The sequence below is a fragment of the Streptomyces sp. NPDC008001 genome (assembly GCF_042958085.1).
In the GTDB taxonomy this organism is placed as follows: Bacteria; Actinomycetota; Actinomycetes; order Streptomycetales; family Streptomycetaceae; genus Streptomyces.
Window position 1 is genome coordinate 338,773 of sequence record NZ_JBIBIZ010000004.1, and the last position, 57,671, is coordinate 396,443.

Annotated in this window: 46 protein-coding genes (2 of these 46 only partly in view); 30 read left to right on the forward strand and 16 right to left on the reverse strand. The window is 72.2% G+C overall.

Annotated features, from left to right (window positions below):
* The 8 genes from ligA to ACFZCD_RS13155 all read left to right on the forward strand — a co-directional run.
* Nucleotides 1-1,653, forward strand: partial view of an NAD-dependent DNA ligase LigA gene (gene ligA / locus ACFZCD_RS13120; protein WP_391830382.1) — the 3' portion only. It extends 645 nt beyond the left edge of the window; 1,653 of the gene's 2,298 nt are visible here — the last part of the coding sequence; its start codon lies beyond the left edge, outside the window; it ends in the stop codon at nt 1,651-1,653.
* Between the two features lie 319 nt (nt 1,654-1,972).
* On the forward strand, nt 1,973-4,069 hold the full coding sequence (locus tag ACFZCD_RS13125; RefSeq protein WP_391830033.1) for a putative bifunctional diguanylate cyclase/phosphodiesterase: 2,097 nt from the start codon (nt 1,973-1,975) through the stop codon (nt 4,067-4,069).
* 390 nt (nt 4,070-4,459) lie between these two features.
* Complete coding sequence (gene gatC, locus ACFZCD_RS13130; RefSeq protein ID WP_030368121.1) at nt 4,460-4,756, forward strand: Asp-tRNA(Asn)/Glu-tRNA(Gln) amidotransferase subunit GatC; 297 nt, start codon at nt 4,460-4,462, stop codon at nt 4,754-4,756.
* A 6-nt stretch (nt 4,757-4,762) separates the two neighbouring features.
* A complete protein-coding gene (gatA, locus tag ACFZCD_RS13135; RefSeq protein ID WP_391830036.1) occupies nt 4,763-6,262 on the forward strand; it encodes an Asp-tRNA(Asn)/Glu-tRNA(Gln) amidotransferase subunit GatA in 1,500 nt (499 codons plus the stop codon).
* Nucleotides 6,259-6,513, forward strand: a complete 255-nt coding sequence (locus ACFZCD_RS13140; protein ID WP_391830038.1) for a hypothetical protein — start codon at nt 6,259-6,261, stop codon at nt 6,511-6,513. Before gatA ends, ACFZCD_RS13140 begins: the two co-directional genes overlap by 4 nt.
* 26 nt (nt 6,514-6,539) lie before the next feature.
* Complete coding sequence (gene gatB, locus ACFZCD_RS13145) at nt 6,540-8,048, forward strand: Asp-tRNA(Asn)/Glu-tRNA(Gln) amidotransferase subunit GatB (RefSeq protein WP_391830040.1); 1,509 nt, start codon at nt 6,540-6,542, stop codon at nt 8,046-8,048.
* 203 nt (nt 8,049-8,251) lie between these two features.
* Nucleotides 8,252-8,848, forward strand: coding sequence for a hypothetical protein (locus ACFZCD_RS13150; RefSeq protein WP_391830042.1), 597 nt, complete (start codon nt 8,252-8,254; stop codon nt 8,846-8,848).
* A 194-nt stretch (nt 8,849-9,042) separates the two neighbouring features.
* Nucleotides 9,043-11,274 (forward strand): MMPL family transporter, encoded by a 2,232-nt coding sequence (locus ACFZCD_RS13155; protein ID WP_391830043.1) that lies wholly within the window; start codon nt 9,043-9,045, stop codon nt 11,272-11,274.
* Here the strand turns inward: ACFZCD_RS13155 and ACFZCD_RS13160 are convergent.
* From ACFZCD_RS13160 to ACFZCD_RS13170, 3 genes are all read right to left on the reverse strand, one after another.
* On the reverse strand, nt 11,240-11,416 hold the full coding sequence (locus ACFZCD_RS13160; RefSeq protein WP_391830045.1) for a DUF6191 domain-containing protein: 177 nt from the start codon (nt 11,414-11,416) through the stop codon (nt 11,240-11,242). The genes ACFZCD_RS13155 and ACFZCD_RS13160 overlap by 35 nt on opposite strands.
* Before the next feature lie 78 nt (nt 11,417-11,494).
* Nucleotides 11,495-12,664, reverse strand: a complete 1,170-nt coding sequence (locus ACFZCD_RS13165) for a PQQ-dependent sugar dehydrogenase (RefSeq protein ID WP_391830047.1) — start codon at nt 12,662-12,664, stop codon at nt 11,495-11,497.
* A gap of 147 nt (nt 12,665-12,811) precedes the next feature.
* Nucleotides 12,812-13,816 carry an aldo/keto reductase gene (locus tag ACFZCD_RS13170; RefSeq protein WP_391830049.1) on the reverse strand — a complete coding sequence of 335 codons (1,005 nt, stop codon included), beginning with the start codon at nt 13,814-13,816 and terminating at the stop codon, nt 12,812-12,814.
* A gap of 74 nt (nt 13,817-13,890) precedes the next feature.
* Between ACFZCD_RS13170 and ACFZCD_RS13175 the strand changes: the two genes are divergently transcribed.
* The 7 genes from ACFZCD_RS13175 to ACFZCD_RS13205 all read left to right on the forward strand — a co-directional run bounded on the left by ACFZCD_RS13175 (nt 13,891) and on the right by ACFZCD_RS13205 (nt 24,956).
* On the forward strand, nt 13,891-14,853 hold the full coding sequence (locus ACFZCD_RS13175) for a 2-hydroxyacid dehydrogenase (RefSeq protein ID WP_391830051.1): 963 nt from the start codon (nt 13,891-13,893) through the stop codon (nt 14,851-14,853).
* A gap of 415 nt (nt 14,854-15,268) precedes the next feature.
* A complete protein-coding gene (locus ACFZCD_RS13180) occupies nt 15,269-18,160 on the forward strand; it encodes a putative bifunctional diguanylate cyclase/phosphodiesterase (RefSeq protein ID WP_391830384.1) in 2,892 nt (963 codons plus the stop codon).
* Between the two features lie 250 nt (nt 18,161-18,410).
* Nucleotides 18,411-20,276, forward strand: coding sequence for an acetolactate synthase large subunit (locus tag ACFZCD_RS13185; protein WP_391830053.1), 1,866 nt, complete (start codon nt 18,411-18,413; stop codon nt 20,274-20,276).
* A 29-nt stretch (nt 20,277-20,305) separates the two neighbouring features.
* On the forward strand, nt 20,306-20,830 hold the full coding sequence (gene ilvN / locus ACFZCD_RS13190; protein WP_030368133.1) for an acetolactate synthase small subunit: 525 nt from the start codon (nt 20,306-20,308) through the stop codon (nt 20,828-20,830).
* Between the two features lie 119 nt (nt 20,831-20,949).
* A complete protein-coding gene (ilvC, locus tag ACFZCD_RS13195) occupies nt 20,950-21,951 on the forward strand; it encodes a ketol-acid reductoisomerase (protein WP_391830055.1) in 1,002 nt (333 codons plus the stop codon).
* A 278-nt stretch (nt 21,952-22,229) separates the two neighbouring features.
* Complete coding sequence (serA, locus tag ACFZCD_RS13200; protein WP_391830057.1) at nt 22,230-23,834, forward strand: phosphoglycerate dehydrogenase; 1,605 nt, start codon at nt 22,230-22,232, stop codon at nt 23,832-23,834.
* Nucleotides 23,835-24,032: 198 nt separating this feature from the next.
* Entirely contained in the window at nt 24,033-24,956 is a 924-nt protein-coding gene (locus ACFZCD_RS13205) for a GntR family transcriptional regulator (protein WP_391830059.1), read from the forward strand.
* 6 nt (nt 24,957-24,962) lie between these two features.
* Here ACFZCD_RS13205 and ACFZCD_RS13210 read toward each other — a convergent pair whose 3' ends face one another.
* Nucleotides 24,963-26,492, reverse strand: coding sequence for an MFS transporter (locus ACFZCD_RS13210; RefSeq protein ID WP_391830061.1), 1,530 nt, complete (start codon nt 26,490-26,492; stop codon nt 24,963-24,965).
* A gap of 147 nt (nt 26,493-26,639) precedes the next feature.
* Between ACFZCD_RS13210 and ACFZCD_RS13215 the strand changes: the two genes are divergently transcribed.
* On the forward strand, nt 26,640-27,245 hold the full coding sequence (locus ACFZCD_RS13215) for a TetR/AcrR family transcriptional regulator (RefSeq protein ID WP_391830063.1): 606 nt from the start codon (nt 26,640-26,642) through the stop codon (nt 27,243-27,245).
* A 34-nt stretch (nt 27,246-27,279) separates the two neighbouring features.
* On the opposite strand, the gene ACFZCD_RS13220 is transcribed toward ACFZCD_RS13215, so the two are convergent.
* On the reverse strand, nt 27,280-27,894 hold the full coding sequence (locus tag ACFZCD_RS13220) for a TetR/AcrR family transcriptional regulator (RefSeq protein ID WP_391830065.1): 615 nt from the start codon (nt 27,892-27,894) through the stop codon (nt 27,280-27,282).
* A 94-nt stretch (nt 27,895-27,988) separates the two neighbouring features.
* Here ACFZCD_RS13220 and ACFZCD_RS13225 point away from each other — a divergent pair, with 94 nt between their 5' ends.
* From ACFZCD_RS13225 to ACFZCD_RS13235, 3 genes are all read left to right on the forward strand, one after another.
* Entirely contained in the window at nt 27,989-28,900 is a 912-nt protein-coding gene (locus tag ACFZCD_RS13225) for an NAD(P)-dependent oxidoreductase (protein WP_391830067.1), read from the forward strand.
* Nucleotides 28,901-29,016: 116 nt separating this feature from the next.
* Nucleotides 29,017-30,231, forward strand: coding sequence for a cytochrome P450 (locus ACFZCD_RS13230; RefSeq protein WP_391830069.1), 1,215 nt, complete (start codon nt 29,017-29,019; stop codon nt 30,229-30,231).
* A gap of 62 nt (nt 30,232-30,293) precedes the next feature.
* Complete coding sequence (locus ACFZCD_RS13235; protein WP_391830386.1) at nt 30,294-30,488, forward strand: ferredoxin; 195 nt, start codon at nt 30,294-30,296, stop codon at nt 30,486-30,488.
* A gap of 43 nt (nt 30,489-30,531) precedes the next feature.
* On the opposite strand, the gene ACFZCD_RS13240 is transcribed toward ACFZCD_RS13235, so the two are convergent.
* A complete protein-coding gene (locus ACFZCD_RS13240; protein ID WP_391830071.1) occupies nt 30,532-31,761 on the reverse strand; it encodes a PucR family transcriptional regulator in 1,230 nt (409 codons plus the stop codon).
* Between the two features lie 258 nt (nt 31,762-32,019).
* Between ACFZCD_RS13240 and ACFZCD_RS13245 the strand changes: the two genes are divergently transcribed.
* Nucleotides 32,020-32,946, forward strand: a complete 927-nt coding sequence (locus tag ACFZCD_RS13245) for a proline dehydrogenase family protein (RefSeq protein WP_391830073.1) — start codon at nt 32,020-32,022, stop codon at nt 32,944-32,946.
* Nucleotides 32,947-32,992: 46 nt separating this feature from the next.
* Entirely contained in the window at nt 32,993-34,624 is a 1,632-nt protein-coding gene (pruA, locus tag ACFZCD_RS13250) for an L-glutamate gamma-semialdehyde dehydrogenase (protein WP_391830075.1), read from the forward strand.
* A gap of 72 nt (nt 34,625-34,696) precedes the next feature.
* Here the strand turns inward: pruA and ACFZCD_RS13255 are convergent, their stop codons facing one another.
* Entirely contained in the window at nt 34,697-35,605 is a 909-nt protein-coding gene (locus ACFZCD_RS13255) for a phosphatidate cytidylyltransferase (RefSeq protein WP_391830077.1), read from the reverse strand.
* A gap of 409 nt (nt 35,606-36,014) precedes the next feature.
* Here ACFZCD_RS13255 and ACFZCD_RS13260 point away from each other — a divergent pair, with 409 nt between their 5' ends.
* Nucleotides 36,015-36,158 carry a hypothetical protein gene (locus tag ACFZCD_RS13260; protein WP_391830079.1) on the forward strand — a complete coding sequence of 48 codons (144 nt, stop codon included), beginning with the start codon at nt 36,015-36,017 and terminating at the stop codon, nt 36,156-36,158.
* A gap of 19 nt (nt 36,159-36,177) precedes the next feature.
* Here ACFZCD_RS13260 and ACFZCD_RS13265 read toward each other — a convergent pair whose 3' ends face one another.
* Nucleotides 36,178-37,821, reverse strand: coding sequence for a purple acid phosphatase family protein (locus ACFZCD_RS13265; protein ID WP_391830081.1), 1,644 nt, complete (start codon nt 37,819-37,821; stop codon nt 36,178-36,180).
* A 130-nt stretch (nt 37,822-37,951) separates the two neighbouring features.
* Between ACFZCD_RS13265 and ACFZCD_RS13270 the strand changes: the two genes are divergently transcribed.
* The 4 genes from ACFZCD_RS13270 to cimA all read left to right on the forward strand — a co-directional run bounded on the left by ACFZCD_RS13270 (nt 37,952) and on the right by cimA (nt 43,748).
* Nucleotides 37,952-38,995 carry a 3-isopropylmalate dehydrogenase gene (locus ACFZCD_RS13270; RefSeq protein ID WP_391830082.1) on the forward strand — a complete coding sequence of 348 codons (1,044 nt, stop codon included), beginning with the start codon at nt 37,952-37,954 and terminating at the stop codon, nt 38,993-38,995.
* Between the two features lie 195 nt (nt 38,996-39,190).
* Nucleotides 39,191-40,294, forward strand: coding sequence for a branched-chain amino acid aminotransferase (locus tag ACFZCD_RS13275; protein WP_391830084.1), 1,104 nt, complete (start codon nt 39,191-39,193; stop codon nt 40,292-40,294).
* 192 nt (nt 40,295-40,486) lie between these two features.
* Nucleotides 40,487-41,839 carry an MFS transporter gene (locus ACFZCD_RS13280; protein WP_391830086.1) on the forward strand — a complete coding sequence of 451 codons (1,353 nt, stop codon included), beginning with the start codon at nt 40,487-40,489 and terminating at the stop codon, nt 41,837-41,839.
* A 283-nt stretch (nt 41,840-42,122) separates the two neighbouring features.
* The gene (gene cimA / locus ACFZCD_RS13285) at nt 42,123-43,748 is read left to right on the forward strand and encodes a citramalate synthase (protein WP_391830088.1); all 1,626 of its coding nucleotides are present in this window, start codon (nt 42,123-42,125) and stop codon (nt 43,746-43,748) included.
* A gap of 37 nt (nt 43,749-43,785) precedes the next feature.
* On the opposite strand, the gene ACFZCD_RS13290 is transcribed toward cimA, so the two are convergent.
* Complete coding sequence (locus ACFZCD_RS13290) at nt 43,786-44,424, reverse strand: TetR/AcrR family transcriptional regulator (protein WP_391830090.1); 639 nt, start codon at nt 44,422-44,424, stop codon at nt 43,786-43,788.
* An 84-nt stretch (nt 44,425-44,508) separates the two neighbouring features.
* Between ACFZCD_RS13290 and ACFZCD_RS13295 the strand changes: the two genes are divergently transcribed.
* A complete protein-coding gene (locus ACFZCD_RS13295) occupies nt 44,509-46,005 on the forward strand; it encodes an FAD-dependent monooxygenase (RefSeq protein ID WP_391830092.1) in 1,497 nt (498 codons plus the stop codon).
* 14 nt (nt 46,006-46,019) lie between these two features.
* Here ACFZCD_RS13295 and ACFZCD_RS13300 read toward each other — a convergent pair whose 3' ends face one another.
* A complete protein-coding gene (locus tag ACFZCD_RS13300) occupies nt 46,020-46,640 on the reverse strand; it encodes a YceI family protein (protein WP_391830094.1) in 621 nt (206 codons plus the stop codon).
* 239 nt (nt 46,641-46,879) lie between these two features.
* Here ACFZCD_RS13300 and ACFZCD_RS13305 point away from each other — a divergent pair, with 239 nt between their 5' ends.
* From ACFZCD_RS13305 to ACFZCD_RS13315, 3 genes are all read left to right on the forward strand, one after another.
* Entirely contained in the window at nt 46,880-49,324 is a 2,445-nt protein-coding gene (locus ACFZCD_RS13305) for a polysaccharide lyase 8 family protein (protein ID WP_391830096.1), read from the forward strand.
* Between the two features lie 219 nt (nt 49,325-49,543).
* Nucleotides 49,544-51,127, forward strand: a complete 1,584-nt coding sequence (locus ACFZCD_RS13310; protein WP_391830098.1) for an acyl-CoA carboxylase subunit beta — start codon at nt 49,544-49,546, stop codon at nt 51,125-51,127.
* 11 nt (nt 51,128-51,138) lie between these two features.
* Nucleotides 51,139-51,336, forward strand: a complete 198-nt coding sequence (locus ACFZCD_RS13315) for an acyl-CoA carboxylase subunit epsilon (protein WP_391830100.1) — start codon at nt 51,139-51,141, stop codon at nt 51,334-51,336.
* Between the two features lie 237 nt (nt 51,337-51,573).
* Here ACFZCD_RS13315 and ACFZCD_RS13320 read toward each other — a convergent pair whose 3' ends face one another.
* From ACFZCD_RS13320 to ACFZCD_RS13345, 6 genes are all read right to left on the reverse strand, one after another.
* On the reverse strand, nt 51,574-52,155 hold the full coding sequence (locus ACFZCD_RS13320) for an ATP/GTP-binding protein (RefSeq protein WP_049717346.1): 582 nt from the start codon (nt 52,153-52,155) through the stop codon (nt 51,574-51,576).
* Nucleotides 52,136-52,657, reverse strand: a complete 522-nt coding sequence (locus ACFZCD_RS13325; protein WP_391830102.1) for a DUF742 domain-containing protein — start codon at nt 52,655-52,657, stop codon at nt 52,136-52,138. The genes ACFZCD_RS13320 and ACFZCD_RS13325 overlap by 20 nt, the downstream gene beginning before the upstream one ends.
* 83 nt (nt 52,658-52,740) lie before the next feature.
* Nucleotides 52,741-53,163, reverse strand: a complete 423-nt coding sequence (locus ACFZCD_RS13330; RefSeq protein ID WP_049717348.1) for a roadblock/LC7 domain-containing protein — start codon at nt 53,161-53,163, stop codon at nt 52,741-52,743.
* Between the two features lies 1 nt (nt 53,164).
* Nucleotides 53,165-56,392 (reverse strand): nitrate- and nitrite sensing domain-containing protein, encoded by a 3,228-nt coding sequence (locus ACFZCD_RS13335; protein WP_391830104.1) that lies wholly within the window; start codon nt 56,390-56,392, stop codon nt 53,165-53,167.
* A 373-nt stretch (nt 56,393-56,765) separates the two neighbouring features.
* Nucleotides 56,766-57,362: an ATP/GTP-binding protein gene (locus ACFZCD_RS13340; protein ID WP_391830106.1), complete on the reverse strand. Its 597-nt coding sequence runs from the start codon at nt 57,360-57,362 to the stop codon at nt 56,766-56,768.
* A protein-coding gene (locus ACFZCD_RS13345; RefSeq protein WP_391830108.1) for a DUF742 domain-containing protein crosses the window boundary here: on the reverse strand, nt 57,343-57,671 show its 3' portion. Its footprint extends 79 nt past the window's final position; the window shows 329 of its 408 coding nt (coding positions 80-408); its start codon lies off the right edge, out of view — the gene reads right to left on this strand; the stop codon is at nt 57,343-57,345. Before ACFZCD_RS13345 ends, ACFZCD_RS13340 begins: the two co-directional genes overlap by 20 nt.

Below are 57,671 nucleotides of genomic sequence, written 5' to 3' on the forward strand. Positions count from 1 at the left end.
CTGGTGGAGGCCGGCAAGCCCCCCTTCGCCAACCCGCGCAACGCCGCCGCGGGCTCGCTGCGCCAGAAGGACCCGCGCGTCACCGCCACCCGGCCGCTGCACATGGTCGTCCACGGCGTCGGCGCCCGCGAGGGCTTCGACATCGACCGCCAGTCCCAGGCGTACGAACTGCTGCGCGAATGGGGGCTGCCGACGGCGGCCCACGCCTCCGTCGTGAACGACCTGGCGGGCGTGCGGAAGTTCATCGCCCACTACGGCGAGCCCGGCGTGCGCCACTCCATGGAGCACGAGATCGACGGCGTCGTCGTCAAGCTCGACGAGATCCCCCTCCAGGGCCGCCTCGGCTCCACCTCCCGCGCCCCCCGCTGGGCGATCGCCTGGAAGTACCCCCCGGAGGAGGTCAACACCAAGCTGGTCGACATCCGCGTGGGCGTCGGCCGGACGGGCCGGGTCACGCCGTACGCCGTGGTCGAGCCGGTCACGGTCGCGGGTTCCGAGGTCGAGTTCGCCACCCTCCACAACCAGGACGTCGTCAAGACCAAGGGCGTCCTCATCGGCGACACCGTCGTGCTGCGCAAGGCCGGCGACGTCATCCCCGAGATCCGCGGCCCGGTGGCCGACCTGCGGGACGGCACGGAGCGCGAGTTCGTGATGCCCGCCGACTGCCCCGAGTGCGGCACGGAGCTGCGGCCCATGAAGGAGGGCGACGTCGACCTCCGCTGCCCCAACGCCCGCGCCTGCCCCGCCCAGATCCGCGAGCGCCTCTTCTACCTCGCCGGCCGCAAGAGCCTCGACATCGAGAACCTCGGCTACGTCGCCGCCACCGCGCTCACCCAGCCGCTGGAGCCCGCCGAGCCGCCCCTGAAGAACGAGGGCGACCTGTTCGGCATGACCATCGAACAGCTGCTGCCCATCAAGTCCTACGTGGTGGACCCCGATTCCGGCCTGCCCAAGCGCGACCCGGAGACGGGCGAGCCCAAGGTCGTCACGTTCTTCGCCAACCAGAAGGGCGAGCCGAAGAAGAACGCCCTCGCCATGCTGGCCAACATCGAGGCCGCCAAGCAGCGCCCGCTCGCCCGCATCCTCACCGGGCTGTCGATCCGGCACGTCGGCCCCGTCGCCTCGGTCGCCCTCGCCCGCGAGTTCCGCTCGATCGACCGGATCGCGGAGGCGAGCGAGGAGGAGCTGGCCGCGGTGGACGGCGTCGGCGCGATCGTCGCCGCCGCCGTCAAGGAGTGGTTCGCCGAGGACTGGCGCCGCGAGATCATCGAGAAGTGGCGGGCCGCCGGCGTCCGCATGGAGGAGGAGGCCGCCGAGGACGAGGGCCCGCGCCCGCTCGCCGGCCTCACCGTCGTCGTCACCGGCACCCTCTCCTCGTACACCCGCGACGGCGCCAAGGAGGCCCTGCAGAGCCGGGGAGCCAAGGTCACCGGCTCGGTGTCGAAGAAGACCGACTTCGTCGTCGTCGGCGACAACCCCGGGTCCAAGTACGACAAGGCCATGCAGCTGAAGGTGCCCGTGCTGGAGGAGGACGGCTTCGCCGTGCTCCTCGCCGAAGGCCCCGACGCCGCGCGGGAGGCGGCCGTTCCGCAAGAGGGCGCGGAAGCGGCAGGGGGCGCGGGCGAGGACGAGAGCGCCCACGGCAAGGCGTAGCGGGCAGGGGGTGCGGGTAGCCCCTTCGCACCCCCCTTCACCCCCCACCGAGCTCCTCCGTCACCCCCGCCGCCACCCGCCCCACGGGAAGCGGCACCGTCACCGGAAGGCAGGTTCGCACACCGGTCGCCACCCCAGCGGAGTAATGCCCGCATAGTCAGTGGGCATTACCCCTACAGCGCGTACCAGATGGCTACAAGAGGCCGGATCCCAATCGGGCAACCGCTGCCGATCGCTGCCCGCCGTAGCCTTCTGCGGCCTACTGTTGAGATGTGCGCCTGCCGTGGCGCGGGCACCGCCGGCTGTGAGAGGGACGGGCATGAAACCCACCGACAGCGCCGAACCGGCATCCCGGCTGCGCCGGGTTCCTCCGCCCGCGCTGCCGACGGTCTGTGTCGCCGTGGCGGCGTTCGCGCTCGCCGCGGGGATCTGCCGGGTGCTCGGCGCGGGCCACTCCGTGTTCCCCGGACACACCGTCGGCTGGTCCCTGGCCGTCCTCACCGGCCTCATCGTCGCCCACCTCGTCGCCCTCGGCCGCGACCGCTGGTGGGGCGGCACCGGCTCCGGAGCCGCCCTCACCCTCGCCGTCCTGCTGCTCTACGGCTGGCTGCCCGCCGTGCTGATCAGCATCGCCGTCGTCCTGCTCGTCGCCGCCGCCCGCCGCCACCGCTGGCGCCAGGCCTTACTCCACGGGGCCGTCGACATCCTCGGCATCGGCGCCGCCGGCCTCGCCCTCGCCGTGTGCGGTGTCGTCTCCACCGTCGAGCACCCCTGGCTGCCCGACGCGTGGCCGCTCACCGCCGTCCCCAAGGTGGCCCTCGCCGCCTTCCTCTACCTCGCGGTCACCCGCGCCCTGCTCTGGTACTCCATGGCGCCCCGCGCCGGCCTCAGCAGCATCGCCCGCACCGCCCTCGTCCGGCAGGCCCTCGTCGGCGGCGCCCTCCTCGGCATCGCCCCGCTGATCGCCGTCGTCGCCGACCACGCGCCGCTGCTGCTGCCGCTGTTCGCCGTCCCCCTCATCGCCCTCGACTCCACGCTGTGGATCGCCCGCGCCCGCGCCGAGGAGCAGCTGCGCGACCCGCTCACCGGCCTGCCCAACCGCCAGTGGCTGCTGGAGCGCACGTGGAGCGCCCTCGACGAGGCCGAGCGCGCCGGGACCCGCTCCGCGCTCGTCCTCATCGACCTCGACCGCTTCCGCTCCGTCAACGACACCCTCGGCCACCTCGCCGGGGACCGGCTGCTGCTGCAGATAGCGGAACGGCTGCGCCTCGCCCTGCCGCGGGACGCGGAGGCGGCGCGCCTCGGCGGCGACGAGTTCGCGGTGCTGCTGCCCACCGCGGACTCCCTCACCGGCGCCCAGCGCGTGGCCCGTTCGCTGGTGGCCGCGCTCGGCTCCCCGCTCGACCTGGATGGGCTCACCCTCGTCCTGGAGGCCAGCGCCGGCGTCGCCGTCTATCCCGACCACGCCCTCGACGCCGAAGGGCTGCTGCGCCGGGCCGACGTCGCCATGTACCAGGCCAAGCGCGACCGCAGCGGCGTCGAGGTCTACGAGGCCCGCCGCGACGGCAACACCCCCGACCGGCTCGGCCTCCTCGGCGATCTGCGGCGCGCGCTGGACGCGGGCGACGTCGAGCTGCACTACCAGCCCAAGGTCGGCTTCGACGGGCACGTCGAGGGTCTGGAGGCGCTGGTCCGCTGGGTGCATCCCGAGCGGGGGCGCGTCTCGCCGGACGAGTTCATCGCCATCGCCGAGTCGTCCGGGCTGATGCCCCGGCTCACCGAGTACGTCCTGGAGACCGCCCTCTGCCAGGTGGCGAAGTGGCGGGCCATGGGCCTGGAGGTGCCGGTCGCCGTCAACGTCTCGCCGCGCGACGTCCACACGCCCGGCTTCGCGGGCTCGGTCGCGGCCCGGCTCGCCCGGCACGGGGTCCCTCCGGGGGCGCTGCAGCTGGAGATAACCGAACACGTCCTCCTGGAGGACCCGCAGCGGGCGGCGGACACGCTGGCCGGGCTGACCGGGCACGGCGTGAAGATGTCCCTGGACGACTTCGGCACGGGGTATTCGTCGCTGGTCCACCTGCGGCGGCTGCCGGTGAGCGAGCTGAAGATCGACCGCTCGTTCGTGGCCCGGCTCGCCATCGACAACGAGGACGCCGAGATCGTCCGCTGCACGCTGGACCTCGCGCACTCGCTCGGCCTCCTCGTCGTCGCCGAGGGCGTCGAGGACGACGAGACGTGGGAGCGGCTGCGGGACCTGGGCTGCGACGCGGTCCAGGGCTGGCTCGTCGCCGCCGCCATGCCGCCGGACGAGACGACGGCCTGGCTCCGCCTCCGCAACGAATCCGGCTGGCACCGCGACACGGACCGCGTCGCGGCCACGGCCTCCGCGGCCGCGGAGGAGGACGCGGTCACGTAGGGCCGCGACCGGTCCGGCGGGCCGGACGACGCCCCGGCGGGGGCGGAAAGCGCTGCCCGACGTGCCCCCTTCCTCCCGCCGCGACGGCGACCGGCGCCGGCTCCCGCACAGCTGTCCGCCCGCGCCGGACACCTCTACCCCCGCCGCGGCGGTGATCAGCCCCCACCGGGCAGTCCGGCGGTGCCGGACGACCCCGCCCGTAGGGCCGTCCGGCCGTGCCGGGCGCCCGCTCCCGCCGCGGCGGCGATCCGCCCGCGCCCGGGGCCCGGCGGGGCTGCAGCCGTCCTGGCCGCAGCCACGCGGAAAGCGTTTAGCAGGCACGGCTCCCGGAGCCATAGGATTGGGCGCACAACCCGCCCAGAATCCGTCACAAACCCTGAGGATCGCCGCATGCCTGGCATCACGCGCGAGGAGGTAGCCCACCTCGCCCGGCTGGCACGTCTGGAGCTCAAGGACGAAGAGCTCGAGCACTTCGCCGGCCAGCTCGACGACATCATCGGCGCGGTCGCCCGCGTCTCCGAGGTCGCCGAGCAGGACGTCCCGCCGACGTCCCACCCGCTGCCGCTGACCAACGTCATGCGCCCGGACGAGGTCCGTCCGTCGCTGACCCCGCAGGAGGCGCTGTCCGGCGCCCCCGCCCAGGAGCAGCAGCGTTTCAAGGTGCCGCAGATCCTGGGGGAGGACTAGTCAGCCATGACGGACATCAACATCATCAAGCTCACCGCCGCCGGGATCGCGGAGAAGATCGCCTCGGGCGAGCTCACCGCCGTCCAGGTGACCGAGGCCCACCTGGCCCGGATCGAGGCCGTGGACGAGAAGGTGCACGCCTTCCTCCACGTCGACCGCGAGGGCGCCCTCGCCCAGGCCCGTGAGGTCGACGCCAAGCGCGCCCGCGGCGAGAAGCTCGGCCCGCTGGCCGGCGTCCCGCTCGCGCTGAAGGACATCTTCACCACCAAGGGGATCCCGACCACCGTCGGCTCCAAGATCCTCGAGGGCTGGATCCCGCCGTACGACGCGACGCTCACCAAGCGCCTGAAGGACGCGGACGTCGTCATCCTCGGCAAGACCAACATGGACGAGTTCGCGATGGGCTCCTCCACGGAGAACAGCGCCTACGGCCCGACCGGCAACCCCTGGGACCTCACCAAGATCCCCGGCGGCTCCGGCGGCGGCTCCAGCGCGGCCCTCGCCGCCTACGAGGCCCCGCTCGCGATCGGCACGGACACCGGCGGCTCGATCCGCCAGCCCGCCGCCGTCACCGGCACGGTCGGCGTCAAGCCCACCTACGGCGCGGTCTCGCGCTACGGCATGGTGGCGTTCTCCTCCTCCCTCGACCAGGGCGGCCCCTGCGCCCGTACGGTCCTGGACGCGGCCCTGCTGCACGAGGTGATCGCCGGCCACGACCCGATGGACTCCACGTCCATCGACGCCCCGGTCCCGCCCGTCGTCGAGGCGGCCCGCAACGGCTCCGTCGCCGGCATGCGCGTCGGCGTCGTCAAGCAGTTCCGCGGCGAGGGCTACCAGGCCGGCGTCCTGCAGCGCTTCGACGAGTCCGTCGAGCTGCTGAAGGAGCTGGGCGCCGAGGTCGTCGAGCTGGACTGCCCGTCCTTCGACCTGGCCCTGGCGGCGTACTACCTGATCGCGCCGTCCGAGTGCTCCTCGAACCTGGCCCGCTTCGACGGCCTGCGCTACGGCCTGCGGACCGGCGACGACGGCACCCGCTCGGCCGAGGACGTCACCGCCCTCACCCGCGAGGCCGGCTTCGGCCCCGAGGTCAAGCGCCGCGTCATGCTCGGCACGTACGCCCTCAGCTCGGGCTACTACGACGCCTACTACGGCTCGGCGCAGAAGGTCCGCACGCTCATCACGCGCGACTTCGAGAAGGCGTTCGAGCAGGTCGACGTGATCGTCTCGCCGACCACCCCGACCACCGCCTTCGCGATCGGCGAGCGCGCCGACGACCCGATGGCGATGTACCTCGCGGACCTGTGCACCATCCCGACCAACCTGGCGGGCAACGCGGCCATGTCGCTGCCGTGCGGCCTGGCGCCCGAGGACGGGCTGCCGGTCGGTCTGCAGATCATCGCCCCCGCCCTGAAGGACGACCGGCTCTACAAGGTCGGCGCCGCGGTCGAGGCCGCGTTCGCCGAGCGCTGGGGACACCCGCTGCTTGAGGAGGCACCGTCGCTGTGACCGAGAACAAGACGAGCGCGCTGAAGAAGGCCAAGGGCTTCAAGAAGTCCAAGCCCGGTACGTACCTGTCGATCGGCACCACGCTGTTCGGCGCCGTGAGCGTGCTGAAGCAGGCGAAGAAGGCGCGCGGCGAGCAGGACACGCTCCAGCTGGTCGACGCCATCGTCTCCGCCGCCGCCATCGCCACCGGCGTCGCGCTGCTGGTGCGCGAGCTGCGCCGGATGAACAGCGACGACGTCCTCGCGGACTGAGCCAGGACTTGAGAGGTTAGTTTTCCGTGACCGTCACTGAACTGGTGTCGTACGAGGACGCGCTGGCTTCCTACGATCCCGTCATGGGCCTGGAGGTCCATGTCGAGCTCGGCACCAAGACCAAGATGTTCTGCGGCTGCTCCACGGAGCTGGGCGCGGACCCCAACACCCAGACCTGCCCGGTCTGCCTCGGCATGCCCGGCGCCCTGCCCGTGGTCAACGCCACCGGCGTCGAGTCCGCCATCAAGATCGGTCTCGCGCTGAACTGCGAGATCGCCGAGTGGTGCCGCTTCGCCCGGAAGAACTACTTCTATCCGGACATGCCGAAGAACTTCCAGACCTCCCAGTACGACGAGCCGATCGCCTTCAACGGCTACCTCGACGTGCAGCTGGAGGACGGCGAGGTCTTCCGCGTGCAGATCGAGCGCGCCCACATGGAGGAGGACACCGGCAAGTCCACGCACGTGGGCGGTGCCACCGGCCGCATCCACGGCGCCCAGCACTCCCTGCTGGACTACAACCGCGCCGGCATCCCGCTCATCGAGATCGTCACCAAGCCGATCGAGGGCGCGGGCGAGCGGGCCCCCGAGGTCGCCAAGGCGTACGTCGCCGAGCTCCGCGAGCTCATCAAGGCGCTGGGCGTCTCCGAGGCCCGGATGGAGATGGGCCAGATGCGCTGCGACGTGAACCTGTCGCTGCGCCCGAACGGCACCGAGAAGTTCGGCACCCGCTCCGAGACCAAGAACGTCAACTCGCTGCGCTCCGTCGAGCGCGCGGTGCGCTTCGAGGTCCAGCGGCACGCCTCCGTGCTCTCGGCCGGCGGCACCATCGTGCAGGAGACCCGGCATTTCCACGAGGAGGACGGGTCGACGACGTCCGGCCGCATCAAGGAAGAGGCCGAGGACTACCGCTACTTCCCCGAGCCGGACCTGGTGCCGGTGGCCCCCTCCCGCGAGTGGGTCGAGGAGCTGCGGACCACCCTGCCCGAGCTGCCGCGCGTGCGCCGCAACCGGCTGCGCGAGGAGTGGGGCGTCTCCGAGCACGACATGCAGTCGATCCTCAACGCGGGCGCGGTCGACCTGATCGTCGCCACCGTCGAGGCCGGCGCGGACTCCGCCGCCGCCCGCAAGTGGTGGATGGGCGAGCTGGCCCGCAGCGCCAACGAGTCCGGCACGGACCTCGCGGCGCTGCCGATCACCCCGGCGCAGGTGGCCCGGGTGGCGGCGCTCGTCGCCGAGGGCTCGCTCAACGACAAGCTGGCCCGCCAGGTCATCGAGGGCGTGCTCGCGGGCGAGGGCGACCCGGACGCCGTCGTCGAGAAGCGCGGCCTGAAGGTCGTCTCCGACGACAGCGCCCTGGGCGCCGCCGTGGACGAGGCCATCGCGGCCAACGCGGGCATCGCGGACAAGATCCGTGCCGGCAAGGTCGCCGCGGCGGGCGCGCTGGTCGGCGCGGTCATGAAGGCCACGCGCGGCCAGGCCGACGCGGCCCGGGTCCGGGAGCTCATCCTGGAGCGCCTGGGCGTCGAGGGCTGACCCGGCCACTCCCGGCAGCGTTCTCTGACGCTTAATGGCCGTCCCTTTTCGAAGGGGCGGCCATTGTCTGTCCGTTGCCTGTCCGTAAAAAGTGCAGGATTGGCTGGTTTCCTCCGGTCTATGGCCTTCGCGGCCCTCGTCCGGCATGATCCCGGATGCGGGCCCACCATGTGCCCGCCATCGAGGGATGGGGGTCCACGCACATGAGACGGTTGAGCAGGACGCTGGCCGCGGTCACCCTGGCGGGCGCCGGCCTGCTGGCGACGGCGGTCCCGGCCGGCGCGGCGACGGAACGGGCCGCACAGGCCGCACGCACCGCCACGGCGAAGTGCGAGGCGAGCTGGGGAAGCCTGCCCAAGACGGCCGCGACCTCGGCGTACAAGCCGCTCCTGGACGTCAGGGCCGGGACGCACGAGTGCTACGACCGCCTGGTCTTCGACGTCCAGGGCATCGGCGACCACCGCATCGGCTACCGCGTCGAGTACGTGGACCAGCTGCGCCAGGACGGCTCGGGCGATCCGATCCCCGTCGCCGGCGGTGCGGTCCTGGCCATCCGGATCTCCGCCCCGAGCTACGACCCGGCCACCGGCGAGGCGCGCTACCCCGTCCACGCCGGACAGCCGCTGACCGGCGTCGACCTCAGCGGATTCAAGACCTTCCGGGACACCCGCTTCGCCAGCAGCTTCGAGGGCGAGACCCTCGTCGGCCTCGGCGTCCGCGCGCGGCTGCCCTTCCGCGTCTTCCAGGAGCGCAACCGCATCGTCGTGGACGTCGCCCACGGCTGGCAGTCCCCGCGCTGAGCGGGCCGCCCCGCCCCCGTGTGGGGTAAGCCACAAAGCGGACAAAAGATCTTTCCCGGCTGTCACAGTGGTGCGGCAAGGGACCCCTCCGCATCGTCATGCGCCCCGGGGCCCCGAGCCCACCGCCTCAAGCGCTCGGCACAGCACGGGTCCGTTTCCCGGCAGATCGACGCGATACCCGGGAAGCAGCCCGTATGACCTCACTCGCCCGGTGGTGCCTGCGCCGCCGCTTCGCCGTCATCGTGCTGTGGCTCGTCGCCCTCGCGGGCACCGCGGCCGCCGCCATGCTCAGCGGCCCCGCGTACTCCAACGACTACGCCGTGCCCGGCACCGAAGCGGCCCGCGCGAGCGCCCTCCTGGCCGAGGGCTTCCCCGGCCAGGGCGGCGACGACACCATCGTCTGGCACACCGGCCACGGCACCGTGCGCGCCGCCGCCGTCGAGCAGCGCATGACCGAGGTCCTGCACGAGGTCGCGGCGCTCCCCGGCGTCGAGGCGGTCAGCGGCCCGTACGGCGGCCCCGACGCCGCCGCCAGGATCAGCCGGGACGGGCACACCGCGTACGCCTCCCTCACCTTCGCGAACGCCGAGGCCCCCGGCAAGGAGCTCGTCCGCAAGGTCGTCGGCACCGCCCGCGCCGCGGCGGACGACAACGTCCAGGTGGCCCTCGGAGGCAGCGGCATCGCCGGCGCGGAGACCGGGGGCGGCCACCTCAGCGAGATCATCGGCATCGCCGTGGCCGCCGTCGTGCTCTTCCTCGTCTTCGGCTCGCTGACCGCGAGCCTGCTGCCCATCGCCACCGCGCTCGTCGGCGTCGGCACCGCCTCCATGGGCACCCAGCTGCTCGGCCACGTCATGAACGTCGCCGACTTCGCCCCCATGCTCGGCACCCTCATCGGCCTCGGCGTGGGCATCGACTACGCCCTGTTCATCGTCACCCGGCACCGCAAGGGCCTGCGGGCCGGCCTGCCCGTGGCCGTCGCGGCCGAACGGGCCGTCGCCACCACCGGCCGCGCCGTCGTCTTCGCGGGCGGCACCGTCTGCGTCGCCCTGCTCGGCATGCTCATCCTGCGGCTGAGCTTCCTCAACGGCGTCGCCCTCGCCGCCTCGCTCACCGTCGTCCTCACCGTCGCCGCGTCGGTCACCCTGCTGCCCGCGCTCCTCGGCGTCATCGGCGACCGCGCGCTCAGCCGCCGCGAGCGCCGCCGGCTCGCGGCCGAGGGCCCCCGCCCGGAGGCGTCCACCGGCTTCGCCGCCCGCTGGGCCGCGTTCGTGGAGCGGCACCCCAGGCTGCTGGGCACCGTGGCGGCCGCCGTCATGCTCGTCCTCGCGCTGCCCACGTTCTCCCTCCACCTCGGCACCTCCGACCAGGGCACCAACCCGGCCTCGTCGACGACGCGGCAGGCGTACGACCTGCTCGGCCGCGGCTTCGGCCCCGGCGTCAACGGCCCCCTCACGCTCGTGGCCGGCCTGGACGGCGCCGCCGACCGGCTCGCCTTCACCGAGCTCCCGGAGACCCTGCGGCACACCGAGGGCGTCGCCGCCGTATCGCCCGCCGAAGTGAACGCGAGCGGCGACACGGGCGTCATCAGCGTCGTCCCCACCACCTCCCCGCAGTCGCGCGCCACCAGCGACCTCGTGGACCGGCTGCGCGGCACCGTGCTGCCGAAGGCGACCGCCGGCAGCGGGGTCGGCGTCCACGTCGGCGGCATGACCGCGAGCTACGACGACTTCGCCGGCATCATCCTCGGCAAGCTGCCGCTCTTCGTCGGCACCGTCGTCGGCCTGGGCTGCGTGCTGCTCCTGCTGGCCTTCCGCAGCATCGGCATCCCGCTGAAGGCGGCGGTGATGAACGTCGCCGCCGTCGCCTCCTCCTTCGGCGTCGTCGTCGCGATCTTCCAGTGGGGCTGGGGCAGCGAGTTCCTCGGCCTCGGCGGCGCGGGCCCGATAGAACCCTTCCTGCCCGTGGTGATGGTCTCCGTCCTCTTCGGGCTCTCCATGGACTACCAGGTCTTCCTGGTCAGCCGGATGTACGAGGAGTGGCTGGCCACGCGCGACAACTGCCGCGCCGTACGGGTCGGGCTCGCCGAGACCAGCCGCGTCATCAACTCCGCGGCCGTGATCATGATCTCGGTCTTCCTGGCCTTCGTGCTCAGCGGGGACCGCGTCATCGCGATGTTCGGCATCGGTCTCGCGGCGGCCGTGGCCCTCGACGCCTTCGTGCTGCGCACCCTGCTGGTGCCGGCGCTCATGCACATGCTGGGCGGCGCCAACTGGTGGCTGCCCGCGTGGCTGGACCGCCGCCTGCCCCGGATCAGCATCGAGCCGCCCGAGCCGGTGGAGCCCCGGCCCGCCGGGCCCCTGCAGCCCGTGCCGCTTCCGGTGCAGCGCCTCAGCCCGCTGGAGGAGCCTGCCGCGGCCGTATGACCACGCAGCCCGATTCGAGGTCTATGGGGCCCCGTGCGGGGTCGGCGTCACCGACGTCGGTGCGGGTCAGTTCGAGCCTGTTGTGCTCGTCCTCGGTGTGCTTGCGGCCCGGCGTGAACAGTTCCTCGATCAGATTGAACATCTCAACTCCCGTCGACGCCCTGTCCGTCCAGCATAGGCGGACGGATGTACGTTCCACGGAAAGTGCCGCCGAGCTGCGTCAGCGCACCTCCAGCCGCAGGACGCGGTCGTCGTCGGCGCCCGGCTTCCCGCGCCCGTCGGTGTTGCTCGTCGTCAGCCACAGCCCGCCGCCGTCCGCCGCGACGACCGTGCGCAGCCGCCCGTACTCGCCCTGCAGGAACGCCTGCGGGGCGGCCACCGGCTTCGCGCCGTCCAGCGGGATCCGCCACAGCCGCTCGCCCCGCAGCCCCGCCATCCACAGCGCGCCCCCGGCGTACGCGAGGCCGCTGGGGGAGGCGTCGGAGGTCTTCCACTGCTCCACCGGGTCGACGTAGCCGGACCGGCCCGCCTTGCCCTCCACGACGGGCCAGCCGTAGTTGCCGCCCGGCCGGATCAGGTTGACCTCGTCCCAGGTGTCCTGGCCGAACTCCGACGCCCACAGGCGCCCGGCCGCGTCCCACGCCAGGCCCTGCACGTTGCGGTGGCCGTAGGAGTAGACCACCGAGTCCTCCTCGGGGTTGCCGTACGCGGGGCGGCCGTCCGGCGTCATGCGGAGGATCTTGCCGCCGAGCGACTTCCGGTCCTGCGCGAGGCCGCGCTGCCCGCTCTCGCCCGTACCCGCGTAGAGCATCCGGTCCGGGCCGAACGCGATGCGCCCGCCGTTGTGGACCGTCCCCTTGGGGATGCCCCGGAGCACCGTGTCGGGCGCCCCCAGCCGCTGCCCCGCCGGCTTCGCCTCGTCGTAGCGCAGGCGCGCGATGCGGTTGTCCGAATCGGTGGTGAAGTACGCGTACACCAGGCGATCGGTGGCGAAGTCCGGCGAGACCGCGAGCCCCAGGAGGCCGCCCTCACCGCCCTTGACCACGCCGGGCACCTCGCCGACCTCGCTTTGCGCACCGTCCTTGGCGCCCACCCGGACGATCTTTCCCGTGTCGCGGGAACCGGCCAGCAGGTCGCCGCCGGGCAGCACCGCGACGCCCCACGGCGAGCCGAGCTTCGTGGTGAGCGTCCGCACGACCGCGGCCGAGCCGGTGGGCGGCGCCGGGGACACCGGCGGGGCGCTCGAAGAGGCCCCCGCGCCGGGCGACTTGGCCGACGCGCCCTGCCGCGGCCCCTCGCCCGGGAAGCCGTCCTCGCTCGAACAGCCCGCGACGGCCAGCAGCGCGGCGGCGGCCAGGACGGCGGCGGTACGGGGACTACGTCGTCGCACGGTGCGGATCCTCTCGCCGGGGGCGCTTCGCCTGCAGTCGGCACTGTGCCACACGGGCGCCGGCGGGCCCCGGTCTTTTGCCGCCTGCCCGGCACCGCCGGGTCCGGCGGGACAGGCGGCACCGGCCGCACCCCCGCGGGCAAGGCGCTAGTCCCAGGACCCCATCGCCCGCGGCAGCCCCGCTATCTCCGCAAAATCCTCGGCGGTGAGCCGGAGCCGCGCCGCCGCCGCGTTCTGCACCGCCCACACCGGCTTCTTCGTGCCCGGGACGGGTATGACGTGCCGCCCCTGGGCCAGCACCCACGCCAGGGCGACCTGCGCGGCCGTCGCGTCGTGCCGCAGCGCGACCCGCCGCAGGCCCGCCACGATCGGCTGGTTGGCGGCCATCATCTCGGCGGTGAAACGCGGGTGGCGGGCCCGGATGTCCTCCGGCTCGAAGCCCTGCCCGGGCGTCAGCGTGCCACTGAGGAAACCATTCCCCAGTGGCATGGCCGCGAGCAGGCCGACACCCCGGGACGCGCACCACGGCACCAGCGCATCGAGCGCCTCCCTGGACCACACCGACAACTCCACTTGCACACAGCTCACCGGGAACACCTGTTGCACCCGTTCGAGTTGCCGGATCGTCGCGTCGTACAGCCCGGCGCGCGACCTGCGGCGCGTGCGCACCGCGGGCCGCGCACCGATCGCGCACCAGCCGAGCGCCCGCACCTTGCCCGCGGAGACCAGCTCCGCCATCGCCCCCCAGGTCTCCTCCACCGGCACCTCGGGGTCCGGCCGGTGCAGCTGGTACACGTCGATCACATCGGTCTGCAGCCGGCGCAGGGAGGCGTCGCACGCGCGCTTCACATAGCCCGGGCGGCCGTTGGCGACGATGTGGTTGTCGCCCACCAGCAGGCCGCACTTGGTCGACACGAACGCGTCGGAGCGCCTCTCCCGCAGCACCCGCCCCACCAGCAGCTCATTGGTGAACGGCCCGTACATGTCGGCGGTGTCGAGCAGGGTCGTGCCGGCATCGAGCGCCGCGTGCACCGTGCGCAACGCGCCCTCGCCGCTCCGCTGGGAGGCGGTGTATCCCCAGTGCATGGGCATGCACCCCAGGCCGATCGCGCCCACTTCGAGCGCCGTCGCACCGATATTCCTGCGCTCCACCGGCCGTACCCCTCCCGTTCCTCGCCCTCAAAGCTAACCTCTGCGGGCCCGGCCCGATCGCATAGCCTCCAGGCATGAGTGCAGATGACAGCGGTTCCGCCCGCCCCCTGGCCTGGCTGCCCTTCCCGCCCGAGGGGATCGAAGGGCTGCCGGAGGGCCTCGACTACGCCTTCTGGGACGGCGGTCCGGACTACCCCACCGACCCCGCCCGCTGCGACTTCTACGCCGTCCCCTACGTCACCGACCCCGAGCCGTGCACCCGCCCGCTGGCCGCCATGACGCGCGTACGGGTCGTGCAGGCGCTCACCGCGGGCGTGGACCACCTGCTGCCGGCGGTGGAACTGCTGCCGAAGGGCGCCGTGCTGTGCAACGCCCGGGGCCTGCACGACGCGAGCACCGCCGAACTGGCGCTGACCCTCGCGCTCGCCTCCCTGCGCGACATCCCCGGCTTCGTGCGCGCGCAGGACGCGGGGGAGTGGCGGCAGGGCTTCCGCCCGGCGCTGGCCGACAAGTCGGTGCTCATTGTGGGTTACGGCTCGATCGGCAGCGCCATTGAGGACCGGCTCGCGCCCTTTGAATGCGCGCGGGTCACACGCGTCGCGCGCTCCGCGCGGGACAGCGCGCGCGGTCCCGTGCACCCGATCTCCGCCCTGCCCGGCTTGCTCCCCGGCGCCGACGTCGTGATGATCGCGACGCCGCTCACCGAGGAGACCCGCGGGCTCGTCAACGCAGGTTTCCTGGCGCGCATGAAGGACGGCGCCCTCCTGGTGAACGTCGCGCGCGGTCCCGTCGTCGACACCAAGGCCCTCCTGGCCGAACTGGACGCAGGTCGGCTGCGTGCCGCACTGGACGTCACCGACCCCGAGCCGCTGCCGCCCGGCCACCCGCTGTGGAGCGCTCCGGGGGTGCTCATCACCCCCCATGTGGGTGGGCCTTCTTCGGCCTTCATGCCGCGCGCGGAGCGTTTGCTCCGCGATCAGCTGGCCAGATTCGCTCTGGACGCCCCACTGCAAAATGTCGTAGTCACAGCCCGCTAGTTACCACGTAGAGGTACCGTTCGACTGCACTCAGTGTTCATAACCTCGTGGCTGATTACGCTATGTATATGAGCTATGTCCCTGAGTGACGACTCTGGTGTATCGTCCGGACGGGGGCTGCGGCGTGCACGGGAACGGCCGCAGCGAGGACCGGAACTCGAGGGGGGCGACGGGCGATGCACGGCCAATGGACGATCAACCCGACGCGGCTCACGCACCGACCACGACCGCACTGCACACCGCGACCGCACCGCACAGGGCGACCGCACGGCACACCGCGCCCGCGCGCAGGAGGACCGCACCGCGCGGGAAGGCCGCAGCGCGCGGGAGGCCCGCGCTGCACGGCGCAACCGCACTGCGTGGCGACCCCGCTTCTGCGGCTCCCGTGGCTACCGCTGCTGCGGACGGCGGCGCGGTGAGCGCCCCGGGGGCGGCCCTGTCCCGCCCGGCCGGCGGCTCGGGCCCGGTCTCCCAGCTCCTGCTGGCCCTCGTCTGCGGCGGCTATGCCACGGGGGCGGCCTTCGGCTGGGGATCGGGCGAGCTCGCCTCCGCCATGGGCGACTTCGGCCTCGGCGGGGCCGCCGTGCTCGCCGCCGTCTCCTGCTTCTGGTACGGGCGCACGCACCGCACGCGGTTCCGGCTCGCGTGGTTCCTCTTCGCGGCGTCCTCCGCCATGGCAGGCCTGGGCAACGTTGTCTGGGGGTGGTACGAGGTCGTCCTCGACGTCCGCGTCCCCACGCCCTCCGTGGCCGACTTCTGCTTCCTGCTCTTCGCGCCGCCGGCCATCATCGGCCTGCTGGTCCTCGCCCGGCGCCCCGTCACCCGGGCCGGCTGGGTGTGCCTGGCCCTCGACGCCTGGCTCACCGGCGGCTCCCTGCTCACGCTCTCCTGGAGCCTGGCGCTCGCGCACACCGCCCACTTCGAGGGCGAGAGCGTCGCCCACGCCGCGCTCTCCCTGGCCTACCCGCTGCTGGACATCGCCCTGGTGTCCATGGTGCTGGCGCTGCACTTCCGGCGCTCGACGGCCAACCGCTCGGCCATCAACACCGCCATCGCGGCCCTCGCCCTGACGGTCCTGTGCGACGCCCTGTTCACCTCGCCGCTGCTGCGCTCGCACTACCGCTCCGGCCAGATCCTCGACGCCGGCTGGTTCGCGGGCTACATGCTCATGGCGTACGCCCCCTGGGTCGCCCGCGAGGAGGGCGACACCGCCGCCCCGGCCCGCTCGGCCCAGCACCCGAGCCGGCCCATCGCCGGCTCCCTCGCGGCCCTGACGCCGTATCTGGCCGCCGCCGTGTGCACCCTGGGCATCCTCTACAACGTCCTGGACGGCCGCCAGGTCGACAAAGTCGTCCTGTTCACCGGCTGCACGGTGGTCCTGGCCCTGGTCATCCGCCAGGGCATCATGCTGCTGGACAACATCTCGCTCACCCAGGAACTGGCCCAGCAGGAGAACCACTTCCGCTCCCTGGTCCAGGGCTCCAGCGACGTCATCATGATCGCCGCCCCCACGGGCATACTGCGCTACGTCAGCCCGGCCGCCGCCGGGGTCTACGGCCGTGAGGCCGAGGACCTCGTCGGCTCCGAGCTGGCCTCGCTGATCCACCCGGAGGACCTGGGCAGAGTCGTCCACGAGGTGCGCCGCTTCCTCGCGGCACCGCCCGCCGAGGAGCCCACCACCCGCATCGAGTGCCGCTTCCGCTCCGGCAGCGGCGAATGGCTCAACGTCGAGTCCACCGTCAACCGCCACCACGGCGGCCTGATCTTCAACAGCCGCGACGTCACCGAGCGCGTCCGCCTCCAGGCCCAGCTCCAGCACACGGCCGAGCACGACCCGCTCACCGACCTGCCCAACCGCGCCCTGTTCACCAAGCGCGTCCAGCAGGCCCTCACCGGCCGCAGAGCGACCGACGCGGGCACCGCGGTGCTCTTCATCGACCTCGACGGCTTCAAGGCGGTGAACGACAGCGTCGGCCACCAAGCCGGCGACGAGCTGCTCGTCCAGGCGGCCCGTCGCCTCCAGGACTCCGTCCGCGCGGGAGACTCCACGGCCCGCTTCGGAGGCGACGAGTTCGCCGCGCTCATCATCGGCGACGGCACCCGTGACCCCGCCGCCCGCGAGTACCGCATCCACGAGATCGCCGACCGGCTGCGGGTCACCCTCTCCCAGCCCTACCGCGTGGAAGGAGGCACCGAGGTCCGCGTCGCCGCCAGCATCGGCGTGGCGTTCGCCGAGCCCGGCATCACCCCGGGCGAGCTGATGCGCAACGCCGACCTCGCGATGTACCGCGCCAAGCAGGCCGGCAAGGGCCGCGTCGAGCTCTACGCACCGCAGATGCAGGCCGAGGTGGTCCGCCGCGCCGAGCTCGCCACCCGGCTGCGCACCGCCCTGCACGAGGGCGAGTTCGCCCTCCTCCACCAGCCCATCGTGGACCTGGCCACCGGCAGGGTCACCGCGGTCGCCGCCCAGCCCCGCTGGCGCTCCGCCCAGGGGATACTGTTCACCCCCGCGGAGTACCTGCGCGTGGCCGAGAACGACCGCGGCGACGAGGCGTCCCGCATCGCCGAGCTCGGCCGCTGGACGGTGGAGAAGGCCGTCGAGCAGGCCGCCCAGCGCTGCCGCGCGGGCCGGCCCGTCCCGGTGTACGTCCGGCTGTCCGCCGCCCGGCTGATGGACAGGTCGCTGCCCGCCAAGAACCTGGAGGGCCTGCTGATCCGGCACGGGCTGCCGTCCGGGGCGCTCGTCCTGGAGCTGTCCGGAAGCGACCCCCGGGTCCCGCTCGACGAGCTGGAGCGGCGGCTCGCCGCCCTCCGCCGGATGGGCGTGCGGATCGCCCTGGACGGCTTCGGCAGCGGCTATGCCGCGATCAGCGCCCTGCGCCGGCTGCCCATCGACACCCTCAAGCTCGACCGCGGGCTGGTCGACGGCGTTGTGGAGTCCGCCCGGCTGCACAAGATCACCGCCGGGCTGCTGAGGATCGCCACCGACCTCGGCATGCAGTCCGTCGCCGACGGCGTCGACGTCCCCGAGCAGGCGCTCGCCCTGCGCGCCATGGGCTGCACCCACGCGCTCGGCGCCGCCTTCGCCGGCCCGCTCGACGAGCACCGGCTGCGGCACGCGCTGGACCTCGGGGCCTACGCCGTACCGAGCGCGCCGGGAGATGGCGCAAACGCATGGGTGGGGGGCGCCGCCCTGCCCGCAGGAGCAGTACCGTCCGCTACGCGATCGGGGTCCGCGGGGGGCGCCGGATCGCTGGCCCATGCTCCATTGCGCTCAAATAATGAGACGCCCGTCCCACCCACTTGACACCTCGCAGGTGGCGGGTGGAGGGTCGGTCCCATGCGCACCCGAATTCTCGTACTTGGAAAGCGCGTCGGCTGAAGCAGGCCCTCCACCAAGCCCTGCTGACCACACCGGCGCGCTCCCCTCGCTTGCCTCACGGCACGAGGGGTTTTTTGTTGCACTAGAACGTGACAGACCCTCCCAAACCGACCTCCGCTCAACCAGCCGAACCCGTCGATCGAACCCGTCGAAATCCTTCGAGAAGAGAATGTCGATGACCGAGCAGGCCACCGGGGCCCACCATCCGCAGCCGCGGGCCCGTAGCGCGGCGCAGCAGCCCGCCACCGTCGAGCACGTCACGGGCGCGCAGTCGCTCATCCGCTCGCTGGAGGAGGTCGGGGCCGAGATCGTGTTCGGGATCCCGGGCGGAGCGATCCTTCCCGCCTACGACCCGATGATGGACTCCTCGAAGGTCCGTCACGTCCTGGTCCGCCACGAGCAGGGCGCGGGCCACGCCGCGACCGGCTACGCCCAGGCCACCGGCAAGGTCGGGGTCTGCATGGCCACCTCCGGCCCCGGCGCCACCAACCTCGTCACGCCGATCGCCGACGCCCACATGGACTCCGTCCCGCTGGTCGCCATCACCGGCCAGGTCGCCTCCAAGTCGATCGGCACGGACGCCTTCCAGGAGGCGGACATCTGCGGCATCACCATGCCGATCACCAAGCACAACTGGCTGGTCACCGACCCCGCCGAGATCCCCCGCACCATCGCCGAGGCCTTCCACGTCGCCTCCACCGGCCGCCCCGGCCCCGTCCTCGTCGACATCGCCAAGGACGCCCTGCAGGCGAAGACCACCTTCAGCTGGCCGCCCCCCACCGACCTGCCCGGCTACCGCCCGGTGACCAAGCCGCACTCCAAGCAGATCCGCGAGGCCGCCAAGCTGATCAGCCAGGCCGAGCGCCCCGTGCTCTACGTCGGCGGCGGCGTCCTCAAGGCCCGCGCCACCGCCGAGCTGAAGGTGCTCGCCGAGCTGACCGGCGCCCCCGTCACCACCACCCTGATGGCCCTGGGCGCCTTCCCCGACAGCCACCCCCAGCACCTGGGCATGCCCGGCATGCACGGCTCGGTCGCCGCCGTCACCGCCCTGCAGAAGTCCGATCTGATCGTCGCCCTCGGCGCCCGCTTCGACGACCGCGTCACCGGCAAGCTGGACTCCTTCGCCCCGTACGCCAAGATCGTCCACGCCGACATCGACCCCGCCGAGATCGGCAAGAACCGCGCCGCCGACGTGCCGATCGTCGGCGACGCCCGCGAGGTCATCGCCGACCTGATCGTCGCCCTCCAGGCCGAGCACGCCGAGGGCCGCGGCGACGCCGCCCGCGACCGGTACGCCGCCTGGTGGCGGGACCTCGACCGCTGGCGCGAGACCTACCCGCTCGGCTACGACCAGCCCGGCGACGGCAGCCTCGCCCCCCAGCAGGTCATCCAGCGCATCGGGCAGCTCGCGCCGGAGGACACCATCTACGCCGCCGGCGTCGGCCAGCACCAGATGTGGGCCGCGCACTTCATCGGCTACGAGAAGCCCGCCACCTGGCTCAACTCCGGCGGAGCCGGGACGATGGGCTACGCGGTGCCCGCCGCGATGGGCGCCAAGGCCGGCCGGCCCGACCGCACCGTCTGGGCCGTCGACGGCGACGGCTGCTTCCAGATGACCAATCAGGAACTGGTCACCTGCGCGCTCAACGACATCCCCGTCAAGGTCGCCATCATCAACAACGGCGCCCTGGGCATGGTCCGCCAGTGGCAGACCCTGTTCTACAACCAGCGCTACTCCAACACCGTGCTCCACTCGGGCCCCGGGTCGGACGGCACCGAGGCCTGCGCCGGCACCCGCGTCCCGGACTTCGTCAAGCTCGCCGAGGCCATGGGCTGCGTCGGCCTCCGCTGCGAGCGCCCGGAGGACCTGGACGACGTCATCCGGCAGGCCAACGCCATCAACGACCGGCCGGTCGTGGTCGACTTCATCGTCCACCAGGACGCCATGGTCTGGCCGATGGTCGCCGCCGGCACCTCCAACGACGAGATCCTCGCCGCGCGCGGAGTCCGCCCGGACTTCGGCGACAACGAGGACGACTGAGGGCCCGCGAGAAGAGAGAGAACGAGCAGATGACCAAGCACACCCTCTCCGTCCTGGTGGAGAACACCCCCGGCATCCTCACCCGGATCGCCGCCCTGTTCGCCCGCCGCGGCTTCAACATCGACTCCCTCGCCGTCGGGGTCACCGAGCACCCGGACATCTCCCGCATCACGATCGTCGTCAACGTCGAGTCGCTGCCGCTGGAGCAGGTCACCAAGCAGCTCAACAAGCTCGTCAACGTGCTGAAGATCGTCGAGCTGGAGGACAGCCAGGCCATCCACCGCGAGCTCGTCCTGGTGAAGGTCCGCGCCGACAACGAGACCCGCTCCCAGATCGTCGAGATCGTCCAGCTGTTCCGCGCCAAGACCGTCGACGTCTCCCCGGAGGCCGTCACCATCGAGGCCACCGGCGGCAGCGACAAGCTCGGCGCCATGCTCAAGATGCTGGAACCGTTCGGCATCAAGGAGCTCGTGCAGTCCGGGACGATCGCCATAGGGCGTGGCGCGCGGTCCATCACGGACCGCAGCCTGCGCGCGCTGGACCGCTCGGCCTGAGCGGTGCGGACGGCCGGAATCGGCCCATCCGTATACCGAGACCTGAAATCTTTTCCCCGCCCGCCCGTCATACGGTGGGACGCACCACCGGACAACCGGAAACAAGGAGATACCCCAACGTGGCTGCCGAGCTCTTCTACGACAACGACGCCGACCTGTCCATCATCCAGGGCCGCAAGGTCGCGGTCCTCGGCTACGGCAGCCAGGGCCACGCCCACGCGCTGTCCCTGCGCGACTCGGGCGTCGACGTCCGCGTCGGTCTGCACGAGGGCTCCAAGTCCCGGCAGAAGGCCGAGGAGCAGGGCCTGCGCGTCGTCACCCCCGCCGAGGCGGCGGCCGAGGCCGACGTCATCATGATCCTCGTCCCGGACCCGATCCAGGCCAAGGTCTACGAGGAGTCCGTCAAGGAGCACCTGAAGGACGGCGACGCGCTGTTCTTCGGCCACGGCTTCAACATCCGCTTCGGCTTCATCAAGGCCCCGGCCGGCGTCGACGTCTGCATGGTCGCCCCCAAGGGCCCGGGCCACCTGGTCCGCCGCCAGTACGAGGAGGGCCGCGGCGTCCCGTGCATCGCGGCCGTCGAGCAGGACGCCTCGGGCAGCGCCTTCCAGCTGGCCCTGTCCTACGCCAAGGCCATCGGCGGCACCCGCGCCGGCGTCATCAAGACCACCTTCACCGAGGAGACCGAGACCGACCTCTTCGGCGAGCAGGCCGTCCTCTGCGGCGGGGCGTCGGCCCTGGTGAAGGCGGGCTTCGAGACCCTGGTCGAGGCGGGCTACCAGCCGGAGATCGCGTACTTCGAGTGCCTCCACGAGCTCAAGCTGATCGTGGACCTCATGTACGAGGGCGGCCTGGAGAAGATGCGCTGGTCGGTCTCCGAGACCGCCGAGTGGGGCGACTACGTCACCGGCCCGCGGATCGTCAACGACGCCACCAAGGCCGAGATGAAGAAGGTCCTCGGCGAGATCCAGGACGGCACCTTCGCCAACAACTGGATGAAGGAGTACCAGGCCGGTCTGCCCAAGTACAACGAGTACAAGAAGGCCGACGAGGACCACCTGCTCGAGACCACGGGCAAGAAGCTGCGCAAGCTGATGAGCTGGATGGACGACAAGGAGTAAGTCCCTGCTCCTGCATCGCCGCCCCGTGGGCGGGCCGGAAGACCGGCCCGCCCACGGGCGTCTCCGGGCGGTGCCGCCGGCCCGCGCCCCCTCCGGTCGGAGGCCCGTCCGGCGCTTGCGGGCGAAGGTCGCACGAGCGCCCGCCGCCCGCCGATACACTGCACACCAACAAGCGCGTACCAGGCTCACAGCGTCGTGCGTCTTCCACGCGGCTGCCTGCCCCCTTCACCGCCTTCGGCCGTCGGGACGGCCGTCCGCCAAGGACCAGTGAGGAACCCGTGAGCACTGCTTCGCCCCGCAAACCCGTCGTCCTGATCGCCGAGGAGCTCTCCCCGGCCACCGTCGACGCCCTCGGCCCCGACTTCGAGATCCGCCACTGCAACGGCTCCGACCGCGCGGAGCTCCTGCCCGCCATCGCCGACGTCGACGCCGTCCTGGTCCGCAGCGCCACCAAGGTCGACGCCGAAGCGATCGCCGCCGCGAAGAAGCTTCGCGTCGTCGCCCGCGCCGGCGTCGGCCTGGACAACGTGGACGTCTCCGCCGCCACCAAGGCCGGCGTCATGGTCGTCAACGCCCCGACCTCCAACATCGTCACCGCCGCCGAGCTCGCCTGCGGCCTGCTCATCGCCACCGCCCGCAACATCCCGCAGGCCAACTCCGCGCTCAAGAACGGCGAGTGGAAGCGCTCCAAGTACACCGGCGTCGAGCTCTCCGAGAAGACCCTCGGCGTCGTCGGCCTCGGCCGGATCGGCGTCCTCGTCGCCCAGCGGATGTCCGCCTTCGGGATGAAGGTCGTCGCCTACGACCCCTACGTCCAGCCCGCGCGCGCCGCGCAGATGGGCGTCAAGCTCGTCACGCTCGACGAGCTGCTGGAGGCCGCGGACTTCATCACCGTCCACCTGCCCAAGACGCCCGAGACGCTCGGCCTCATCGGCGACGAGGCCCTGCACAAGGTCAAGCCCAGCGTCCGCATCGTCAACGCGGCGCGCGGCGGCATCGTGGACGAGGCGGCGCTCGCCTCGGCCCTCAAGGAGGGCCGCGTCGCGGGCGCCGGCCTCGACGTCTACGCCTCCGAGCCGTGCACCGACTCCCCGCTCTTCGAGTTCGACAACGTGGTGGCCACCCCGCACCTCGGCGCGTCGACGGGGGAGGCCCAGGAGAAGGCCGGCATCGCCGTCGCCCGCTCCGTGCGGCTCGCCCTCGCCGGCGAGCTCGTACCGGACGCGGTCAACGTCCAGGGCGGCGTCATCGCCGAGGACGTCAAGCCGGCCCTGCCGCTGGCCGAGAAGCTCGGCCGGATCTTCACGGCCCTGGCCGGCGAGGTCGCGATCCGGCTCGACGTCGAGGTCTACGGCGAGCTGACCCAGCACGACGTCAAGGTCCTGGAGCTGTCCGCCCTCAAGGGCGTCTTCGAGGACGTCGTCGACGAGACGGTCTCCTACGTCAACGCCCCGCTGTTCGCCCAGGAGCGCGGCGTCGAGGTGCGGCTCACCACCAGCTCCGAGTCGGCCGAGCACCGCAACGTGGTCACCGTGCGCGGCACGCTCGCCGGGGGCGACGAGGTCTCCATCTCGGGCACGCTGGCCGGCCCGAAGAACCAGCAGAAGATCGTCGCGGTGGGCGACCACGACGTGGACCTCGCGCTCGCCGACCACATGGCCTTCTTCCGCTACGCCGACCGCCCCGGCGTCGTCGGCACCCTCGGCCGCATCCTCGGCGAGGCCGGCATCAACATCGCCGGCATGCAGGTCTCCCGCGCCACGGAGGGCGGCGAGGCGCTCGTCGCCCTCACGGTCGACGAGTCGGTCACCCCGCCCGTGCTCTCGGAGATCGCCGAGGAGATCGGCGCGGCGTCGGCACGCGCGGTGAACCTGACGGACTGACGGCTGACTGACTGACGGCTTCGCAGACCGGCGGTCGAAGTCGCTACGGACACCTATGAGGCCCGGCTGCTCCCTGTGGGGGGCGCCGGGCCTCGTGCGGTGGTCCGCCCCGTGCAGGGCCGGGCCCCCTGCAAAGCCGGGCCCCGTGCGGAGCACGTGCGCTTCCGCCGTACCCCTGGCTCTCCTAACCTTCCGGCTATGGGTGTACTGGAACAGCCCGCGGCTCCGGCGCTCGCCCCGTACCGCCGGATCGCCGCCGAACTGCGGGCCCGTATCGCCTCCGGCGAGATACGTGCGGGTGAAAAGGTCCCCTCCACCCGGCAGATCGCCCAGGAGTGGGGCGTGGCGATGGCGACGGCCGGCAAGGTGCTGTCGCTGCTGCGCGCGGAGGGCCTCGTGCGGGCCGTGCCCGGCGTCGGCACCGTCGTGGCAGCCGGCCCGGGCAGCGGCCCGGGCAGCGGGCCGGGGGACCGCACGGGGCCGCCGGCCGCGCGCCCGGGCGGGGCCCGCGCACTCGGTGCGCTGCGTCCGCTCACGCGGGACCGCATCGTGCGGACCGCCGTCGCGCTGGCCGACGCCCACGGCGCCGCGGCCCTGTCCATGCGTGCCCTCGCCGCCGAACTCGGCGTCCCCACCATGGCGTTGTACCGGCACGTGCCGGGCAAGGACGACCTCGTCGTCCTGATGGCGGACGCCGCCTTCGGCGAGGGCGGGCTCACCGGCGATCCGCCCACCGGCTGGCGCGGCCGCCTCCGGGCGGCCGCCCGGCACCAGTGGGCGCTCTACCGGCGCCATCCCTGGCTGGCCAGGGCCATGGTGTCCGTCCCCCGCCCCGTGCTCCCCGCGGCGGCCGAGGGCCTCATGGAGTGGGCGATGGCCCCGGCGCTCCGGCAGGGCCTGGAGCCCGCTGCAGTGGCCCGTATCGCGGGGACGGTCGCCGGGTACGTGCGCGGGGTGGCCGTCGGCCTGGGGGACGGGGCGCCGCCCGGGCGGGCACGGGGCGGCAGCGGAACCGACCTCGACGCGGTGTTCGCCTTCGGACTGGACCGGCTGCTGGACGGACTGGAGGTCTACGTCGGGCAGCGGTGCGGCGGGGGAGCAGCGCCGGGGAAGAGCCCGTAGGCCCGGTCAGGCGCCCCGTGCCCGCCGCAGCGCCGCCACCGTGACCGCGGCGGACAGCAGCAGGGCGGTCGTCCCGCCGGCGGCGGCGATGTTCATGCCGTGCGTGAAGGCCTCGCGGGAGGCGGCGAGGACGGCCTCGCCCGCCCGGCCCGGCAGGTGCGCCGCGACCGCCGCCGCGCCGCCGAGCGTCTCGCGGGCCGCGTCCAGCGCCCCGTGCGGCAGGTCCGCGGGCAGCGCGCCGGTCATGTCGCGGCGGTAGACGGCCACGCCCACGCTGCCGAAGAGCGCCATGCCCAGCGCCCCGCCCAGTTCCTGGCCGGTCTCCAGCAGGGAGGCCGCGCTGCCCGCCTTCTCGGGCGGGGCGGCGCTGAGCGCCATGTCGGAGACCAGGGCCATCACCACGACGATGCCGGCCGCGATGACCGCCGCCCCGGTCAGCGTCAAGGCCAGGGAGTCCGGGCCGACGACCGCGAGCAGCCCGTAGCCGGCGGCCGCCACGGTGAACCCGGCCGCCATGACGGAGGAGGGGGAGAACTTCCGCGCGGCCACGCTGGCGAGCGGCGCGACGCAGCCGACCGCCACCGAGGGGATCGCGCCCCACAGCGCCGCCTCCAGGGGGCCCTTGCCGAGCACGGACTGCAGGTACTGCGTGGTGAAGTAGGCGGAGCCCATCATCCCGAACGTGGCGAGGGTGTTGATGCCGACGCCCGCGCCGAACACGCGGTGGCGGAACAGCTCACGGCTGATCATCGCGTCGCTGCGGCCGCGCTGGCGCCGGACGAACGCGACACCCACGGCCAGACCCGCGGCCACGCACACCGCCGGGGTGAGCGCGAACCCATCGGCCGCGATCTCCTTCACCCCGTAGATCACCGGCACGACGGAGCCCATGGACAGCGGCACGCTCAGGAAGTCGAAGCGGCCCGGGGCGGGATCCTTGAACTCGGGGACGAGCAGCGGCGCCAGCACCAGCAGCAGCACCATCGCGGGCACGTTGACGAGGAACGCCGCACCCCACCAGAAGTGGTCCAGCAGCAGCCCGCCGGCGACCGAGCCCAGCGCGACGCCGCCCCCCATCGCCCCGGACCAGATGCCGACCGCCTTGCTGCGCTGCTGCTCGTCGTGGAACAGGTTGCGCACCAGCGCCATGGTGGAGGGCATGAGGGTGGCCCCGCCGACGCCCAGCACGGCGCGCGCGGCTATCAGCATCTCCGCGCTCTGCGCGTACGCGGCGGCGACCGAGGCGGCGCCGAAGGCGAGCGCCCCGGCCAGCAGCAGCTTGCGGCGGCCGATCCGGTCGCCCAGCGACCCCATGGTGATCAGCAGCCCGGCGAGGGCGAAGGCGTAACTGTCGAAGATCCACAGCTGCTGGGTGCCGGTCGGCTCCAGCTCCCGGCTGATGGCCGGCATGGCGAAGAAGAGGACGGAGACGTCCATCGAGACCAGGAGGAGGGGCAGCAGGAGGACGGTGAAGGCCGTCCACTCCTTGCGCCCGGCGAGGGCGCGGGCGGGCGGAGCCGCAAGCGGGGTCGTCATGGCAGGTGAATATACGCGCGTCTTAAACGCTTGTCTATGACGCTTGTATAGAACGAGATTCCGCCTCATGCGGCGCCATGCGGCCTCATGCGGGCGCGGTGTACGGACGTCTAGGACATACGTATGACTGACAGCTACGCTGCCGTCATGGGACATCGCGAAGATCTGCTGGAGGGCGCCAAGCGCTGCCTCCTGGACAAGGGCTGGACGCGCACGACCGCGCGCGACATCGTGGCCGCCTCCGGAGCCAACCTCGCCTCCATCGGCTACCACTACGGCTCGAAGGAATCGCTCATGATGGAGGCGTTCCTGCAGCTGACCGTGGAGTGGGCCGAGGGTGCGGCGCCCTTCATCGGCGCCGCCCCCGATCCGGACGCGCCGCGCGAGGAGCGCCTTGCCGCCACGCTGGACCGGGTGATCTCGGGCTTCGCCAGGGACCGTCAGTTCTGGTCCGCACAACTGGAGGTGCTCGGACAGCTGGTGAAGAACCCGGAGCTCAGGGAGAGGTTCGCCGCCGTGCAGCCGGACGGCCGTGAGGGCATGGTCGCGCTCTTCGAGGGCGTCGACGACAGCATGGTCGGCCCGGAGGCGACCCGCACGGCGGGCGCCTTCTACCACGCCCTGTTCATCGGGCTGTGGATGCAGTGGCTCATCGACCCCGCCGCGGCGCCGACCGGCAAGGAGATCGTCGAGGGCGCCCGGCGGGCGCTCGCCGGCACGGTGCTGAACGCGCCGGAGGGGGCGGCCGGCTGACGGGGTGCCGCCGGGCCCGCGCCCCGTGCCGGGCTCAGCGGTAGGAGTCGATCAGGCGCGCCAGGTGGCGCCCCGCGATCAGCAGGGGCTCCTCGCTCCGGGCGACCTGGGCCGTGAACTCGGCGCCCTCCAGCGTGTTGATGACCGTGTGCGCAAGCTCCGAGGCGTCCTGTCCGCCGAAGCCGGACGCGAGGAGCTTGTCGCGCACGAGGCCCCGCCAGCCCTCGAAGGCCGCTGCCGCCGCCTGCTGGATGCCGGGGGCATGGGCGGCCGCTCCCAGGGACGTGGCCGTGACCGGGCAGCCGTCCAGCCAGTCCGAGGCGCGGAGCTCCGCGGCGACCTCGGTCGCGACGGCGAGCACCGCCTCGGCCGGGTCCGGCCGGCCGTCCAGCGCCTTGCGCAGCATGCCGGCGAACTCCCGGTCGCCGTGCCGGATCGCCTCGGCGGCCAGCTCCTGCTTGCCGCCCGGGAAGAAGTGGTAGACCGACCCGAGCGTCGCCTCCGCCGCCTGGGAGATCTGCTTGATCCCCGTGCCCTCGTATCCCTGACGCTGCATCAGCCGGGATGCCGCGCGCACGATCCGCTCGCGCGTGCCGAGGCCGGCGCCGGGGTCCGTGGCCTGTTCGTCGTGCACTGGGGTGGTCTTCACCTTCCCGAGAATATAGGTAGAGCGTTCGTTCTAGAACCGTGCTACGTTGTTCCCGCTACTGGATAGAGCGTTCGTTATAGAGGGGTGTGGATCCATGGTTTCCCAGCTGTCCGAAAAGGCCGCGGTTTCGGAGAAGGCCACCGGGGAGAGGGCGGTGACCGTCATCGGCCTCGGCCCCATGGGGCAGGCGATGGCCGGCGCGTACCTCGACGCCGGCTACGAGGTGACGGTCTGGAACCGCACCGCCGCCAAGGCCGACGCCCTGGTGGCACGGGGCGCGCACCGTGCGGCGACGCCCGGGGCCGCGCTGGCCGCGAACGAGCTGGTGGTGCTGAGCCTGACCGACCACGACGCGCTGTACGCGATCCTGGACCCCGTCGCGGACGCCCTGGCCGGCCGCGTCCTGGTGAACCTCAGCTCGGACACCCCGGAGCGGGCCCGCGAGGCCGCCGCCTGGGCCGCCGGGCACGGGGCCGAATACCTCACCGGCGGCGTGCAGTGCCCCCCTTCGGGGATCGGCGCGGCCGGCTCGTCCACCTTCTACAGCGGCCCCAAGGAGGTCTTCGAGGCCCACGCGGCCGCCCTGAAGGTGCTCACCGGCGCCGACTACCGCGGCACCGACCCCGGCCTGGCCGCGCTGTACTACCAGATCCAGATGGACATGTTCTGGACCGCGATGCTCAGCTACCTGCACGCCACCGCGATCACCGCGGCGAACGGCATCACGGCACAGGAGTTCCTGCCGTACGCACAGTCCACGATGGCCTCCCTGCCGGACTTCCTCGCCTTCTACGCGCCGCGCATCGACGCCGGCACGCACGACGGCGACGTCGACAAGCTCGCCATGGGCGTGGCGAGCGTCGAGCACGTCCTCCACACCGCCGAGAGCTCCGGAGTCGGCACCGCCCTGCCCGCCGCCGTCCTGGACGTCTTCCGGCGCGGCATGGAGCGCGGCCACGGGGGTGACAGCTTCACCAGCCTGCTGGAGGTGTTCCACGAGGGGTGACCGCGGGGGGCCGGTCGCATTTGGCCGGATTGCTCGTAGCCCGGGGCGCGAACGGGGCTTGGACTGGGGTGAACCGGATGTAGAGGACAACAGTCCGAACGCCTGGAAGGAACCGCATGACCGACACCGGGACCCAGTCCACCAGCACATCGGCCCCCTCCTTCCCCAGCGACCGCACCTGCCCGTACCACCCGCCCGCGGGCTACCAGGACCTGGCCGCCCGCGGCCCGCTCACCCACGTCACGCTGTACGACGGGCGCGTGGTGTGGCTGGTGACGGGCCACACCGAGGCCCGCTCCCTGCTCGCGGACCCCCGCGTCTCGTCCGACCGCCGGAATCCGGCCTTTCCCGTGTTCGCCCCGCGCGCCGAGGACCAGGCCTCGGTGGTGATCCCGCTGCTCGGCGTGGACGACCCCGAACACGCCCGCCAGCGCCGCATGCTGATCCCGCGTTTCACCGTCAAGCACGCCAACGCCCTGCGGCCCCGTATCCAGCAGATCGTCGACCGCCTCATCGACACCATGCTCGCCAAGGGCAACAGTGCCGAACTCGTCTCCGCGTACTCCCTGCCCGTGCCGTCCATGGTGATCTGCAGCCTGCTGGGCGTCCCCTACGCCGACCACGACTACTTCGAGGCGTGTTCCCGGCGGCTGGTGAGCGCACAGACCTCCGCGGAGGCCGTCGCCGCGCGCGACGAACTGCGCGACTACCTCCACCGCCTCGTGGAGCGCAAGGAGGCCGAGCCCGGCGACGGGCTGCTGGACGAGCTCATCGCGGACCGCCTCCCCGACGGGCAGATCGACCGCGACGAACTGGTCATGACGGCGCTGCTGCTGCTCGTCGCCGGCCACGAGACCACGTCCAACATGATCGCGCTCGGCGTGTACACGCTCCTCGAACACCCCGCGCAGCTCGCCGCCCTGCGCGCAGACCCCGCCCTGATGCCCCCCGCGGTGGAGGAGCTGCTGCGCTTCCTGTCCATCGCCGACGGCATGGTGCGGGTCGCCACGGAGGACATCGAGATCGCCGGGCGGACCGTGCGCGCGGGCGACGGCGTCATGATCAGCACGTCCCTCGTCAACCGCGACGCCGACGCCTACGCCGATCCCGACGCCCTCGACGTCCGCCGCTCGGCCCGCCACCACGTCGCGTTCGGCTACGGCGTCCACCAGTGCCTGGGGCAGAACCTCGCCCGCGCGGAGATGGAGATCGCCCTGGGCACGCTCTTCACCCGCATCCCGGGCCTGCGCCTCGCCGTTGCTCCGGACGAGGTGGCCGTGAAGCCCGGTGACACCCTGCAAGGCCTCTTCGCCCTCCCGGTCGCCTGGTGAGAACCTGAGCGGGACCGGCGTTGACGAACGGCGACGACAGAACGGAACCTGCCATGAGCTCCATCCGTGTCTCCATCGACTCCGACATCTGCATCGGCGCGGGCCAGTGCGTCCTCACCGCACCGGGCGTCTTCGACCAGGACGACGACGGCTTCGGCCTCGTCATGCCGGGCCGGGAGGACGGCGGGGGAGACCCCCTGGTCAAGGAGGCGGCCCGGGCCTGCCCCGTGCAGGCCATCACCGTGCGGGAGGAGTAGCGGGCCGCTCCCGGCCCGGCGGGCGGGGGCGGGCACGGGGCCGCTACAGGCGGGCGGCCTTCAGGGCCATGTGGAGCAGCAGCCGGCCCTCGCCCTCGTCCAGGTCCAGGCCGGTGAGCTGCTCCACGCGCGCCAGGCGGTAGTACAGCGTCTGCCGGTGGATGCCCAGGGCGGCGGCCGTCCGGCCCGCCTGGCCCGCGCAGTCGAGGAAGACCTCCGCCGTGCGGGCGAGTTCCGCGTGGGCCGGGGCCAGCAGGGGGCGGACGGTGGTGTCCGTCGCGGCCCCGGCCGGCAGGGCCGCCAGGAGGCGGTACGGGCCGATGTCCCCCCACTCCGCGACCGGCCCCAGGCGGGGCTCCGCGGCCGCCGCACGGGCCGCCGCCAGCGCCTCGTGCCAGGCCTCCGGCAGATCCGCGAGACCGCGGCGCGGGGCGGCCAGCCCGGCCGTGCCGCGCCGTGCGGGACCCGCACCCGCGCGCGGGGAGCGCAGCAGCCGCTCGGCCGCCATACGGGCCGGGGCGACCGCGGACGTCGTCCGCAGCCGGACGAGGGCGGCCAGCGCCGCCGGAGCGCCGGGGAGGGGGTCCGGGACGGCGCACAGTGCGGCGACCCCCGACTGCCCCGCCAGCGCCGAGCCGATGCCGTCGGGCGCGCCGTCGCCCTCCCCGTGCTCGCCCTCGCCCAGCGCCCACGGGGCCACCGCGACCAGCCCCAGCGGCCCGTCCGCCGCCCGGCCCATCGCCTCCCGCAGCGCGGCGGACGCCGCGTCGCGCCCCGCGGGCCGCCCCGCGAGGACCTCCCGCAGCAGCTCGCCCAGCTCCGCGCCGGCCCGCGCCTCGGCGGCCAGCAGCTCGCCGATCCGGGCGGCCGTCTCCATGGCCTGGGCCAGCCGCGGATCCGCGTACGGGACGCTCAGGTCCAGGCCCGCCAGGTGCTCGTCGTCCAGCAGCCACACATAGCCGTGCACGACGCCGCGGTGGCGCACGGGCAGGCAGATGCGGCCCTTGAACACCCCCGCCGCCGGGTCCGGGGGGATCCGCAGCGGCGACTGCGCCCGCGCGATGCCGAACGCCTCGAACCACGCCCGGACGGCCGCCGTCGACCGGCGCTGCAGGATGGAGCGGGTCCGCACCGGGTCCATCATCACGTCGAGATCGTCCTCGCCGCCGTGGGCGCCGAACGCGATCAGGACGAAGTCCCGGTCCTCCAGCGTCGCCGGAGCGCCGAGCGCCGCCGATATCTCGTCGACGAGATGCTGATAGTCACCGCGCATGGCCCCGCCACGCTCCTTCCCCCGCTCCGTGCAGCCCGCCCGGCCCACCGCCGGCGCGGCCTTTTGGTTCGCAAATTGTCCCGAAATCGACCCAAGGTTCTATGTGCAGGGCACCATTGTCATACATGTGTCTGAGATCCGGGCCACGGATGCGTGACAGCTGTCGATGGTTCAGGCTCGGAGTGATCTCTAGTTTTCACGATGAGTTACTTATGCCGTCTCCCCCCGTGGGGGCGACCGTCATCGTGGAGGTGCCCCGTGCTGGGTCCCGTGATCCTCGCTGCGTCGCGCAGCGACAAAATGCGCCGTTTCGTGTCGGCCGCCCCGGGCACCAAGCAGGTCGTCGACCGCTTCATCGCGGGAGAGACGGTCGACCAGGTCGTTCCGATCGTGAAGGACGCGGCCGCCAAGGGCCTGGAGGTCACCCTCGACGTGGTGGGCGAGGACATCACCACCGTCGAGCAGTCCCACGCCGCCCGTGACGCCTACCTGGAGCTGATCGGCCGCCTGGAGGAGCTCGGCCTCGGCGAGCGCGCCGAGATGTCCGTCAAGCTCTCCATGTTCGGCCAGGCGCTGGAGGGCGGCCACGAGCTCGCCCTCGCCAACGTCCGCCCCGTCGTCGAGGCCGCCGCCGCCATCGGCACCACGGTTACGCTGGACGCGGAGGACCACACGACCCTCGACTCGATGTTCGCCATCCACGAGGAGCTGCGGAAGGACTTCCCGCAGACCGGCTGCGTCATCCAGGCGTACCTCTTCCGCACCGAGGACGACGCCCGCCGCCTGGCCGCCGCCGGCAGCCGTGTGCGTATCGTGAAGGGTGCGTACAAGGAGCCCGCCTCCGTCGCGTACCAGGACAAGGCAGAGATCGACAAGGCGTTCGTCCGCATCGTCAAGATCCTCATGGCGGGTGAGGGCTATCCGATGATCGGCTCGCACGACCCGCGTCTGATCGCCATCACACAGGAGCTCGCCCGGCAGGCCGGCCGCAAGCTCGACGAGTACGAGTTCCAGATGCTGTACGGCATCCGCAGCGAGGAGCACGTCCGCCTGGCCGCCGAAGGCCACCGGATGCGCGTGTACACGGCGTACGGCACCGACTGGTACGGCTACTTCATGCGCCGCCTCGCGGAGAAGCCGGCCAACCTGCTGTTCTTCGCCCGCTCCATCCTCACCAAGGGCTGAGTCCCCCGAACACCCCCCGCAGAGCCCCGAAGGAGACACGGAACCCATGGACGCTGTGACCCAGGTCCCCGCCCCGGTCAACGAGCCGGTCCACGGCTACGCCCCCGGCAGCCCCGAGCGCGCCCGCCTGGAGGCCAAGCTCAAGGAGCTGGCGGCGAACCCGATCGACCTGCCGATGACCATCGGCGGCGAGAAGCGCATGGGCGGCGGCGAGCCGTTCAAGGTCGTCCAGCCGCACAACCACGCCGCCGTCCTCGGCACGTTCCGCAACGCCACGCAGCAGGACGCCCAGGACGCGATCGACGCCGCGCTCGCCGCCGCCCCGGCCTGGCGCGCGATGTCCTTCGACGACCGCGCCGCGATCATCCTGCGCGCCGCCGAGCTGCTGGCCGGCCCCTGGCGCGAGACGCTGGCCGCCTCCACCATGCTGGGCCAGTCCAAGACCGCCCAGCAGGCCGAGATCGACACCCCCTGCGAGCTCGTCGACTTCTGGCGCTTCAACGTGCACTTCGCGCGCCAGATCCTCGCCGAGCAGCCGGTCGCCAACTCCGCCGGCGTGTGGAACCGCAGCGACCACCGGCCGCTCGAGGGCTTCGTCTACGCGATCACGCCCTTCAACTTCACCGCCATCGCGGGCAACCTGCCGACCGCCCCGGCCCTCATGGGCAACGTGGTCGTCTGGAAGCCGTCCCCGACCCAGACCCACTCCGCCGTGCTGCTCATGCAGCTCCTGGAGGAGGCCGGCCTGCCCAAGGGCGTCATCAACCTGGTGACCGGTGACGGCATCGCCGTCTCCGAGGTGGCCCTCAACCACCCCGAGCTCGCCGGCATCCACTTCACCGGCTCGACCAAGACCTTCCAGTACCTGTGGAAGACGGTCGGCAACAACATCGAGAAGTACAAGTCCTACCCGCGCCTGGTCGGCGAGACCGGCGGCAAGGACTTCGTCGTCGCCCACCCGAGCGCCGACCGCGCGATCCTCAAGACCGCGCTGACCCGCGGCTCCTTCGAGTTCCAGGGCCAGAAGTGCTCGGCCTCCTCCCGCGCCTACATCCCGCGCTCCATCTGGGAGGACGGCTTCAAGGAGGAGTTCGCGGCCGAGGTCGACGGCATCACCATGGGTGACGTCACCGACCTGTCGCACTTCATCGGTGCCGTCATCGACGACCGCGCCTTCGCCAAGAACAAGGCCGCGATCGACCGCGCCAAGGCCGACCCGTCCTGCACCATCGTCGCGGGCGGCACCTACGACGACTCGGTGGGCTACTTCGTCCGCCCGACCGTCATCGAGTGCACCGACCCGGAGAACGAGGTCTTCACGACCGAGTACTTCGGCCCGATCCTCGCCGTCCACGTCTACGAGGACGCCGACTTCGACGCGATGCTGGAGCAGATGGAGTCCGTCTCGGCGTACGCGCTGACCGGCGCCGTCATCGCCAACGACCGTGCGGCGGCCGCCGACGCGATGGAGAAGCTCCGCTTCGCCGCGGGCAACTTCTACATCAACGACAAGTCGACCGGCGCCGTGGTCGGCCAGCAGCCCTTCGGCGGCGGCCGCGCCTCCGGCACCAACGACAAGGCCGGTGCCGCCTCCAACCTGATGCGGTGGGTCTCGACCCGCTCCATCAAGGAGACCCTGGTCCCGCCGACCGACTACCGCTACCCGCACATGGGCTGACCCCGTCCCGTAGCTGACCTCCGCCCCCGTCCGGCTCCCCAGCCGGGCGGGGGCGTCGTCACAGGGCCGTCGTCACAGGGTCACCACCATTGCCGGCAGCAGCGAGAGGAGAAGCGGGCTGGTGCGGCCGAGGAGACCGCCGGGGCCGGGCAGCCACGCGCGGGCGGCCCTCACGCCCGCCTCCCGCTCGATCGTGGACACGAGGAGACCGCCGAGGACGCAGCCGGCCAGCACCGCGGCCCACAGCGTGACCGTGAAGGCGCCCGCGGCCTCCAGCCCCGCCGCCACGCCCATGCCGCCGCACAGAACGCCCGCCCAGGTCTTGTCGGGCGATGTCTTCTCGGGTGATACGGGCGACGAGGGGGAGAGGGGCCCCGGCGGCCGGGCCAGGGTGCCGCCCAGGGGGCTCAGCAGCGCGCCACCGCACCACGCGCCCGCGTCGCCGACGAGGATCGCCACGGCCACCGCGAGGGCAGTGCCCTTCAGTACCACAAGTCCGGTCAGCGCGACGGGAATCCACAGGAGCCCGAAGACCGTACGGGCCGCGCGCTCGCCGCCCCGTGCGGGGTCACCGGACAGCAGCGCGGGCAGCACCCCGGCGGCGGTGAGCAGCGCCACGGTCCGCAGGTCGAAGGGGTGCGCGAGGCCGTCCGCCTCCATCACGGCGAGTGGCGGCAGAAGGAGCGCCCCGAGGGCCAGCACCACCCGTTCGCCCCGCCCCAGGCGGACCAGCCGGGCGTACTCGGCGACCGCGACCAGCCCCAGCAGCCACGCCAGCACCGACGCGCCCATCTCCCTCAGGGCGAGCGCGCCGACGAGGACGGGGGCCGCCACGGCCCACGTCAGCCAGCGGCGCCGCAGCTCCCCGCGCGTCGCCACGCGCGCGGGGAGGCAGGCCACCGCCAGGCCGGAGGCCCCGAGGACACCGGCGGCCACCGGGACGACGCGCGGCAGGACGTCGCTCGTGTACAGGGCGCTCACCGGGCCGCGTACCAGGGCTTGAGCACGTGCAGGTCGTTCATGGGGGACCACTCTCGCCGCATGGGGCGGCTCGCTGATCAGCGGGGTACCCGTACCCCGCTCGTCGCTCCTCCGTGCGCCGCGGGCGGCCGGCCCGGCCCGCCGTCTCAGATAGTAGGAAGCCCGAGTAAATCTGCAGACAGCGCGGTACAGCTGTCCTAGCGTGGAAGAAGCCGGAAGCGCGCTCCATCGAGCGACGAGCGGTTGCGGCCCCGTGCGCGAGCGCAGGCGATCCCTGCGGCACCGCGGCCCCCGCCCCTTCCCCCGGCGCTCTTTCCGCCCTTCGTGCCCCTCCGTCGGGATCCTTCAGGACCTCTTTCCGCGTCCTTCCGGACCCCTCCCGCAGGCAGCAGAGGAGAAGTGACTTCCCATGGCCGACACCGCCGTCCGCAGGACCCGCCGCACCGCCCGTACGGCCGACCGCACCGACCGCCAGACCGACCGGATGAACGCCGCCGCCGCGCTTCAGCGGGCCCTGGACCGCCGGGACAACGGCGGCGTCACCGGTCACTGAGCGGCGGCGCCGCCCGCCCTCAGCCCTGCCGCGCGGGGCGCACCACGTCGAAGCGGTCGATGCGCGCGCCGCTCTCAGCCAGGGCGGTCACCCGCAGCCTCGGGCGCCCGCCCCGTGCGGCCGGTTCGGACTCCACCGCGAGGAACGAGTAGCCGGTGTAGCGCACCCGCGACCACTCCACCTCCTCCGGGTGCTTCGTGCGCCCCTTCTCCCAGAAGTAGCTGTCCACGCTCTCCACGTCCTTGACGTGGCCCTCGTAGCTGTCGGGCGCGGGGAAGTCGTACAGCGACTTCCCCGCACCGCCGGCGGTCACGTAGACGGTGCCGTCGCGCGTGGAGTCCGCGGTGCCGCCGATGGGCACCTTCCGGCCCACCTGCGTGCCGCGGAGCGCGTCGGTGCGCTCGTAGACGTGGTTGTGGCCGTTGATGACGAGATCCACTTGGTGCTTCTCGAAGAGCGGCAGCCACGTGTCCCGCACCGCGCCGTCCGAGGCGTGCCCCTTCGTCGTGGAGAAGGCGCAGTGGTGGAAGAAGACGACGATGAAGTCGAGCCCGCGCGTGCGGCGCAGCTCGCCAAGCCGCCGGTCGAGCCAGGCCGTCTGCGCGCCGCCGCTGTAGCCGGTGTTGGCGGTGATCTCGTACGAGATGTCGTTGGCGTCCAGGGCGACGACGCCGACGTTGCCGTAGACGAAGGAGTAGACGCCCGGGGAGCGCGCCGGGTCGAAGCCGTTCCGCGGCAGGGCCCAGCGGGCGCTCTGGCCGCCGTAGCCGTTGGGCGAGTACCAGGCCTCCATGTCGTGGTTGCCGGTGGTGACCATCCACGGCACGGACGCCGCCACGGACTCGGTCTGCGCGAGGAACTGGTCCCACGTGCGCGCGTCGTAGACGTCGGTGGGCTTGCCGTCACCGCTGTCGTCGGCGTAGCAGATGTCGCCCGCGTGCAGGTGGAAGGCCGGGTTCTGCCCCAGGATCAGCTGGTCGTTGGCGAGGGCGTGGTAGCTGACGCCCTGGTCGCCGAAGGCCGTGAAGACGAACTTCTCCGGCCGCTCCGGCGCGGTGCGGAAGGTGCCGATGCCGGAGAAGTGGCGCGGGTCTGCCGGGTCGTGGCCGTCGTGCCCCACGCCGTAGTAGTACGTCTGCCCGGGGCGCAGGTTGTCGAGCGCCGCGTGCAGGTACACCTGGTCGACGGCGGGGAGCTTCTTGGACAGCGCCGGCGTGTGCAGGGTGCGCACCTCGGCCTCCAGCTTGAGGCCCAGGTCCCACGGCGTGAGGCCCACCCGTACGTACGGCCGTCCGACGGCGAACGGCACCTGCCAGGAGATCCGCATCTGCGTCCGCGGATCGGCGCCGAACGCCAGGTGCCGGCCGAAGGGCGCCACGTGCTTGCCGTCGACCTGCGTGGTGGCGGGGGAGGTCAGCAGCGCCGGGGAAGCCGGCGGCGGGAAGGCCGCACGCCCCTGGGCGGGCGCCGGGGCGGCAAAGGCCTGCACGGCGCCGCCCAGGACGCCCGTGCCGGCCGTGGCCCCGGCCGTCACCGCCCCGGCGCGCAGCATGCCGCGCCGGGTGAGCGGCCGGGCGAACCGGGCCCGCAGGTACTCGTGCTGCTCCGCCATCGTCATGCGGTCCGCGAGGTGGTCGGGGATCCCTACACGTGGTGTGTCCATGGCGACCAACGTGCCAGGAACCGGCAACTTCCTTGCGGACTTTGGGTGAACGTGACCTTTCCGGTTCGCCACCTGTCCGTATCGTGGACGCCGTGTGTCATCCAGCGGGACGGAAGAGTACGGTCCCCGTATGTCTCGCAGCATTCGCCTCGCAGTGATCCCCGGTGACGGAATCGGCCGGGAAGTCGTGGCCCAGGGCCTCAAGGTGCTCTCGGCGGTCCTCCCGCCGGACGTGAAGCTGGAGACCGAGGAGTACGACCTCGGCGCCCGGCGGTACCACGCGACCGGCGAGACCCTGCCCGACGCCACCCTCGAGTCCCTCAAGCACCACGACGCGATCCTGCTCGGAGCGATCGGAGACCCCTCCGTGCCCGCCGGCGTGCTGGAGCGCGGCCTGCTGCTCAAGCTGCGGTTCGCCTTCGACCACTACGTCAACCTGCGGCCCTCGAAGCTCTTCCCCCGCACGCCCACCCCGCTCGCCGGGCGCCCCGACATCGACTTCGTCGTCGTCCGGGAGGGCACCGAAGGCCCCTACGTCGGCAACGGCGGCTCCCTGCGCACCGGCACCCCCGCCGAGGTCGCCACGGAGGTCAGCGTCAACACCGCCCTCGGCGTGGAGCGCGTGGTGCGCGACGCCTACGAGCGGGCCCAGGCGCGCCCCCGCAAGAAGCTGACGCTCGTCCACAAGAACAACGTCCTCGTCTACGCCGGACAGCTGTGGAAGAGCACCTTCGACCGGGTGGGCCGGGAGTACCCCGAGGTCACCACCGACTACCTGCACGTGGACGCGGCGACCATCTTCCTGGTCACGCAGCCCGAGCGGTTCGACGTGATCGTCACCGACAACCTCTTCGGCGACATCCTCACGGACCTCGCCGCCGCCGTCTCCGGCGGCATCGGCCTCGCCGCCTCGGGCAACATCAACCCCGAGGGCGCCTTCCCGTCCATGTTCGAGCCCGTCCACGGTTCCGCGCCGGACATCGCGGGCACCGGCAAGGCCGACCCCACCGCCGCGGTGCTCTCCGTGGCCCTGCTGCTGCGCCACCTCGGCTACGAGGCCGAGGCCGCCCGCGTGGAGACGGCCGTGGCCGGCGACCTCGCCGCGCGGGACGGCGCCGCCCCCCGCACGACGGACGAGACCGGCGACGCCCTCGCCCTGCGGGTATCCGGCTAGCTCCCGGCCGCTGACTCAGCGCGCGGCCGGGTGCGACCATCGATCCAGGGCCGCGCGCACGTTTTCCGTCCAGGGCCCCACGAGCGATAATCGAACGTGGGGCCGCGGAATGAGGGGAAGCTCGGATGCTCTGACACCGTCAGGGACGGGGCGAGCTCGCGGTCCTACACACACAACGGTGAAGGACACGCACTCATGACGACGCCCACGATCGAGCTCAAGCCCTCTTCGCACCCCCTGTCGGACGCGGAGCGGGAGCAGATCCTGGCCAGCCCCGGCTTCGGCCGCCACTTCACCGACCACATGGTGACGATCAAGTGGACGGAAGGCCGGGGATGGCACGACGGCCAGCTCGTTCCGTACGCGCCCCTGTCGATCGACCCGGCGAACATGACGCTGCACTACGCGCAGACGATCTTCGAGGGGGCCAAGGCGTACCGCCAGCCCGACGGCTCCGTGGCCATCTTCCGGCCCGAGGAGAACGCCAAGCGGCTGCAGGCCTCCGCGCGCCGCCTGGCCATGCCCGAACTGCCCGTCGAGACCTTCATCGAGGCGTGCGACGCGCTGGTCAAGCAGGACAAGGCGTGGGTGCCCGGCTCCGGCGAGGCCTCGCTGTACCTGCGCCCCTTCATGTTCGCCACCGAGGTCGGCCTCGGCGTCCGCCCGGCCAACGAGTACATGTTCGTGGTCATCGCCTCGCCCGCCGGCGCCTACTTCCCCGGCGGCGTGAAGCCGGTCTCCGTGTGGCTGAGCGAGGAGTACGTGCGCGCGTGCCCGGGCGGCACCGGCGCCGCCAAGGCCGGCGGCAACTACGCCGCCTCCCTCGTCGCCCAGGCCCAGGCCATGGAGCACGGCTGCGACCAGGTCGTCTGGCTGGACGCCATCGAGCGCCGCTGGATCGAGGAAATGGGCGGCATGAACCTGTACTTCGTGTACGGGGCCGGGTCCGGCGGCAAGCCGAAGATCGTCACCCCCGAGCTCACCGGCTCGCTCCTGCCCGGCATCACCCGCGCCTCGCTGATGACGATCGCCGCCGACCTCGGCTACGAGGTCGCCGAGGGCCGCATCTCCGTCGACGACTGGAAGAACGGCTGCGCCGACGGCACCCTCACCGAGGTCTTCGCCTGCGGCACCGCCGCCGTCATCACCCCGGTCGGCACCGTGAAGTCCGCACGGGACGGCTGGACGGTCGGCGACGGGCAGCCGGGCGAGGTCACCATGAAGCTCCGCAAGGCGCTCCTCGACATCCAGACCGGCGCCGCCGAGGACACCCACGGCTGGATGCACCCCCTGGGCTGAAGCCCGCGCTGACTGACGTACACACGTATGCCCGCCTCCCCGGAGGCGGGCATACGTGTGTACGGAACCGGCCGCCGGCGGGCGACGGGGCGCCCGGCGCGCCGCCCCGTGAACGCAAGGCACGCAAGTACGCATGATCGTTGCCGCCCGGGCCCTTGTCCGCCCCGTGCCGTTCCGCCACCGTGATCGACCATGGGACAGCACTGGAAGAAGATCTGGGTCGGCTCGGCCGGCAACATGGTCGAGTGGTTCGACTGGTTCGTCTACGCGTCGTTCGCGACGTACTTCGCGGGCTCCTTCTTCCCCGCGGGCAACGACACCGCGAAGCTGATGAACACCGCCGGCATCTTCGCCGTCGGCTTCTTCATGCGCCCCGTGGGCGGCTGGCTCCTCGGCCGGGTCGGTGACCGGAAGGGCCGCAAGGCGGCCCTCACGCTGACCGTCAGCCTGATGTCCGCCTCGGCCGTCCTCATCGCCGTCGCGCCCACCTACGCGGTCGCCGGCTACGGCGGCGCGGCCGTCCTCCTCGTCGCCCGCCTGCTGCAGGGCCTGTCGGTCGGCGGCGAGTACGCGGCCAGCGCCACGTACCTGACGGAGGCGTCCGCACCGGGCCGCCGCGGCTTCGCCTCCAGCTTCCAGTACGTGTCGATGACGGCGGGCCAGATCCTCGGCCTGGGGCTGCAGATCGTCCTGCAGCACACCCTCTCCAGCAGCGAGCTGCACAGCTGGGGCTGGCGCATCCCCTTCGTCGTGGGGGCGCTCGGCGCGGCCGTCATCTTCTACCTGCGGCGCAACATGCTGGAGACGGAGGCCTACACGGAGGCCGCCGGGGAGAGCGCGGAGGGGGGTGCGGGGGAGAGCGCCGCGCAGGCCGCGGACCGCGGCACCATCCGGGCCCTCATGCGGCACAAGCGCGAGGCGCTCCTCGTCGTCGCCCTCACCATGGGCGGAACCTTGGCGTATTACACCTACACCACCTACCTGACGAAGTACCTCTCCAACAGCGCCGGCCTGCCCAAGCAGACCGCGACCCTCGTCAGCTTCTGCGCCCTGCTGGTCTTCGCCTGCCTGCAGCCCCTCGCCGGCGCCCTCTCCGACCGCATCGGCCGCCGCCCCCTGCTGATCACCTTCGCGGTGGGCTCCACCTTCCTCACCGTGCCGATCATGGCCATGCTCAAGCACGCGGGGTCCTTCTGGCCGGCCCTCGGCCTGTCCCTGCTCGCCCTGGTCGTCGTCACCGGCTACACCTCGATCAACGCGTGCGTGAAGGCCGAGCTCTTCCCGACGGGCATCCGGTCGCTGGGCGTCGCCCTGCCCTACGCCGTCGCCAACGCGCTCTTCGGCGGGACGGCGGAGTACGTGGCCCTGTGGTTCAAGAAGGCCGGCATCGAGTCGGGCTTCTCCTGGTACGTGGCCGGCTGCGCCGCGGTGTCGCTGGTCGTCTATCTGACGATGCGCGAGACGCGCGACATCGACCTCAAGCGGGTGGGCGGCGCGCCCGAGGGCGCGGCCCCGGTGGAAGCGGGCAAAGTGCCCGCATCCTGAGACCCGTCCGCACGGCGGAACCGGCGTGTGCCAAGATGCACCTATGCTCCCGTTCGCCATGATTATTGGCAGCAGGCGCGCCGGTCCGCAGTGACCGCTCCCGTACCACCCGTACGGAGCGGACACCGTCGTCCCAGACCCGCGCGCAGACCTCTCGCACCCGCGAGAGGTTTTTGCGTTTTCCGGCCCACCCGCGCCGGGGAACGCAGGGCGTGCGGGAAGCAGGGGGACGGTGGAACGGGTTATTCCGGTAGACCGACATCCTCACAGGAGTCAGAGCAGCATGACGGACGCAACCGACGGCCCCGACGATCGCTTCCACGTCGACGACCGCTTCCACGTCTTCGACACCACCCTGCGCGACGGCGCGCAGCGCGAGGGCATCAACCTCACCGTCGCGGACAAGCTCACCATCGCCCGGCACCTGGACGACTTCGGCGTCGGCTTCATCGAGGGCGGCTGGCCGGGCGCCAACCCCCGGGACACCGAGTTCTTCCAGCGCGCCCGGGAGGAGATCGGCTTCCGCCACGCGCAGCTCGTCGCGTTCGGCGCGACGCGCAAGGCGGGCGTGCGGGCCGAGGACGACCCGCAGGTCGCCGCGCTGCTCGACTCCGGCGCCCCGGTAATCACCCTGGTCGCCAAGTCCCACGACCGGCACGTCGAACTGGCCCTGCGCACCACCCTCGACGAGAACCTCGCCATGGTGCGGGACACCGTCTCGTACCTGTGCGGGCACGGCCGACGCGTCTTCGTCGACTGCGAGCACTTCTTCGACGGCCACAGGGCCAACCCGGAGTACGCCGTCGAGGTGGTCCGCACCGCCTACGAGGCGGGCGCCGACGTCGTCGTGCTGTGCGACACCAACGGCGGCATGCTCCCCGCGCAGATCGGCGCCACGGTGCGGGAGGTCCTGGAGGCGACCGGGGCGCGCCTGGGCATCCACGCGCAGGACGACACCGGCTGCGCCGTCGCCAACACCCTGGCCGCCGTGGACGCCGGCGCGACGCACGTGCAGTGCACCGCCAACGGCTACGGCGAGCGGGTCGGCAACGCCAACCTGTTCCCCGTCGTCGCCGCCCTGGAGCTCAAGTACGGCCGCCCCGTGCTGCCGCCCGGGGCGCTCGCCGAGATGACGCGCATCTCGCACGCCATCGCCGAGGTCGTCAACCTCACGCCCTCCACCCACCAGCCCTACGTGGGCGTCTCGGCGTTCGCGCACAAGGCCGGGCTGCACGCCTCCGCGATCAAGGTCGACCCGGACCTGTACCAGCACATCGACCCCGAGCGGGTCGGCAACACCATGCGCATGCTCGTCTCCGACATGGCCGGCCGCGCTTCCATCGAGCTCAAGGGCAAGGAGCTCGGGGTCGACCTCGGCGGCGACCGGGAGCTCATCGGCCGCGTCGTGGCGCGCGTCAAGGAGCGCGAACTGGCGGGCTACACCTACGAGGCCGCCGACGCCTCGTTCGAACTGCTGCTGCGCGAGGAGGCCGAGGGGCGCGCCCGGCGCTACTACCGGGTGGAGTCCTGGCGGGCCATCGCCGAGGACCGGCCGGACGGCACGCACGCCAACGAGGCCACCGTGAAGCTGTGGGCCAAGGGGGAGCGCATCGTCGCCACCGCCGAGGGCAACGGCCCCGTCGACGCGCTGGACCGGGCGCTGCGCGTGGCGCTGGAGCGCATCTATCCCCAGCTGGCCGCCCTCAAGCTGACCGACTACAAGGTGCGCATCCTGGAGGGCGGCCGGGGCACCGGATCGATCACCCGCGTCCTCGTCTCCACGAGCGACGAGAACGGCGAATGGTCGACGGTGGGCGTCGCCGAGAACGTGATCGCCGCCTCGTGGCAGGCGCTCGACGACGCCTACGCGTACGGGCTGCGGCGCGCGGGCGTGGAGCCGCGGGAGTGAGCCGTGGGGCGCGCCCCGGAGCGTAGCCGGGAGCGCGTCACAGTCCCTGCGCCGCCAGTCCGGCGCCGAGCAGGTCGTACGCCCGCTCGGCGTCGGCGTGGGCCGCGTCCAGGACGGCGGCGGTGATGCGGCCGGACCCCAGGCGCCGCCAGTTGTCCCGCGCGAGGACGTGGTGGACGGCGATGACCTGCGCCGCCGCCAGCCGCGCCGTCACCTCGTCCGCCTCCGCCTCCGTCAGGGCTTCGGCCAGGGCCCGTTCGTCCTCGGCGGAGTAGTGCATGAGGCGGGCCGCCAGGCTCGGGGTCGAGTAGAGCATGTCCCGGAAGGCCAGTACGGCGGGCACGTCGCACAGCCCCGTGACGGGGTCGCGGGCGTCGAGCCGGGCGTGGAAGTGGGCGCGCAGGGCGGCCAGCGGCGAGAGGCCCGGCGCCCGGTCGCGCACGACGCGGGCCGCTTCCCCCTGGTGGTCGGCGATGCGGTGGAGGACCAGGTCCTCCTTGGCGGGGAAGTAGCGGAACAGCGTCGGCTTCGACACCTCCGCGGCCGCCGCCACCTCGGCCACCGACACCCGGTCGAAGCCGCGCTCCAGGAAGAGCGCGATGGCGGTCTCGGACAGCGTCTGCCGCGTGCGCTGCTTCTTGCGCTCCCGCAGCCCGGTCGTCGTCTCCTCGGTCACGCCGCCACCCTAGCAGAGACTGCGTTACTCAGATTCTTTTGTTACTCAGTTGCGTTTTCTCCCCGGGCGGTCTTTCATGGGCGCATGACGACGACCACCGCCACCGGCGCGACGACCGCCACCGACGTCCTGATCGTGGGCGCCGGCCCCACCGGACTCACCCTCGCCTGCACCCTCGCCCGCGCAGGCGCCGCCGTGCGGATCATCGACAAGTCCCGGGAGTTCCACCGCTCCTCCCGCGGCAAGGGCCTCAACCAGCGCAGCCGCGAGCTCCTCCACGACCTCGGGGCGGAGGCGGAGGCCGCGGCCTCGGGCACCGAGCACATCACCCTGCGCAAGTACCGCGACGGCGTGGCCGTGTCCGACACCGTCACCTTCGGCGACCGCGTCCCTACCCCCGACACCCCCTACGCCAGCGGACTGCTCATGCCCCAGTGGCGCACCGAGGAGATCCTGCGCGGGAGGCTCGCCGCGTACGGCGTGGAGCCCGAAACCGGCTGCGAGCTCGCGGAGTTCTCGCAGAGCGCGGACGGTGTGGTGGCGACGCTCGCCGACGGGAGGCGCATCGAGGCCGCGTACCTCGTGGGCTGCGACGGCGGCCGCAGCCCCGTGCGCAAGGCCCTGGGGGTGGCCTTCGAGGGCCGGACCGACGCCGAGGAGTGCATGGTGATCGGCGACGTGCGCGCCGACGGGCTCGACCCCGCCTACTGGCACCAGTGGTTCGACGAGGACGCGGCGGTCATGCTCTGCCCGTTCCGCGGCAGCACCCACTGGCAGCTGCAGGGAGCACCCGAGCGCGACGCCGCGGGGCGGCCCCTCGCCCCGTCACTGGAGTCGTTCCAGCGGCTCCTCGACCGCTGCTCCCGGCAGGCCGGCATCCGGCTGTCGGACCCCACCTGGTTCTCCGCCTACCGCATCAACGTGCGGATGGCCGACCGCTTCCGCGCCGGCCGGGTCTTCCTCGCCGGCGACGCGGCCCACGTCCACTCCATCGCGGGCGGGCTGGGCATGAACACCGGCATCCAGGACGCCTTCAACCTCGGCTGGAAGCTCGCGTACGTGGTGCGCGGCCTCGCGGCTCCCGGCCTGCTGGACACGTACGAGGAGGAGCGGCTGCCCGTCGCCGCCTGGACGCTCGGGCTCACCGAGGAACGGCTGCGGTCGGTGCTCGAAGGGGTGAAGCAGGCGGGCGTCGGCACGGAGGCGGCGCTCACGGACGACGTCACGACGCTGGGCGTGGGCTACGGCTGGAGCTCGCTCGCATGGGGCGGGACGAACGCGGGGGAGCGGGCACCCGACGCGCCCTGCCGGGACGGCCGGCTCTTCGACGTCTTCGCCGGGCCGCACTTCACGCTGCTGGGCTTCGGCGGGGCGAGCGCGCAGGCCCTGGCGGAGGCGGGGGAGAAGTGCGGGGACCGTTTGCGCACGCACCTCGTCGACGACAGCGAGGGACATGCCCGCCGCGCCTACGGGATCGACGAGGGCCTGGTGCTGGTGCGGCCCGACAACCACATCGCGCTGAGCGCGGGTGCGGACCGGGGCGCAGAGATCGCCGAGCGTCTGCTGCGCCTCGGTCGCTGACACCGCACGGGGCCTCAGGCCTGGGGCGCGGCCTTGACCGCGGAGATGTCGAAGGTCAGCTTCACCTTGTCGCCGACCATCACTCCGCCGGCCTCCAGAGCGGCGTTCCAGGTCAGGCCCCAGTCGGAGCGCAGGATCTCGGCGCCGCCCTCGAAGCCGACGCGCTCGTTGCCGTAGACGTCGGTGGCCGAGCCGTTGAACTCCAGGTCGATGGAGAGCGGGCGGGTGACGTCCTTGATGGTGAGGTCGCCGGTGATGCGGTACCGGTCCCCGCCGAGCTGCTCGGCGGCGGTGGAGCGGAAGGTCATCAGCGGGAAGCGGCCGGCGTCGAAGAAGTCCTCGCCGCGCAGGTGGGCGTCGCGGTCCTTCATGCCGGTGTCCACGCTCGCGATGCGGACGTCGATGGCGGCGGTCGAGCGGGAGGGGGCGGTGCCGTCGAGGCGGAGGGTGCCCTCGTGCTCGGTGAAGGCGCCCTTGACGTTGGTCACCATGGCGTGGCGGACGGTGAAGCCGATGCTGCTGTGAGCGGGGTCGATGGCGTAGTCGCCGGTCAGGGCGGCGAGGGCGGGGTCGACGGCGCGCGGGGCGGGGACGGCGGCCGGGGCGGTGCTCTGCTTGCGGCTGAAGAGGCCCATGGCGTGCTCCTTGGTCGATGTTGTTGAAGATTCAACTTGAACCTGAGAACACCGTAACGCGCTCTGGTTGAATATTCAACATCTATCTCGGCGTCCATCTCGGGGTCCCCACCCTCCAGGGGTGGATTTCCGGCCGACACCGCCCCAGGGGGCATTGCCACACCCCCGGCCCCGTGCCACGGTGTGCCTCCGGCACCGTCCGCACCGTCCCGCTCCATGCGCCCCGGGGAGGCCCCGCCGTGCTGTCCGGTCCTGCCGCTTCCCTCCCGCCCGCCTGGACCCGCAGAGGATTCCTCGCCGCCTCCGTCGCCGGCACCCTCGGCCTCACCACCGCCCCACGCGGCGACGACGGCCGCGGCGACGGCGGCGGAGACGAGCCCTTCGCCGCCCTCCGCGCCCGCTGGCGCGGCCTCATGCTCGGCACCGGCTTCGACCCCGCCGCCGAGCCCTACGCCACCGCCCTGCGCCGCACGGGGGACCTCGCCCGCGCCTACCGCGCCGGCATGGCCCCGGCCCCCGCCTCGCTCTGGCCGGACACCCCCTTCGACCCGCCCGCCGGCATCACCCGCAGCTACGCCCGCCTGCACACCATGGCCCAGGCCTACGCCCGGCCCGGCACCGGGCTCACCGGCGACCCCGCCCTCGCCGCCGACACCCTCGCCGGCCTCGACCACGTGCACGCCCGCGTCTACCACCCCGCCACCACCCCCTACGGCAACTGGTGGGAATGGCAGATCGGCAGCCCCAGGCTCCTCCTCGACAGCCTCGTGCTCCTCCACGACGAGGCCGGAGCCGCACGCCGCACCGCGTACCTCGCCGCCGTCGACCACTTCGTCCCCGACACGGCGCTCGGCGACTACAGCGGCACCAGCACCGGCGCCAACCGCGTCGACCTGTGCCGCGTCGTCGCCCTCCGCGGCATCCTCGGCGCCTCCGCCCCCAAGACCGCCCTCGCCCGCGACGCCCTCTCGCCCGTCTTCCCCTACGTCACCCACGGCGACGGGCTCTACGCCGACGGCTCCTTCGTCCAGCACACCCGGGTCGCCTACACCGGCACCTACGGCCAGGTGCTCCTCGACGGGCTCGGCCGGCTCCTCGCCCTGCTCCACGGCTCCCCCTGGGAGATCACCGACCCCGCACGGCAGACCGTCTACGACAGCGTCGAGAAGGCGTACGCCCCCTTCCTCCACGACGGGCTCGTCATGGACAGCGTCTCCGGCCGCGCCGTCAGCCGCGGCCTGCAGAGCGCCGACCCCGGCGCACCGCCGCAGAGCGACCACCAGCGCGGTCACGCCCTCATCGCCGCCGTCGCCCTCCTCGCCGGCAGCGCGAGCCCGGCCGAACGCACCCGCTGGCACGCGATGATCAAAGGCTGGGCCGCCCGCGACACCACCCTCCCGCTGCTCACCGACCCCTCGCTCGCCGTCGCCGACCTCGCCCGGCTAACCACCGCCTGCTCCGGCCCCGTGCCACCCGCCCCCGCCCCCGTGGGGCACCGCCTTTTCCCCGCCATGGACCGCGCCGTGCACCGCCGCCCCGGCTGGACCGCCGGCATCGCCATGGCCTCCGACCGCATCACCTACTACGAGAACGGCAACGGCGAGAACCCGCGCGGCTGGCACACCGGCGCCGGAATGCTCTCCTGGTGGCGCGCGGGCGACGGCGGCCCGTACACGGACGCCTTCTGGCCCACCGCCGACCCCTACCGGCTCCCGGGCACCACCACCTCCGCCAAGCCGCTCGCCGGCAACGAGGGCGGCGCATGGGGCGAACCCCGGCCCGCCGTCCGGTGGGTCGGCGGCGTGACCGACGGCGAGTACGCCGTCATCGGCCAGCACCTCAAGGGCCTCTCCTCCACCCTGGACGCCCGCAAGGCGTGGATCTGCGCCGCGGACGCCGTGATCTGCCTCGGCGCCGGCATCACCGCGCACGACGGCACCCCCGTCGCGACGACCGTCGACCACCGCAACCTCGGCGCGCACGGGGCGCCCCCCCTCCTCGTCGACGGCGTCCCCCAGCCGGTCACCGACGGCTGGAGCGCCCGCTACGAGACCGCCCGCTGGATCCATCTCGAAGGCCACGGCGGCTACGTCTTCCCTCGCGCGCACCCCGGTGGCCGCCCCGGCGGCGTCCCGCTCCATGCCCCGCTCCACGCCCTGCGCGAGGCCCGCACCGGCTCCTGGCGCGACATCAACGCCGGCGGCACCCCCGACCGCCTCACGCGGCGCTACCTCACCCTCTGGCACGACCACGGCACCGACCCCGAGGACGCCGCCTACGCGTACCTCCTCATGCCCGGCGCGGGGCCCCCTGCGCTGGCCGCCCGCGCCGAGGACGACGCCTGGCTCGGCCTCCTCGCCAACACCTCCGGCTGCCAGGCCGTGCACCTGCCCTCCCTCGGCCTCACCGCCGCCGCCTTCTGGGCCCCGGGCACCGCCGGCCCCCTCGCCGTCTCCGCCCCCGCCGCCGTCCTCGTCCGCGACCACGGGCGGACCGCTACCCTCCATATGGCTGAACCGCAGCGCACCGGCGCCCCCCTCGACATCACCTGGGACCGCCCCGTGCGCCGCGTCACCGCGCACGACGCCACGGTCCGCGTCCTGTCGACAGGCCACAGTCTCCGGCTGCGCGTCGCACCCGGCACCTCCTGCGCCCCGCACCGCTGCACCGTAACCCTGGGGTGACCGGGCGTGACGCCGTTCCGGGCCCATCGGGCGTCAAGTTCACTTGCCTACGGGGCAGAGGCGCGAGTTTTGTAGAACTTCTACAAAGCTACCCCCCGATCGGGGGGAGCGCCGCTCCAGGCCGCTGCGGCCCTCTGTGACGCCTGCCCACCAAAAGGCACATGACGTTGTATGGAAACGACATGAGTTTCGGACGGTCCGGCCACGTACCGTCTATGCATGAGCAATCTCGAAGGTGCGCCCGTAGAGGCGAGTGACGTCCGTGGGCGCGTCGCCGAGCTGCACGCCATTCGCGAGCAGGTTCGGCGTGGTCCGAGCGAGCGGGCGACCCAGGCCCAGAAGGCCAAGGGGAAGCTGACGGCCCGGGAGCGTATCGATCTCCTGCTGGACGAGGGGTCGTTCTCGGAGGTGGAGCCGCTGCGCCGGCACCGGGCCTCGGGGTTCGGCCTGGAGAGCAAGAAGCCTTACACCGATGGTGTGATCACGGGCTGGGGGACGGTGCACGGGCGGACGGTGTTCGTCTATGCGCATGATTTCCGGATCTTCGGTGGTGCGCTGGGTGAGGCCCATGCGACGAAGATCCACAAGATCATGGACATGGCGATCGCGGCGGGTGCGCCGCTGGTGTCGCTGAACGACGGTGCCGGTGCCCGGATCCAGGAGGGCGTCTCGGCCCTGGCCGGTTACGGCGGGATCTTCCAGCGCAACACCAAGGCCTCGGGTGTGATCCCGCAGATAAGCGTGATGCTCGGCCCGTGCGCCGGTGGCGCGGCCTACAGCCCGGCGCTGACGGACTTCGTGTTCATGGTGCGCGAGACCTCGCAGATGTTCATCACCGGCCCCGACGTCGTCCGCGCCGTCACCGGCGAGGAGATCACCCAGAACGGCCTGGGCGGTGCGGACGTGCACGCCGAGACCTCGGGCGTGGCGCACTTCGCCTACGACGACGAGGAAACCTGCCTGGAGGAGGTTCGCTACCTCCTCTCCCTCCTGCCGCAGAACAACCGGGAGAACCCGCCGCGGGTGGCGAGCGAGGACCCGGCCGACCGCCTGGGCGAGGCCCTGCTGGACCTGGTGCCCGCCGACGGCAACCGGCCCTACGACATGCGCAAGGTCATCGAGGAGATCGTCGACGACGGCGAGTACCTCGAGATCCACGAGCGCTGGGCCACCAACATCATCTGCGCCCTGTCCCGTCTCGACGGGCAGGTCGTGGGCATCGTCGCCAACCAGCCCCAGTCGCTGGCCGGCGTGCTCGACATCGAGGCGTCGGAGAAGGCCGCGCGCTTCATCCAGATGTGCGACGCCTTCAATATTCCGATCATCACTCTTCTGGACGTCCCGGGCTTCCTTCCCGGCGTGGACCAGGAGCACGGTGGAATCATCCGGCACGGCGCGAAGCTGCTCTACGCGTACTGCAACGCCACCGTGCCGCGGATCTCGGTGATCCTGCGCAAGGCCTACGGCGGCGCCTACATCGTCATGGACTCCCAGTCGATCGGCGCGGACCTGACCTACGCGTGGCCGACGAACGAGATCGCCGTGATGGGCGCCGAGGGCGCGGCCAACGTGATCTTCCGCAAGCAGATCGCCGAGGCCGATGACCCCGACGCCATGCGGGCCCGGATGGTCAAGGAGTACAAGGCCGAGCTGATGCACCCGTACTACGCCGCCGAGCGCGGCCTGATCGACGACGTGATCGACCCGGTCGAGACCCGTCAGGTGCTCATCCGCTCCCTGGCCATGCTCGCCTCGAAGCACGCAGACCTGCCCTCCCGCAAGCACGGCAACCCGCCCCAGTAAGGGAGAAACGCATGAACGACACGCTCGTCCGCGTCGAGAAGGGCACGGCCGACGCCGAGGAAGTCGCGGCCGTCACGGCCGTCCTCCTCGCCCGCGCCGCCGCCACCACGAACGACACGGCGCCGCCCCGCCCCCGCCGCACCACGGCCGCCTGGCGCCGCCTGGAGCGCACCCCGGGCTTCCGGGCGCCGCACAGCTGGCAGGGCTGACGCCCGCCACGCAGCACAACGCCGGACGGGCTCGATTCCGCGACACAGCGGAACCGAGCCCGTCCGGCGTTTCGCACGGCCTCATGCGCGGACGTACGCCGCCCCATGCGGCAGGCCTCATGCAGGGGCCCCGCGCAGAAGACTCACGGGGAAGCCCTCATGCAGCCAGGCCTCACGCAGAAGGTCCCCGCACTCCCGTGAGCGCGGGGACCTTGTTGCGTCGGTGCGGCCGACGCCTCACCGCAGGCGCGCCATCAGGGCGTGCTCGACCAGGGTGATCAGGGCGCTCTTCGCCTCGTTGCGGTGGCGTGCGTCGGTCGTGATGATCGGCGCGTCCGGGCCGATCTGCAGCGCCTCGCGGACCTCGTCCGGCGTGTAGGGCTGGTGACCGTCGAAGCCGTTGAGGGCGATGACGAAGGGCAGGCCGCTGTTCTCGAAGTAGTCGACGGCGGGGAAGCAGTCGGCGAGACGGCGGGTGTCGACGAGCACGACGGCACCGATGGCACCGCGCACGAGGTCGTCCCACATGAACCAGAAGCGGTCCTGACCGGGGGTACCGAACAGGTACAGGATCAGGTCCTGGTCCAGGGTGATACGGCCGAAGTCCATGGCCACGGTGGTCGTGGTCTTGTCCGGCGCGTGGGTGAGGTCGTCGATGCCCGCCGAGGCGGACGTCATCACGGCTTCGGTCCGCAGCGGGTTGATCTCCGAGACCGCACCGACGAACGTGGTCTTGCCCACGCCGAAACCGCCTGCCACCACGATCTTCGCGGAGGTGGTGGAGCGGGCTGCCTCGCCGCTAGAGGTTCCGAAGTCCACTGAGCACCCTTTCGAGCAGTGTCACGTCAGGCTGGCCGCCGGCGGACTCGTCGCCGCCGGGCTGATGGATGGCGACGAGCCCGGCCTCCGCCAAGTCGGCGACGAGGATTCGGGCGACGCCGAGGGGGATGGTGAGAAGTGCCGAGATCTCGGCGACCGACTTGATCTCGCGGCACAGGTGGCAGATGCGCTGGTGTTCCGGCAACTGCCCTTGGAGCTGGGCGGGCTGGGCCGTGGTGTGAACCAGGGCCTCGATGGCGAGCTGGTACCGGGGCCGGGTCCGGCCGCCGGTCATGGCGTAGGGGCGGACCAGCGGGTTGTTCCGCTTGCCCCCGGAGGGGGAAGACGCCCTGCGATGCTGGGACGCCTGTGGTACTTGCGGCTGCCGTGGTGGCTCCGCCTGCGCACGCTGACTCGGTGCGGAGGGGAAGTTGAAGCGGTTCAGCGGAGGCTGAGCCTGCTGATCATTGCCATACGGGTAACCGCCGGGGGGCGTTGCCACGTCTCCTCCTCAACGTGCCTGTCTGCTGCTGGTCGCGCCACCGCACCCTATGGGGCGGTGGCGCGAAACGCACTGCCTCTTTGCTAGTTGAGAAGGCTCCCCTGCAGTTCGGCGCGGAGGTCCGGGGTGAGGACGTTGCCCGCGCGGTCGACGAGGAGGGCCATCTCGTAGCCGACGAGGCCGATGTCGCACTCGGGGTGCGCCAGCACGGCCAGCGAGGAGCCGTCGGAGATGGACATGATGAAGAGGAAGCCGCGTTCCATCTCCACCACGGTCTGGTTGACGGCGCCGCCCTCGAAGATGCGGGAGGCACCGGCGGTCAGGGAGGTCAGGCCGGAGGCGACGGCCGCCAGCTGGTCGGCGCGGTCCCTCGGGAACCCTTCGGACATCGCCAGAAGGAGTCCGTCGGCGGAGACCACGACGGTGTGGGACACACCCGGGGTGTTCTCCACGAAACTGGTGATCAACCAGTTCAGGTTCTGCGCCGCCTGGCTCATCGGGCTCACACTAACGCTCCTGATCGTAGGTGCCGCCGGGGCCGAAGCCCTGGTCGTGTTGCTCATGCTGCTGTGTGGTGGCCGAATCGTTGTCGGTTCCCACGGTGCGCCCCTGCTGGACGCCGCGGCGGAGATTGCTCAGCCGGCCGCGTACGTCCTCAGGGGCACGGGATATCTGGGGTCCGCCCTGCGGCGTCTGCGCCGCCTTGCCCTCGATCAGATTGGCCTTGGGCACTCGGCGGGGCAGTCCGGAAGGGGTCACTCCGCCGGCCTTCGGGTCCCGGAGCTGCTCGGCACGCTGCCAGCGCTCGTCGTTCTCCGATCGCCAGTCGGGGTTGTCACCCTCGTGAGGCTGCTGTGGGACGTCCTGCTGGGGCTGCTCCGGTTCGCCGGCCCCCGCGGCCTCTTCGACAGACTCGGACTGCTGCCACTGCATCGCGCGGCGCGGCAGACCGGACCCGGTCAGCGAGTGGGAGCCGCTCGAAGCGGGGCCCGGACGGTCGAACTCTACGCGCTCCGGCTGCACCGTGTCAGCGGGCGGCAGGGATTCCGAATCCGCACCGTAACCCTGCTGCAGGCCGTCCTGGTACGGACCAGGCTGCTGCCAGACGTCGCTCCGGGTCTGACCGGTGGTCTCCCCGTACGACTGCTGCTGCGGGTAACCGGAGTCGGCGTAGCCCTGCTCGGCGTACTCCTGCTCCGGGTAACCGGAGTCCTGGTAGCCGTGCTGCGGCTGCTGCTGCTCGTACGGCTGCTCGTACGACTCCTCGTACGGCTGGTCGCCGATCACCGGGAACTGCTCGGTGTGCTGGTGACCCTGCTGCGCGTACTGCTGGTCGTGCTGCTGCTCGTACGACGGCTGCTGCGGGTGCTGCTGCTGGTGCTGCGCCTCGTGCGGCTGCTGCTCGTGCTGCTGGGGCACCTCGTCGCGGAACAGCGGGCGGTTGTCCGCCGCGGCCTCCAGCGCCGCGCGCCGCTCCTCGCGGAGCCGCGTACGGTTCACCGGGTCCAGCGTGGGGCTGGTCGCGCCGCCCTGCTGCTCGTAGCGCGAGTCGTCGAAGCCCAGCTCCGCCGCGGTCCGCATGCGGTTCACGGCCGGGGCCTGGGGCTGGCCGCCCTGCTGCTGCTCCGGGACCATCTGCGAGACGGTGAAGGAGTCGGGGGACAGCTCGTCCTCGCCGCTGCCGCCGTGGGTGATCCGGTCGGGCAGCATGACCAGCGAGGTCGTGCCGGCCTGCTCGCCCGAGGGGCGCAGCTGGACCCGGATGCCGTGCCGCGCCGCCAGGCGGCCGACCACGAACAGGCCCATGCGCTGGGAGATCGCGGCGTCCACGGTCGGCGGGTTGGCCAGCTTGTGGTTGATGTCCGCGAAGTCCTCGGCGGTCAGGCCGATGCCCTTGTCGTGGATCTCGACCATCACGCGGCCGTCGGGCAGCCGCGTCGCGGTGACGCGCACCTTGGTGTGCGGGGAGGAGAACGTGGTGGCGTTCTCCAGCAGCTCGGCCAGGAGGTGGACGAGGTCGGTCACGGCGAGGCCGTGGATGTCGGCCTCCGGGACGCCCGAGAGCTCGATGCGCTCGTAGGCCTCCACCTCGGAGGAGGCGGCGCGCAGCACGTCCACCAGCGGGACCGGCTGGTCCCAGCTGCGGCCGGGCTCCTCGCCGGCGAGGACCAGGAGGTTCTCGCCGTTGCGGCGCATACGGGTGGCCAGGTGGTCCAGGCGGAAGAGGTTCTCCAGCTGGTCCGGGTCCGCCTCGTGCTCCTCGAGCTCGGTGATCAGCGTCAGCTGGCCCTCGATGAGGCTCTGGTTGCGGCGCGAGAGGTTGGTGAAGATCGCGTTGACGTTGCCACGGAGCAGGGCCTGCTCGGCGGCGAGCCGGACGGCCTCGCGGTGGACCTGGTCGAAGGCGCGGGCGACCTCGCCGATCTCGTCCCGGGTGGTGATCGGGATCGGCTGGACGCGGGTGTCCACGCGGCCAGGGTCCGTCCGGGAGAGCTGGTCGACCAGGGCCGGCAGGCGCTGCTCGGCCACGTCGAAGGCGGCGCGCCGCAGGCGGCGCATGTTGCGGCTCATGGAGCGGGCCATCATGCCGGCCACGAAGAACGCGAGCAGCAGGGCCACGATCATGATCGAGGAGTTGACGATCGCGTCGCGCTGGGCGTCCGACGAGATCTTCTCGGCCTCGTCCACGGCCTTGTCGGTCAGGTAGGACTCGACCGAGCGGTAGGCGTCGAACTTGCCCGTGGCGGCGTCCATCCAGGAGTCCGCCGTGATGTCGGCGGCCTTCAGCTGCTGCGGCGTCTTCTCGGCCATGATGGCGGCCGCGATCTTCTCCTGCTCGGACGCCTTCGCCTTGGTGGCGATGGCGTCGTTGAGCCGGCTGATGTCGTCCTCGGTGCCGCTCGCGTCGTACTCGGCGCGGGCGATGTACTCGAGGAAGTAGTAGGACGAGAACGACGTCCGCTGGAGCTGCTGCTCCTTCTTGTCGGTGCCCGGCTTGACCAGCAGGTGGGTACCGATGGAGCGCTGCAGCGACTCGGCGGCCTTCGCCAGCGAGACGGCGTAGACCATGCGGCCGTACGAGACGACGTTGTCCGAGCCCAGGCCGGAGCCCAGCTCGTTGGCGAAGGCCATGAGGGGACGCTGGATGGCGCCGTAGCCGTCCTCCGTCTTCACCCCGGGCAGGGCGGACGTGTAGGCGGCCTTGCGCAGGTTCGGCAGCGTGGCCTCGGCCTCGCGGAACAGCTTCATGCGGCGGCGCAGGCCGGGGGTGTCCGGCATGTCCTTGACGGTCTTGTCGAACTCCGCGCGGGCGGCGTCCGTCGCGTCCCGGGTCTTCTTGATGACCGGGTCGTCGGGGTGCTCCTCAAGGAGCGGCTTGGCCGTCAGGTCGCGCTCGTCGATCACCGCGTGGGCGTAGGTGGCCGCGGCCCGCACCACCCGGGCGGTGTTCGCGGCGTCCTTCGCCTCCTCCCAGGTGTCGACCGATCCCTTCACGTCGAGGCCGCCGAAGACGAGGGCCACGATCACGGGGATCAGCAGGATCACGTTCAGCCGGACGGGCACCCGCCAGTTGCGGGGGGAGAACCGGCCGCCGGAACCCGCGGCGGGAGCCGGGGTCTCGGGCACGCTGGAAGCAGGGGAAGGCGAAGGCGGCACCGCTGCGCGCGACGGCGGGGTGAAGGCTCCCCGCTCGTCCTGCGTCTGCTGTGCGGCGCCCGTCTTTCTGCGCGTCACTCGACCAACAACCTCTCGGCGTCGGCACCCGGGTTGTGTGCCGTTTTTCGAACTGAGCCGTTACCGCTCAGTTCCTGGAATTCCAGCACGTCGGGGGTGCGCATTCCAAACAGCGGGGGCTCCCGCCAGGCCACTCGATTTGCCCGACATAAAACGGGCATTAAGAGCGAGCGGCGCCAAATGGCGGGCGTCATGTGCGCACAGCGAAGTCGGCCGGACGCAGCCTGTTGCCGCGTCCGGCCGATTCTCTGTCGAAACGTTATGAACTCCGGGCCGGGTCGTGTCCAATGCCACAACTCTTCAGCAGCGCCGTACGGGGCAATGTACGTGACGCGTGACGTGCCGGAAGATTCTGACGAACAGCCACCGAGAGCTACTTCAGCCGGGCCATCAGAGCGTGCTCCACCAAAGTGATCAGAGCGCTCTTGGCCTCGTTGCGGTGGCGTGCGTCGGTCGTGATGATCGGCGTGTCCGGCCCGATCTGCAGCGCCTCGCGGACCTCCTCCGGAGCGTACGGCTGCTGTCCGTCGAAGCCGTTGAGGGCGATGACGAAGGGCAGGCCGCTGTTCTCGAAGTAGTCGACGGCGGGGAAGCAGTCGGCCAGGCGGCGGGTGTCGACGAGCACGACGGCGCCGATGGCACCACGGACCAGGTCGTCCCACATGAACCAGAAACGGTCCTGGCCGGGAGTGCCGAACAGATAGAGGATCAGGTCGTCATCGAGAGTGATACGGCCGAAATCCATCGCCACCGTCGTGGTGGTCTTGTCCTGAACGTGGCTCAGATCGTCGATCCCCGCCGAGGCGGAGGTCATGACGGCTTCGGTGCGCAGCGGACTGATTTCCGAGACCGCACCGACGAACGTGGTCTTGCCCACGCCGAAGCCGCCGGCGACCACGATCTTCGCGGAGGTGGTGGAGCGGCCCGTGCCGCCGCCACCCGTGCCCCCGCTAGAGCTTCCGAAGTCCACTGAGCACCCTTTCGAGCAGTGTCACATCCGGCGTCCCGCCGGACTCTCCGCTGCCGCCCGGCTGGTGGATCGCCACCATGCCGGCCTCCGCCAGGTCCGCGACGAGAATGCGCGCCACACCGAGGGGCATGTTCAGCAGCGCCGAGACCTCGGCGACCGACTTGACCTCACGGCACAGGTGGCAGATGCGCTGGTGCTCGGGGAGCAGGGTTCCGAGCACGGCCGGGTCGGCCGTGGAGCTGACCAGGGCCTCGATGGCGAGCTGGTAGCGCGGCCGGGTCCGGCCGCCCGTCATGGCGTAGGGGCGGA

Excerpts from the sequence above, each read along its gene's own strand:
- ACFZCD_RS13315 (WP_391830100.1), top strand. The coding sequence starts at position 51,139 with ATGAACGACACGCTCGTCCGCGTCGAGAAGGGCACGGCCGACGCCGAG.
- gatA (WP_391830036.1), top strand. The coding sequence starts at position 4,763 with ATGACGGACATCAACATCATCAAGCTCACCGCCGCCGGGATCGCGGAG.
- ilvN (WP_030368133.1), top strand. The coding sequence starts at position 20,306 with ATGACCAAGCACACCCTCTCCGTCCTGGTGGAGAACACCCCCGGCATC.
- ACFZCD_RS13175 (WP_391830051.1), top strand. The coding sequence starts at position 13,891 with ATGAGTGCAGATGACAGCGGTTCCGCCCGCCCCCTGGCCTGGCTGCCC.
- ACFZCD_RS13300 (WP_391830094.1), bottom strand. The coding sequence starts at position 46,640 with ATGGGCCTCTTCAGCCGCAAGCAGAGCACCGCCCCGGCCGCCGTCCCC.
- cimA (WP_391830088.1), top strand. The coding sequence starts at position 42,123 with ATGACGGACGCAACCGACGGCCCCGACGATCGCTTCCACGTCGACGAC.
- pruA (WP_391830075.1), top strand. The coding sequence starts at position 32,993 with ATGGACGCTGTGACCCAGGTCCCCGCCCCGGTCAACGAGCCGGTCCAC.
- ACFZCD_RS13150 (WP_391830042.1), top strand. The coding sequence starts at position 8,252 with ATGAGACGGTTGAGCAGGACGCTGGCCGCGGTCACCCTGGCGGGCGCC.
- ACFZCD_RS13225 (WP_391830067.1), top strand. The coding sequence starts at position 27,989 with ATGGTTTCCCAGCTGTCCGAAAAGGCCGCGGTTTCGGAGAAGGCCACC.
- ACFZCD_RS13125 (WP_391830033.1), top strand. The coding sequence starts at position 1,973 with ATGAAACCCACCGACAGCGCCGAACCGGCATCCCGGCTGCGCCGGGTT.
- ACFZCD_RS13185 (WP_391830053.1), top strand. The coding sequence starts at position 18,411 with ATGACCGAGCAGGCCACCGGGGCCCACCATCCGCAGCCGCGGGCCCGT.
- ACFZCD_RS13295 (WP_391830092.1), top strand. The coding sequence starts at position 44,509 with ATGACGACGACCACCGCCACCGGCGCGACGACCGCCACCGACGTCCTG.
- ACFZCD_RS13310 (WP_391830098.1), top strand. The coding sequence starts at position 49,544 with ATGAGCAATCTCGAAGGTGCGCCCGTAGAGGCGAGTGACGTCCGTGGG.
- ACFZCD_RS13215 (WP_391830063.1), top strand. The coding sequence starts at position 26,640 with ATGGGACATCGCGAAGATCTGCTGGAGGGCGCCAAGCGCTGCCTCCTG.
- ACFZCD_RS13230 (WP_391830069.1), top strand. The coding sequence starts at position 29,017 with ATGACCGACACCGGGACCCAGTCCACCAGCACATCGGCCCCCTCCTTC.
- ACFZCD_RS13280 (WP_391830086.1), top strand. The coding sequence starts at position 40,487 with ATGGGACAGCACTGGAAGAAGATCTGGGTCGGCTCGGCCGGCAACATG.
- ACFZCD_RS13160 (WP_391830045.1), bottom strand. The coding sequence starts at position 11,416 with ATGTTCAATCTGATCGAGGAACTGTTCACGCCGGGCCGCAAGCACACC.
- ACFZCD_RS13240 (WP_391830071.1), bottom strand. The coding sequence starts at position 31,761 with ATGCGCGGTGACTATCAGCATCTCGTCGACGAGATATCGGCGGCGCTC.
- gatC (WP_030368121.1), top strand. The coding sequence starts at position 4,460 with ATGCCTGGCATCACGCGCGAGGAGGTAGCCCACCTCGCCCGGCTGGCA.
- ACFZCD_RS13155 (WP_391830043.1), top strand. The coding sequence starts at position 9,043 with ATGACCTCACTCGCCCGGTGGTGCCTGCGCCGCCGCTTCGCCGTCATC.
- ACFZCD_RS13205 (WP_391830059.1), top strand. The coding sequence starts at position 24,033 with ATGGGTGTACTGGAACAGCCCGCGGCTCCGGCGCTCGCCCCGTACCGC.
- ACFZCD_RS13260 (WP_391830079.1), top strand. The coding sequence starts at position 36,015 with ATGGCCGACACCGCCGTCCGCAGGACCCGCCGCACCGCCCGTACGGCC.
- ACFZCD_RS13210 (WP_391830061.1), bottom strand. The coding sequence starts at position 26,492 with ATGACGACCCCGCTTGCGGCTCCGCCCGCCCGCGCCCTCGCCGGGCGC.
- ACFZCD_RS13275 (WP_391830084.1), top strand. The coding sequence starts at position 39,191 with ATGACGACGCCCACGATCGAGCTCAAGCCCTCTTCGCACCCCCTGTCG.
- ACFZCD_RS13265 (WP_391830081.1), bottom strand. The coding sequence starts at position 37,821 with ATGGACACACCACGTGTAGGGATCCCCGACCACCTCGCGGACCGCATG.
- ACFZCD_RS13270 (WP_391830082.1), top strand. The coding sequence starts at position 37,952 with ATGTCTCGCAGCATTCGCCTCGCAGTGATCCCCGGTGACGGAATCGGC.